Origin of the sequence: Nocardia sp. NPDC024068 (assembly GCF_040638875.1) — a bacterium.
GTDB lineage: Bacteria > Actinomycetota > Actinomycetes > Mycobacteriales > Mycobacteriaceae > Nocardia.
The window spans coordinates 1-54,097 of the sequence record NZ_JBEZYU010000036.1; the positions used below are offsets into that span (position 1 = coordinate 1).

Annotated in this window: 49 protein-coding genes; 12 read left to right on the forward strand and 37 right to left on the reverse strand. The window is 69.1% G+C overall.

Annotated features, from left to right (window positions below):
- Nucleotides 1-655: 655 nt before the first annotated feature.
- Nucleotides 656-1,822 carry a kinase gene (locus tag AB0F41_RS22510; RefSeq protein ID WP_357426813.1) on the reverse strand — a complete coding sequence of 389 codons (1,167 nt, stop codon included), beginning with the start codon at nt 1,820-1,822 and terminating at the stop codon, nt 656-658.
- 191 nt (nt 1,823-2,013) lie between these two features.
- Here AB0F41_RS22510 and AB0F41_RS22515 point away from each other — a divergent pair, with 191 nt between their 5' ends.
- A complete protein-coding gene (locus AB0F41_RS22515) occupies nt 2,014-3,021 on the forward strand; it encodes a hypothetical protein (protein WP_357426815.1) in 1,008 nt (335 codons plus the stop codon).
- Between the two features lie 5 nt (nt 3,022-3,026).
- On the opposite strand, the gene aspS is transcribed toward AB0F41_RS22515, so the two are convergent.
- Entirely contained in the window at nt 3,027-4,853 is a 1,827-nt protein-coding gene (gene aspS / locus AB0F41_RS22520) for an aspartate--tRNA ligase (protein ID WP_357426817.1), read from the reverse strand.
- A gap of 146 nt (nt 4,854-4,999) precedes the next feature.
- On the opposite strand from aspS, the gene AB0F41_RS22525 reads away from it, so the two are divergent.
- Complete coding sequence (locus AB0F41_RS22525; RefSeq protein WP_357426819.1) at nt 5,000-5,926, forward strand: neutral zinc metallopeptidase; 927 nt, start codon at nt 5,000-5,002, stop codon at nt 5,924-5,926.
- A gap of 18 nt (nt 5,927-5,944) precedes the next feature.
- Here the strand turns inward: AB0F41_RS22525 and AB0F41_RS22530 are convergent, their stop codons facing one another.
- Both AB0F41_RS22530 and AB0F41_RS22535 read right to left on the reverse strand, forming a co-directional pair.
- Nucleotides 5,945-7,558, reverse strand: coding sequence for a hypothetical protein (locus AB0F41_RS22530; RefSeq protein WP_357426821.1), 1,614 nt, complete (start codon nt 7,556-7,558; stop codon nt 5,945-5,947).
- Nucleotides 7,555-7,872: a type VII secretion target gene (locus AB0F41_RS22535; protein WP_357426823.1), complete on the reverse strand. Its 318-nt coding sequence runs from the start codon at nt 7,870-7,872 to the stop codon at nt 7,555-7,557. Before AB0F41_RS22535 ends, AB0F41_RS22530 begins: the two co-directional genes overlap by 4 nt.
- Before the next feature lie 210 nt (nt 7,873-8,082).
- Between AB0F41_RS22535 and AB0F41_RS22540 the strand changes: the two genes are divergently transcribed.
- The 4 genes from AB0F41_RS22540 (at nt 8,083) to AB0F41_RS22555 (ending at nt 13,545) form a co-directional block, all read left to right on the forward strand.
- Entirely contained in the window at nt 8,083-9,084 is a 1,002-nt protein-coding gene (locus tag AB0F41_RS22540; protein WP_357426825.1) for an NAD-dependent epimerase/dehydratase family protein, read from the forward strand.
- A gap of 31 nt (nt 9,085-9,115) precedes the next feature.
- A complete protein-coding gene (locus AB0F41_RS22545) occupies nt 9,116-10,132 on the forward strand; it encodes an Rv2578c family radical SAM protein (RefSeq protein ID WP_357426827.1) in 1,017 nt (338 codons plus the stop codon).
- Nucleotides 10,133-10,498: 366 nt separating this feature from the next.
- Entirely contained in the window at nt 10,499-12,460 is a 1,962-nt protein-coding gene (locus AB0F41_RS22550) for a 2-oxoacid:acceptor oxidoreductase subunit alpha (protein WP_357426829.1), read from the forward strand.
- Nucleotides 12,457-13,545, forward strand: coding sequence for a 2-oxoacid:ferredoxin oxidoreductase subunit beta (locus tag AB0F41_RS22555; RefSeq protein WP_357426831.1), 1,089 nt, complete (start codon nt 12,457-12,459; stop codon nt 13,543-13,545). The genes AB0F41_RS22550 and AB0F41_RS22555 overlap by 4 nt, the downstream gene beginning before the upstream one ends.
- Nucleotides 13,546-13,605: 60 nt before the next feature.
- On the opposite strand, the gene AB0F41_RS22560 is transcribed toward AB0F41_RS22555, so the two are convergent.
- Both AB0F41_RS22560 and hisS read right to left on the reverse strand, forming a co-directional pair.
- The gene (locus tag AB0F41_RS22560) at nt 13,606-14,250 is read right to left on the reverse strand and encodes a hypothetical protein (protein ID WP_357426833.1); all 645 of its coding nucleotides are present in this window, start codon (nt 14,248-14,250) and stop codon (nt 13,606-13,608) included.
- Nucleotides 14,251-14,348: 98 nt separating this feature from the next.
- Nucleotides 14,349-15,623 carry a histidine--tRNA ligase gene (gene hisS / locus AB0F41_RS22565; protein WP_357426835.1) on the reverse strand — a complete coding sequence of 425 codons (1,275 nt, stop codon included), beginning with the start codon at nt 15,621-15,623 and terminating at the stop codon, nt 14,349-14,351.
- A gap of 201 nt (nt 15,624-15,824) precedes the next feature.
- Between hisS and AB0F41_RS22570 the strand changes: the two genes are divergently transcribed.
- On the forward strand, nt 15,825-16,712 hold the full coding sequence (locus AB0F41_RS22570; protein WP_357426837.1) for a peptidylprolyl isomerase: 888 nt from the start codon (nt 15,825-15,827) through the stop codon (nt 16,710-16,712).
- Between the two features lie 367 nt (nt 16,713-17,079).
- On the forward strand, nt 17,080-17,670 hold the full coding sequence (locus tag AB0F41_RS22575; protein WP_357426839.1) for a hypothetical protein: 591 nt from the start codon (nt 17,080-17,082) through the stop codon (nt 17,668-17,670).
- Nucleotides 17,671-17,734: 64 nt separating this feature from the next.
- Here AB0F41_RS22575 and AB0F41_RS22580 read toward each other — a convergent pair whose 3' ends face one another.
- The 23 genes from AB0F41_RS22580 to yajC form a co-directional block, all read right to left on the reverse strand.
- On the reverse strand, nt 17,735-18,169 hold the full coding sequence (locus AB0F41_RS22580; RefSeq protein ID WP_357426841.1) for a DUF4913 domain-containing protein: 435 nt from the start codon (nt 18,167-18,169) through the stop codon (nt 17,735-17,737).
- Complete coding sequence (locus AB0F41_RS22585; RefSeq protein WP_357426843.1) at nt 18,166-20,193, reverse strand: TraM recognition domain-containing protein; 2,028 nt, start codon at nt 20,191-20,193, stop codon at nt 18,166-18,168. Before AB0F41_RS22585 ends, AB0F41_RS22580 begins: the two co-directional genes overlap by 4 nt.
- Before the next feature lie 30 nt (nt 20,194-20,223).
- On the reverse strand, nt 20,224-20,745 hold the full coding sequence (locus tag AB0F41_RS22590; protein ID WP_357426845.1) for a hypothetical protein: 522 nt from the start codon (nt 20,743-20,745) through the stop codon (nt 20,224-20,226).
- A 77-nt stretch (nt 20,746-20,822) separates the two neighbouring features.
- Nucleotides 20,823-22,505: a peptidoglycan DD-metalloendopeptidase family protein gene (locus AB0F41_RS22595; RefSeq protein ID WP_357426847.1), complete on the reverse strand. Its 1,683-nt coding sequence runs from the start codon at nt 22,503-22,505 to the stop codon at nt 20,823-20,825.
- Between the two features lie 19 nt (nt 22,506-22,524).
- Nucleotides 22,525-22,833 carry a transposase gene (locus AB0F41_RS22600; RefSeq protein WP_357426849.1) on the reverse strand — a complete coding sequence of 103 codons (309 nt, stop codon included), beginning with the start codon at nt 22,831-22,833 and terminating at the stop codon, nt 22,525-22,527.
- On the reverse strand, nt 22,830-24,875 hold the full coding sequence (locus AB0F41_RS22605) for a hypothetical protein (RefSeq protein WP_357426851.1): 2,046 nt from the start codon (nt 24,873-24,875) through the stop codon (nt 22,830-22,832). Before AB0F41_RS22605 ends, AB0F41_RS22600 begins: the two co-directional genes overlap by 4 nt.
- 7 nt (nt 24,876-24,882) lie before the next feature.
- Complete coding sequence (locus AB0F41_RS22610) at nt 24,883-26,373, reverse strand: SCO6880 family protein (RefSeq protein WP_357426853.1); 1,491 nt, start codon at nt 26,371-26,373, stop codon at nt 24,883-24,885.
- Nucleotides 26,370-27,911 (reverse strand): hypothetical protein, encoded by a 1,542-nt coding sequence (locus tag AB0F41_RS22615; RefSeq protein WP_357426855.1) that lies wholly within the window; start codon nt 27,909-27,911, stop codon nt 26,370-26,372. The genes AB0F41_RS22610 and AB0F41_RS22615 overlap by 4 nt, the downstream gene beginning before the upstream one ends.
- A gap of 20 nt (nt 27,912-27,931) precedes the next feature.
- Nucleotides 27,932-28,738: a hypothetical protein gene (locus AB0F41_RS22620; RefSeq protein ID WP_357426857.1), complete on the reverse strand. Its 807-nt coding sequence runs from the start codon at nt 28,736-28,738 to the stop codon at nt 27,932-27,934.
- Nucleotides 28,735-29,385: a hypothetical protein gene (locus tag AB0F41_RS22625; protein WP_357426859.1), complete on the reverse strand. Its 651-nt coding sequence runs from the start codon at nt 29,383-29,385 to the stop codon at nt 28,735-28,737. Before AB0F41_RS22625 ends, AB0F41_RS22620 begins: the two co-directional genes overlap by 4 nt.
- A 31-nt stretch (nt 29,386-29,416) precedes the next feature.
- A complete protein-coding gene (locus AB0F41_RS22630) occupies nt 29,417-29,686 on the reverse strand; it encodes a hypothetical protein (RefSeq protein ID WP_357426861.1) in 270 nt (89 codons plus the stop codon).
- A gap of 7 nt (nt 29,687-29,693) precedes the next feature.
- Complete coding sequence (locus AB0F41_RS22635) at nt 29,694-29,993, reverse strand: hypothetical protein (RefSeq protein WP_357426863.1); 300 nt, start codon at nt 29,991-29,993, stop codon at nt 29,694-29,696.
- Between the two features lie 93 nt (nt 29,994-30,086).
- Nucleotides 30,087-30,740 (reverse strand): hypothetical protein, encoded by a 654-nt coding sequence (locus AB0F41_RS22640; RefSeq protein WP_357426865.1) that lies wholly within the window; start codon nt 30,738-30,740, stop codon nt 30,087-30,089.
- Between the two features lie 76 nt (nt 30,741-30,816).
- Nucleotides 30,817-31,686 carry a hypothetical protein gene (locus AB0F41_RS22645; protein ID WP_357426867.1) on the reverse strand — a complete coding sequence of 290 codons (870 nt, stop codon included), beginning with the start codon at nt 31,684-31,686 and terminating at the stop codon, nt 30,817-30,819.
- A 13-nt stretch (nt 31,687-31,699) separates the two neighbouring features.
- Nucleotides 31,700-32,614 (reverse strand): hypothetical protein, encoded by a 915-nt coding sequence (locus AB0F41_RS22650; RefSeq protein WP_357426869.1) that lies wholly within the window; start codon nt 32,612-32,614, stop codon nt 31,700-31,702.
- Between the two features lie 57 nt (nt 32,615-32,671).
- Entirely contained in the window at nt 32,672-34,318 is a 1,647-nt protein-coding gene (locus tag AB0F41_RS22655; RefSeq protein ID WP_357426871.1) for a cutinase family protein, read from the reverse strand.
- A gap of 316 nt (nt 34,319-34,634) precedes the next feature.
- Nucleotides 34,635-37,028 (reverse strand): RelA/SpoT family protein, encoded by a 2,394-nt coding sequence (locus AB0F41_RS22660; protein ID WP_357426873.1) that lies wholly within the window; start codon nt 37,026-37,028, stop codon nt 34,635-34,637.
- A gap of 175 nt (nt 37,029-37,203) precedes the next feature.
- On the reverse strand, nt 37,204-38,781 hold the full coding sequence (locus AB0F41_RS22665) for an ATP-binding cassette domain-containing protein (protein ID WP_357426875.1): 1,578 nt from the start codon (nt 38,779-38,781) through the stop codon (nt 37,204-37,206).
- Between the two features lie 184 nt (nt 38,782-38,965).
- Nucleotides 38,966-39,538, reverse strand: coding sequence for an adenine phosphoribosyltransferase (locus AB0F41_RS22670; RefSeq protein WP_357426878.1), 573 nt, complete (start codon nt 39,536-39,538; stop codon nt 38,966-38,968).
- 108 nt (nt 39,539-39,646) lie between these two features.
- A complete protein-coding gene (locus tag AB0F41_RS22675; RefSeq protein WP_357426880.1) occupies nt 39,647-41,332 on the reverse strand; it encodes an ABC transporter substrate-binding protein in 1,686 nt (561 codons plus the stop codon).
- A 20-nt stretch (nt 41,333-41,352) separates the two neighbouring features.
- Nucleotides 41,353-42,576, reverse strand: coding sequence for a protein translocase subunit SecF (gene secF, locus AB0F41_RS22680; protein WP_357426882.1), 1,224 nt, complete (start codon nt 42,574-42,576; stop codon nt 41,353-41,355).
- 2 nt (nt 42,577-42,578) lie between these two features.
- Entirely contained in the window at nt 42,579-44,495 is a 1,917-nt protein-coding gene (gene secD, locus AB0F41_RS22685; protein ID WP_357426884.1) for a protein translocase subunit SecD, read from the reverse strand.
- A gap of 102 nt (nt 44,496-44,597) precedes the next feature.
- The gene (yajC, locus tag AB0F41_RS22690; protein ID WP_357426886.1) at nt 44,598-44,993 is read right to left on the reverse strand and encodes a preprotein translocase subunit YajC; all 396 of its coding nucleotides are present in this window, start codon (nt 44,991-44,993) and stop codon (nt 44,598-44,600) included.
- Between the two features lie 215 nt (nt 44,994-45,208).
- Between yajC and AB0F41_RS22695 the strand changes: the two genes are divergently transcribed.
- Nucleotides 45,209-45,451, forward strand: a complete 243-nt coding sequence (locus AB0F41_RS22695) for a DivIVA domain-containing protein (RefSeq protein WP_357426888.1) — start codon at nt 45,209-45,211, stop codon at nt 45,449-45,451.
- A gap of 31 nt (nt 45,452-45,482) precedes the next feature.
- Here the strand turns inward: AB0F41_RS22695 and ruvB are convergent, their stop codons facing one another.
- From ruvB to AB0F41_RS22715, 4 genes are all read right to left on the reverse strand, one after another.
- Entirely contained in the window at nt 45,483-46,571 is a 1,089-nt protein-coding gene (gene ruvB / locus AB0F41_RS22700; protein ID WP_357426890.1) for a Holliday junction branch migration DNA helicase RuvB, read from the reverse strand.
- Nucleotides 46,572-46,577: 6 nt separating this feature from the next.
- Nucleotides 46,578-47,180 (reverse strand): Holliday junction branch migration protein RuvA, encoded by a 603-nt coding sequence (gene ruvA, locus AB0F41_RS22705; protein ID WP_357426892.1) that lies wholly within the window; start codon nt 47,178-47,180, stop codon nt 46,578-46,580.
- Complete coding sequence (gene ruvC, locus AB0F41_RS22710) at nt 47,177-47,746, reverse strand: crossover junction endodeoxyribonuclease RuvC (protein ID WP_357426894.1); 570 nt, start codon at nt 47,744-47,746, stop codon at nt 47,177-47,179. Before ruvC ends, ruvA begins: the two co-directional genes overlap by 4 nt.
- A gap of 114 nt (nt 47,747-47,860) precedes the next feature.
- On the reverse strand, nt 47,861-48,385 hold the full coding sequence (locus tag AB0F41_RS22715) for an O-acetyl-ADP-ribose deacetylase (RefSeq protein WP_357426896.1): 525 nt from the start codon (nt 48,383-48,385) through the stop codon (nt 47,861-47,863).
- 101 nt (nt 48,386-48,486) lie between these two features.
- Between AB0F41_RS22715 and AB0F41_RS22720 the strand changes: the two genes are divergently transcribed.
- Both AB0F41_RS22720 and AB0F41_RS22725 read left to right on the forward strand, forming a co-directional pair.
- Complete coding sequence (locus AB0F41_RS22720) at nt 48,487-48,870, forward strand: metalloregulator ArsR/SmtB family transcription factor (RefSeq protein WP_357426898.1); 384 nt, start codon at nt 48,487-48,489, stop codon at nt 48,868-48,870.
- The gene (locus tag AB0F41_RS22725) at nt 48,867-49,361 is read left to right on the forward strand and encodes an SRPBCC family protein (RefSeq protein WP_357426900.1); all 495 of its coding nucleotides are present in this window, start codon (nt 48,867-48,869) and stop codon (nt 49,359-49,361) included. The genes AB0F41_RS22720 and AB0F41_RS22725 overlap by 4 nt, the downstream gene beginning before the upstream one ends.
- Before the next feature lie 128 nt (nt 49,362-49,489).
- Here AB0F41_RS22725 and AB0F41_RS22730 read toward each other — a convergent pair whose 3' ends face one another.
- From AB0F41_RS22730 to AB0F41_RS22740, 3 genes are all read right to left on the reverse strand, one after another.
- A complete protein-coding gene (locus tag AB0F41_RS22730; protein ID WP_357426902.1) occupies nt 49,490-50,242 on the reverse strand; it encodes a YebC/PmpR family DNA-binding transcriptional regulator in 753 nt (250 codons plus the stop codon).
- A 12-nt stretch (nt 50,243-50,254) separates the two neighbouring features.
- The gene (pdxT, locus tag AB0F41_RS22735; protein ID WP_357426910.1) at nt 50,255-50,872 is read right to left on the reverse strand and encodes a pyridoxal 5'-phosphate synthase glutaminase subunit PdxT; all 618 of its coding nucleotides are present in this window, start codon (nt 50,870-50,872) and stop codon (nt 50,255-50,257) included.
- A gap of 121 nt (nt 50,873-50,993) precedes the next feature.
- Nucleotides 50,994-51,812 carry an acyl-CoA thioesterase II gene (locus AB0F41_RS22740; RefSeq protein WP_357426904.1) on the reverse strand — a complete coding sequence of 273 codons (819 nt, stop codon included), beginning with the start codon at nt 51,810-51,812 and terminating at the stop codon, nt 50,994-50,996.
- A gap of 95 nt (nt 51,813-51,907) precedes the next feature.
- On the opposite strand from AB0F41_RS22740, the gene AB0F41_RS22745 reads away from it, so the two are divergent.
- Nucleotides 51,908-52,522: a hypothetical protein gene (locus tag AB0F41_RS22745; RefSeq protein WP_357426906.1), complete on the forward strand. Its 615-nt coding sequence runs from the start codon at nt 51,908-51,910 to the stop codon at nt 52,520-52,522.
- A gap of 177 nt (nt 52,523-52,699) precedes the next feature.
- Here the strand turns inward: AB0F41_RS22745 and pdxS are convergent, their stop codons facing one another.
- A complete protein-coding gene (pdxS, locus tag AB0F41_RS22750) occupies nt 52,700-53,617 on the reverse strand; it encodes a pyridoxal 5'-phosphate synthase lyase subunit PdxS (RefSeq protein ID WP_357426908.1) in 918 nt (305 codons plus the stop codon).
- Nucleotides 53,618-54,097 lie beyond the last annotated feature (480 nt).

Consider the following 54,097-nt stretch of genomic DNA (forward strand, 5'->3'; position numbering starts at 1 on the left):
CGATCGTCGGATCCGCCTCGGCAGGGGCATTGACGAAGGACACGAACCGCGACAGCTTCTCCTCGTCGTCGAGCACGGCGGCCCATTCGTCGCGGCTTCGCCACATGCGCTTCGAGGGCTGACAGCAGACGCGGGCCGAACCCTTTATGGGCCTCGCTGAACTCGGCACCGAGAAGGTGACCCATCCAATGGATTGAGCCCGATCCGGATCGGAACCGGGTGGTGACGCCGGTACCGGACCATGCGCTGCGTAGTGCGGGGTGCGTTCGCGGGGATCTCTCGTTTTGTCCGGATGGTCGCATCCGTGTGGGGTGGGGCCCGCCCGGTTCTGGAGCGACCAGAGGGAGGGAGCGCAGCGACCGACCGCCGGGAGTGAAGAACCGGGTTAATAGGGCCCCACCCTCGAGCGGCGGAGCCGCTCCAAAATCACAGCCCGACCCTTCACGGAGGCGTCGATCCGAACCCCCCTTCACGGTGGGGTTGCTTCAACCCACCTCCCGACCCTTCGCGGAGGGTCGATCCAAACCCCCTTCACGGTGGGGCCGCTCCAACCCACCTCCCCCACCCTTGAGGGAGAGGTCGATCCAACCCCCCTTCCCGGAGGGGCCGTTTCAACCCACCTCCCCACCCATCGCCGAGGAGCCGCGCCAATATTTCAGCTCAGGTGTTCGTCGATTACCGCGCAGACGGCTTCGGCGAAGTCGCCGACGGCGTCGTTGCCGAGGCAGCGGGCGTCTTCCGCCACTCCGGCCCAGCGGTTGAGCAGGGCGTCGGAGCGGGGGACCGACAGGCCGTGTTCGCGGGCGGCGGCGATGCGGGCGTGGTCGGCGGGCAGGAACCAGTAGGTGCTCATCCAGGCCCAGATGAGGCGGGCCTCGAGGATTTTGTCCGCCAGCAGGTCGTCGTCGGCGAGCGCAGGCCAAACTCCGACGACCTCGGCCCGCCAGGCTTCCACCATCTGCGCGGCGCGTTCCCGGGACAGCTCGATATCGCACAGGCATCCGGGGAAGGACACCAGCGCGTAGGCGATATCGAGGGTGGCGTCGCGGTAGCCGCCCCATTCGTAGTCGAGGATGCGGGCGCCCTCGTCGTTGATGATCACGTTGTCGGGGCACAGGTCCGAGGGGCTGAAGGCCCGGAACCGGCCGCCGGAGAAGAGTCGCGCGCCGTGGGCGATCTGCTCGGTGACCTCGTCGGGCACTTCGAGCCCGAATTCGCGCCGCAGCAGGCCGGGTACCTCGGCGACGGCGGCTTCGGCCTGCTGGGCGATACCGTCGACGCGGTGGGCGACGTCGACGCGGCGCAACAGGGCCACGAAATCGGGTTCGCGGCCGATGGTCGCGGCGTGCATCCGGCCCAGGGCCTGCGCGAACGCCATCATGGCGTTGCGGGTGGCCGGTTCGGCGCCGGAGCGCAGCACATCGGTGAGCCGGGTGTTGTCCCCGAGATCGCTGAGCACCAGCAACCGGTCGGGCAGGCTGTGCGCGATCAGGTAGGCGCCGGGCCGTTCGCCGCGGCTGAGCGCGGTGGTGAACTGGTAGGACACCGCTTCCCGCAGGAACGCGGAGTCGACACTGGCGACACCGGGGGTGATCGTCACATTCTTGGGGTCCGCGACGGAGCCCCGCACCTGCTTGATGATCAGCGTGCGTGGTAGGGAGAAGGCGTTCTCGGCGACCCGTACACGTAGGACAGTCGTCCGTCCGCTTCCGCTGAGTTCGACGGGATCACTCAGCTTCACCGGAGCACCCATTCGCTTTGTGAGCAACTGTTGCGCTGCGGATACGACTTCGGTGGCTCGTTCGGCCAGTAGTGCAGTCATCGCATCTCAAGTTACTCGCATTCGGTCACTTCTAGCGAGCGGTTACACAACCTTTCCGTGTCGTCCGGCGTGTCAGACGTGTTCTCCGGCGCGCACCCGGCCTGCTTGACACCGCTGTACGGGTCGGGTTTTCTCGATCTGAACTGCTGTGCGCCACACCGGAAACCAGTTGAGTCGAAAGGTATGCCAGCGTGACCGACACACCGCGTTCCACCTCGGACTCCCCCGGAACCCCGGACACGCCAGGCAACCCACCCGCTCCCGGTGGCGAGCCGGTGTCCCCGCGCGTGACCACGCCGTCCGGGTCACCGCCGTCACAGGGTGGCGGCCCGGCGGAGTCCGGCGCGACACCGCAGCAGGCCGCGCCGGCGGTCGGCCTCGGGAAATCCGTTCCGGGCAGCGCCCCCGACGGCCGGAGCACCGCACCCAGCGACCCCACCCAGATAGAGACGGAACCCGGGCAACCGGCCGGCGGCCAACCGGTCTACGGGCCTCCGGGTACCGGGACGGACCCGAACTCCGCCACCGGCGCGGACGCACCGGTCTACGGGTATCAAGCCGTGGGTACCGGCATTCCCGGTCACCTCGATATCGGGCATGCGCTGAGCTACGGCGTGGAGAAGTTCCGGCTCAACCCCGGCCCGTGGGTCGCGGTGACCTCTCTCGGTGTGATCATCTATCTGGCCTTCTACGCGATCGTCCAGCTCTTCGAGCCGACGTCGGCGCTCCCGCTGATACTGCTGTTCGCGGGCGTGATGGCCGGATTGTGGGTGCTGCAGGCGGCGCTGGTCCGCGGCGCGCTGTACGAAACCGACGGCTACCGGCCGGGCTTCGGGTCGTATTTCTATGTCGGCAGTCTCGGCAATGCCTTCCTGACCGCGCTGCTCGCCTTCCTGGCCACCACGCTCGCCTCGGCCCTGTGCCTGGTTCCCGGCATCCTGGTGGGTATCGGCTGTATGTTCTCGCTGCATTTCGCGGTGGAACAGGGGCAGACGCCGGTGGAGGCGATCAAATCCAGCTTCCTGCTGGTGCTGCGTGACCCGGGCCGGGTGCTGCTGCTGGTGCTGACCGTGCTGGTGGTTACTCTGCTCGGGCTGCTGGCCTGCGGTTTCGGCCTGCTGGCCGCCGGGCCGGTGGCGGCGATCGCGGTCACCTACGCGTATCGCACGCTCACCGGCGGGCCTATCTCACCGGTGTAGCGGGGTCAGACGGCGCCGCCCTTGCCCGCCGCCTGCACCGCACCGTTTCCGGCGGCCTTGGCCTCGCTCTCGGACTTCGGAGCCGCGTCCAGACCGGCTTCTTTGCGCTGCTGCGCGGTGATCGGGGCGGGCGCGTCGGTGAGCGGGTCGACGCCGCCGCCGGTTTTCGGGAACGCGATCACCTCGCGGATCGAATCGAGCCCGGCCAGCAGCGCCACGATGCGATCCCAGCCGAACGCGATTCCGCCGTGCGGCGGCGCGCCGAACGCGAACGCGTCGAGCAGGAAGCCGAACTTCTCCTGGGCTTCCTCCTCGCTGATCCCCATCACCTGGAAAACGCGTTCCTGCACGTCTTTGCGGTGGATACGGATACTGCCGCCGCCGATCTCGTTGCCGTTGCAGACGATGTCGTAGGCGTAGGCCAGCGCGCTGCCGGGGTCGGTATCGAAGGTGTCGATCGATTCCGGTTTCGGCGAGGTGAAGGCGTGGTGCACCGCCGTCCACGCCGAATACCCCAGCGCCACATCACCGCTGGCGGTGGCATCGGCAGCCGGCTCGAACAGCGGCGCGTCCACGATCCAGACGAATGACCAGGCGCTCTCGTCGATCAGTCCGACCCGGTGCGCGATTTCCGAGCGCGCGGCGCCGAGCAGCGCGCGCTGCGCCTTGGCCGGACCGGCCGCGAAGAACACGCAGTCCCCCGGTTCGGCGCCGACATGGGCCGCGAGTCCGGCGCGCTCGGCGTCGCTGAGGTTCTTGGCCACCGGACCGGTGAGGGCGCCGTCCTCGCCGACCAGCACATAGGCCAGCCCCTTCGCACCGCGCTGTTTGGCCCAGTCCTGCCAGGCGTCGAGCTGACGCCGGGGCTGGGCCGCGCCGCCGGGCATCACCACCGCGCCGACGTAGGGCGCCTGGAACACCCGGAACGGGGTTTCGGCGAAGTAGTCCGTGCACTCGGTGATCTCCACTCCGAAGCGCAGATCGGGTTTATCGCTGCCGAATCGGCGCATCGCCTCGGCATAGGTCATATGCGGGATCGGGGTGGGGATCCGATAGCCGATGAGGTCCCACAGTGCCACCAGGATGTCCTCGGCCAGCAGGATCACGTCCTCCTGGCGCACGAAGCTCATCTCGAGGTCGAGCTGGGTGAACTCGGGCTGCCGGTCGGCCCGGAAGTCCTCGTCGCGGTAGCAGCGCGCGATCTGGAAGTACCGTTCGATACCGCCCACCATGAGTAGCTGTTTGAACAGCTGCGGGCTCTGCGGCAGCGCGTAGAAGCTACCGGGCTGCAGGCGGGCGGGGACGAGGAAATCGCGCGCGCCCTCGGGGGTGGAGCGGGTGAGCGTCGGGGTTTCGACCTCGATGAATTCGTGGCCGGCCAGCACCGAGCGGGCGGCGGCGTTCACCTTCGACCGCAACCGGATGGCATGGGCCGGTGCCTCGCGGCGCAGGTCCAGGTAGCGGTACCGGAGGCGGGCTTCCTCACCGGGCTGCTCGTCGAGCTGGAACGGCAGGGGGGCGCTCTCGTTGAGCACCTCGAGTTCTTTGACGTTCACCTCCACCGCGCCGGTGGGCAGTTCCGGGTTCTCGTTGCCCTCGGGTCGCTGCTCGATCACGCCGACCACCCGCACGCAGTATTCGGCCCGCAGCCGGTGCGCCTGTTCGGCGGCCGGTCCCTCGCGGAACACCGCCTGGGCCACCCCGGAGGCGTCGCGCAGATCGATGAAGATCACGCCACCGTGGTCACGCCGCCGGGCCACCCAACCGGAAAGGGTAACGGTCTGACCGGCCTGTTCACTTCGCAGTGAACCGGCCAAGTGGGTGCGCAGCACGGGTTTCCTTTCGACGTTCGGAGCACACCGGGACGGCCTCCGGATGCGGTTGCCATCGTAGTGCGCCGCGTCGGGCACCCGGAAACCGATATATTGCGAACAGCCGAGCAAAGCCGTGGCAATCACGTTCACAGACGGGATCGACCATGACCTTCAACGAGCATGTGCAGATCGATCCGGGCCGGGCCTCCTCCGGCGGCGGACCGGGACGCGGCGGGAAACTCGCCCTCGGCGGGGGTGCCGGCGGCCTCGTCGTGCTGGTACTGGCCCTGCTGCTGGGCGGGGATCCGGAGTCGGCACTCGGCCGGTTCACCGGAACCCAGGACCTCCAGCAGGGTGGTTCCGCGACCGCCGGGACACCCGATCACTGCCGCACGGGTGCGGACGCCAACAGATACGTGGACTGCCGCGTGGTCCTCACGGCCCAGAGCCTGGACGCCGTGTGGTCGCAGCAGCTGCCGGAGCAGACCGGGACCACCTACCTTCCGCCCGGTATCCGGCTGTTCACCGGAGCCGTATCCACCGGCTGCGGTTACGCCACCAGCGAGGTGGGCCCGTTCTACTGCCCCTCCGATCGCACCGCCTACTTCGATGTGGGTTTCTTCCAGGAACTCGTCGACCGGTACGGCGCGACCGGCGGCCCGCTCGCCCAGGAGTATGTGGTCGCTCACGAGGTGGGGCACCATATCCAGACCCTGCTCGGCGATATCGGGCGGGCGCAGCAGGACCCGCAGGGCCCGGAATCGGGCGCGGTACGCACCGAACTGCAGGCCGACTGTTACGCGGGGATCTGGGCGCACTACGCCGACCGGACCCCGGCGCCCGGATCGGATACCCCGTTCCTGCGGCCGTTGACCGATACCGATATCCGGGATGCGCTCTCGGCTGCGTCCGCGGTGGGCGACGACCGGATCCAGGCGAGCGCGCAGGGCCGGGTGAACCCGGAGGTGTGGACACACGGAGCGTCGGAGCAGCGGCAGAAGTGGTTCCTCAGCGGCTACCGGACCGGGGAGGTCGCGGCCTGCGACACCTACTCGGCCCCGAATCTGAACAACCCGCCCGGCCTGCGCTGACGGCCGGGCGGGCGGCGCTCAGAACTGGTTGTCGTAGCCGAGGTCCTCGTCGGCGTCCACCGCGCCGATGACCTCCGGCGCCGATTCGCCGAGCGGTCCGGTGAGATCGTCGTTGCCGGTCGGGCTCCGGTAGGCCTCCACGGTGCGCCCGTGTTCCTCGTCGTTGCTGCGTTGCCCCGCCGCAGCGCCGGGTGCGCCGCCCATGAAGGAACTCGCCGGTGAGGTGGCGGTGGCGCCGGGCATCCCGGCGGTGAGGGCGCCCGGTCGCAGCACATTGGTCAGCGGGGTCTGGGTGGCGCCCGGCACTCCGGAGAGAACCGGCGATCCGGGCGAAGCGGGGGTGCCACCGGGCGAACCGGTGGACAACCCCGGACTGCCGGTGGACAGCCCCGGGCTACCCGTGGGGCTGCCCATCGGCGAGTGCACACCCGCGGCCGTCGTCGACGCCGGATCACCCGTGGCCGAACCGAGCATCGATTCCAGGCCCGAGGTATCCGAGGCGACGCTCTGCGCCTGCTGCATGATCGGCTCGCCGATACTCTGCGCCACGTTCTGGGCTGTCTCGGCGGCCTGCTGCCCGTTGACCCCGAGCAACTGCTGCACCATCCCGTTCAGCTCCCCGGTCTTGCCGGCGAGATCACCGCGGGTGATATTGGCGATGCTCACGGCCTGGCCCAGGTGCTGGGTGGCCGAGGCGATGAGCGCGGTCTGCGCGGGCGGGGTCATCACCACCGGCGCCAGGGCGACCGCCTGGCCGAGGAACGACGAGGCGACGGTGGTGAGCTGCGCGTTGCCCTGCTGGACCACGGTGGCCGCGGCCTGGGTCAGCGCCGCGATATCGATACCGCGCTGGCTGGTCTGCATTCCCGAGTTGTTGGCCTCCTGACCGGCGGTCTGCGCGGTCTGCGCGGCCCCGCTCTCCCAGGACTGCCCCATGGCGGACAGGCTGCTCTTGCCCACCCCCATGGCCAGCTCGATGATCTGGGACGACTGGCTCAGGATCGCGGTCGGATCGAGGGCGCCCATGACACCGGTCCCGAAACTGCTCAGCAGATCCTTGATCGGCTGGAAGAGAATGTCGATACCCGGCAGGGCGGGCAGCGCGGCCCCGCTCAGGAGATCCCCCACCGGATCCGACGGCAGCGCCGGGGCGGCCGCGGCGGGAGTGGCGGTCGCGGTGGCGCCTGCGGCAGCCGCGGGCGCACCCGCCCCACCGGCCGCGGCCGCCACCTGACCGAGAACGCCCTCCGCGGCGTCGACCACCGGCGCCGCGGCCTGGTTGACCACCCCGAGCAGGCCCCCGGCCTGCGCCGAGACGTCCTCGGCGGCACCGGACAGGATGTCATGGGCCTGGGCCGGGTCGTTCGGGAAACCGGACAGCCCGGGCGCACCCGCGGGCATAGTGGTGGCCGCGGGGCCGTCGTCGGAGATCCGCTGGGACAGTACGAACTCCGGCGCTTCGACCGGAACCTCGCCGTCCGGGAGCTGGGCCAGCGGCACATCCTGGATCGCCGCACCCGGGTCGGGCACGGTCTGCGCCGCGGCGGCCACCGGGGCCTCGGCGGGCACGGCCTGCTGTAGTTCGGGGGCGATCAGGCCGGCCGAACCGTCGGAGGTGTCGAGCGGCCTCACAGTTCCGCTCCCGCCGCGTCGAGCGCACCGGCGTTTCCACCATCGGTGCCGTCGTAGTTCAACGCGGAGGTGAAGGCCGCCTGGGACAGCTTCTGGTATTTGGCCGACAGATCGTTGATATCGCGCGCCTGCAGAACCTGGGCGGCCGCGAACATGGCCAGATAGTCGGCGCCGATCAATCCGAAAACCGGCGTCATCGCCGCGACCTGCGCCAGGGTGTCGAAATTACCGGCGGCAGCGATCTCGGTACCGATCCCGGCGTTGGTGATGCCGAAGGCTCGTAGCGCTTCGGTCTCCACCGACACATTACTCATCGGGCTCCCCCTGCTTCGTTCCGAACATCTGCGTGACCACCGGGTGGAATTCTTTTCACCGCAAGCGATATGCACCCCTGCGGCTCGCGATGGTCGCTGCCCGAATATAGCCCACCGGGCCTCCCGCGCACGAGGCCGCGCAGAAGGCCGCACCCGGGCGCGGAACTAGAACATGTTGCAAATTAGAACAAGTTCTATATTCTCGTCCCCATGAAGGTCGCGGTGACCGGCGCAGCCGGCTATCTGGGTACGAATCTGCTCCCGCTGCTCGCCGAGCGCGGCGACGAGGTCGTCGCCATCGATCGGGTGGCACCCCGCAACGCCGGCGCGGCCAACGTCACCTGGGTGAGCGCCGATGTGCTCGACCCGGCGTCGATGCGGACCGCGCTCGAGGGGGTGGAGCTGGTGTACCACCTGGTCGCCGTGATCACCCTCGCGGACAAGAACGACCTGGCGTGGCGGGTGAACACCGAAGGTGTGCGGGTGGTTGCCGAAGCCGCGCATGCGGTGGGAGCGCGCCGGTTCGTGCACGCGAGTTCGATCCACGCCTTCGACCAGTACAGCTGCGGCGGGAGCATCGACGAGACCACGCCCCGTTCCACGGACGCGGATCTGCCGGTCTACGACCGCTCCAAATGGGCCGGCGAGATCGAGCTGCGCAAGGTCGTCGAGGCGGGCCTGGACGCGGTGATCTGCAATCCCACCGGCGTCTTCGGCCCCGCCGATCACGGAGCCCCGCTCTCCCGGATCAATCGTTCCCTGCGCGACGCCGCACGCGGCCGGATACCGGCCATGATCGACGGCGGGTTCGATCTGGTCGACGTCCGCGATGTCGCTCGCGGACTCGTCCTGGCCGGTGAACGGGGCCGCACCGGCGAGAATTACCTGCTCGGCGGCGAGATGATCTCCATGCTGGACCTGTGCCGGATGGCCGCCCGGCACGGCGGAAAGCGCGGACCCCGCTTCTCCATCTCACCGAAACTGATATCCGGACTGCTGCCGGTGATGGAACCGATCGGCAAACGCCTCGGCACCGATATCGTCTCCAAGGCGGCCCTGGGCGCGCTGGTTTCGGCACCGCTGGTCGACCGCGCAAAGGCGACCCGGGAACTCGGATACCAACCGCGCCCGACCGACGACACCGTCCGGGATCTGGTGGCCTTCTTCGCCGATCCGCAGGCGCCCCTCTCCGATTTCAGCCCGGCGGCTTGACAGCCCTTAGAACGCGTGTTCGACTGGTCCGGTGCGGTGGCAGAACCAGACCCTGGACGCCGACGACGGCGCACTGCCCGGTCTCGGCCGGGCCGGGTTCGCCCGCACCGTACAGACTCCCGAGTTCGACGGGATCACCTTTCACGAAGTGCTCTGCAAGAGCGCGCTGAACAAGATTCCCGACGAGTCGGACCTCCCCTTCCGCTGGACCGTGAATCCGATGCGGGGCTGTTCGCATGCCTGCCGCTACTGCTTCGCGCGTGGCTCACACGAATATCTGGAACTCGACGCCGGAACCGATTTCGATACCCAGATCGTGGTGAAGACCAATATCGCCGCGGTGCTCCGGCGCGAACTGACCCGGCGATCCTGGCACCGCGAACAGGTCGCGCTGGGCACCAATACCGACCCCTATCAGCGGGCCGAGGGGCGGTACCGGCTGATGCCGGGAATCATCCGCGCCCTCACCGATTCCGGCACCCCGTTCTCCATCCTCACCAAAGGCACGCTGCTGCACCGGGATCTGCCCTTGCTCACGCTCGCCGCGCGCGAAGTACCGGTGCGTATCGGCATTTCGCTGGCGGTACTGGAACCGGACCTGCACCGCGGCCTCGAACCCGGAACCCCCACTCCCCGGGCCCGGCTGGATCTGGTGCGGGCGTGCAGTGACGCCGGGTTCGCGGTGAATGTCATGGTGGCGCCGGTGATTCCCTATCTCACCGACGGTGGGTCCCAGCTCGACGAGCTGTTCACCGAACTCGCCGCGGCCGGCGCGTCGTCGGCGGTGGTCCTGCCACTGCATCTGCGGGGCAGCACCCGCGGCTGGTTCCTCGGCTGGCTGGCCGAGCATCATCCGGCGCTGCTGCGCCGGTACCGCCCGCTGTACCGGCGCGGTGGGCAGGTCGCCCCGGAGTACGCCACATGGCTCCGGGAACGGGTAGATCCGCTGCTGCGTACCCACAACCTCCTCCCGGAGGACCGTGAAGCGCCGCGGACCGAACCGGCCCCCGCACCCGATACCGCGCCCCAGCTCGAGCTGTTCGCCTGACCGCGGCCGCGCCGCCCCCGCACCGCGCGGGTGGTCCCGCCGAGGACCGGGATGCCCGCGGGACACGCCACTTCCTCGGCGAACGCCCCGGAAACCTCCTCGATGGCCACTGCCGCGGCACCGCGTACATCCTGTTCAACGGCTCGGCAGCGGCGTCGACGCGGCCGCGCCGGGGTGTGGTGCACCACGCCGGTGATCGGCCCTGATTTCCGTATCCGACCTGGTAGTCGTCGTGAAAAGCTTCCATCCGGCGCGACGGAACGGCAAGCGAGGCCACCGGGCGCGTGTTTTTCCCGGCGCGGCACCCACCCACCGGGGTAGTTTGGCGATTGGCAGCTCATTTCGACGAGGAAGTGACGCACGCGTATGGTTTCGCACCAGGAAAACATCGGCCACGCCGAGACCACGCTCACCGGAAATGATTCCGGCGCAGCGGTATTGGATCGTGTGGTGATCCGTTTCGCGGGCGATTCCGGTGACGGTATGCAGCTCACCGGCGACCGCTTCACCCATGAGGCCGCGGCCTTCGGCAACGATCTGGCCACCCAGCCCGATTTCCCGGCCGAGATCCGGGCTCCGCAGGGCACGCTGCCGGGGGTTTCGTCGTTCCAGATCCAGATCGCCGACCACGATATCCTCACCGCCGGCGACCAGCCGGACGTCCTGGTCGCGATGAACCCGGCGGCGTTGAAGGCCAACCTGGCCGAGGTGCCACGCGGCGCCACCCTCATCGTGAACACCGACGAGTTCAGCAAGAGAAACCTCACCAAGGTCGGCTACGCCGCCGACCCCCTGGCCGACGACAGCCTCACGGAGTTCGTGGTCCACCGGGTGCCGATGACCTCGCTGACCCTGGCCGCCACCGAATCGGCGGGTGTGGGCAAGAAGGACGGCCAGCGGGCCAAGAACATGTTCGCGCTGGGCCTGCTGTCCTGGATGTACGGCCGTCCGATCGGCGGTACCGAAAAGTTCCTCCGGGAGAAGTTCGTCGCCAAACCGGATATCGCCGAGGCCAATATCCTCGCCTTCCGGGCCGGCTGGAACTACGGCGAGACCACCGAGGCCTTCGCGACCACCTACAGCATCGCCCCGGCCGCGCTGCCCGCCGGGACCTACCGGCAGATCACCGGGAACACGGCCCTGGCCTACGGTCTGATCACCGCCGGATCGCTGGCGGGCCTACCGCTGTTCCTGGGTACCTACCCGATCACCCCGGCCTCCGACATCCTCCACGAACTGAGCAAGTACAAGAATTTCGGCGTCACCACCTTCCAGGCCGAGGACGAGATCGCCGGAATCGGCGCCGCCCTGGGCGCCTCTCTCGGCGGTGCGCTCGGCGTCACCAGCACCTCCGGACCCGGTCTGGCCCTGAAGAGCGAATCCATCGGGCTGGCGGTGATGACCGAGGTGCCGCTGGTGATCGTGGACGTCCAGCGCGGCGGCCCCTCCACCGGCCTGCCCACCAAGACCGAACAGGCCGATCTGCTGCAGGCCCTCTACGGCCGCAACGGTGAATCTCCGGTCGCGGTGCTGGCACCGCGCTCGCCGGCCGATTGTTTCGCGACCGCCGTGGAGGCCGCTCGGATCGCCCTCACCTACCGGACGCCGGTACTGCTGCTCTCCGACGGCGCGATCGCCAACGGCTCGGAGCCGTGGGCGATCCCCTCGGTGGCCGGACTCGCGCCGATCGACCCGGATTTCGATCCGGGCGGCGACGACGATTTCCTGCCCTACGCCCGCGATCCCGACACTCTCGCGCGTCCGCTGGCGGTTCCGGGCACGGCGGGCCGGGCCCACCGGATCGGCGGGCTGGAGAAGGCGGACGGGAGCGGCGATATCTCCTACGAACCCGCCAACCACGAGCTGATGGTGCGCCTGCGGCAGGCCAAGATCGACGGGATCACGGTGCCTCCGGTCGAGGTCGACGATCCCGGCGGCGACGCCGATGTGCTGGTGATCGGCTGGGGCAGCTCCTACGGGCCGATCGGTGAGGCCTGCCGGCGGGTCCGGCGCCGCGGCGCCCGGGTCGCGCAGTTGCATCTGCGCCATCTGAACCCGCTGCCGCCCGATCTCGGCGAGGCGCTGCGCCGCTACCGCACGGTCGTCGCACCCGAGATGAACGGCGGTCAGCTGGCCTGGCTGCTCCGGGCGAAATACCTGGTGGACGTCCAACCGTGGACCAAGGTGGCGGGTACGGCGTTCGCCGCGCAGGAACTCGTCGGCGTCATCGACGCGGCCCTGGACGGAACCCTGGCCGGCCTCGAACAGGACAAGGTTGTCGCCGCCCGGGCGCGGGCGACCTATCGCACGAACGGGGGCGCATCATGACGATCGTCGAAACATCGCTGACCGGTACCGAACTCGGTATCACCCCGGTCTCCGGGCTGTCCGGGGTCCCGGTGGCCGCGGAACCGCAGAAGGCCAAGGACTACACCTCCGACCAGGAGGTCCGCTGGTGCCCGGGGTGCGGCGACTACGTCATCCTCGCCACGGTGCGCGGTTTCCTGGCCGAACTCGGCCTGCGCCGGGAGAACTTGATGTTCGTCTCCGGTATCGGCTGCTCGAGCCGGTTCCCGTACTACCTCGACGCCTACGGCATCCATTCCATCCACGGCCGCGCCCCCGCCATCGCGACCGGGCTGGCCGTCACCCGGCCGGATCTGTCGGTCTGGGTGGTCACCGGTGACGGCGACGCGCTGTCCATCGGCGGCAATCATCTGATCCACGCGCTGCGCCGCAATGTGAACATGACGATCCTGCTGTTCAACAATCGGATCTACGGTCTCACCAAGGGCCAGTACTCCCCCACGTCCGAACCGGGCAAGGTGACGAAATCGACGCCGATGGGGTCGGTCGATCACCCGTTCAACACCCTGTCGGTGGCGCTGGGCGCGGAGGCGACCTTCGCCGGCCGGGCACTGGATTCCGACCGCACCGGGCTCACCGAGGTGCTGCGGGCCGCAGCCGAGCATCGCGGCACCTCGTTCGTGGAGATCCTGCAGGACTGCCCGATCTTCAACGACGGATCGTTCGATGTGCTGCGCCGCGGCGACAGCGAATCACGGCTGATCCGGTTGCGGCACGGCGAACCGCTGCGCTTCGGCGCCGACGGCGAGTACGCGGTGGTGCGGCGGGGGTTCGGGCTGGCGGTGGTGCCGTCGGCGAATATCGGTGCCGACGAGATCGTCGTGCACGACGCCCATACCGACGATCCCGAATACGCCTACGCGCTGTCGCGGCTGTCCGACCAGGACCTCGACCATGTGGTCACCGGCGTTTTCCGCGCGGTGGACCGTCCCACCTACGACGACGGTGTCCGCGCCCAGACCGCCGCGGCCCGGGAGCGGTTCCCGGTGACCGGCGATTCGCTGCAGAACCTGCTGACCGGTACCGAGACCTGGACGGTGGGCTGACACCGCTGCCGGCCGGCGCACGGTCGGCCGCACCGAGGGCCGCACCGGCCGGGGCGTCGCTCAATACAGCGCCGCGATCTCCTGATCGGTGAGCGTGACCGTGCCGACGTAGTCCTTGGATCGCGCCGAGACGACCGCCCGATACAGCGGCCGCTCCGGTAGCCCGGCGTCGCGCGCCTCGGCCCGCAGCTGGTGCACCAGCACATCGGCCACCAGCAGCGCCGAGGGGAGTTCACTGCGGATCAGGGCATCGGCCAGCCGCCGCAGCCCCAGCAGATGCAGTTCGCGACCCGATCCCGAGTCCGTGTACAGAGCCAGCGGGACGAGGCGGCGGTCCGGTCCCGCGGTGAGTCGCAGCGCCACCCGGCTCAGCCGGGCCGGTGTCACGAGCAACTCGATACCCGTCACCGCGGTCACATCCAGCCGCCGGGTCCGGAACAGGCGGCGCGCCTCGACCGTGCTCCCCCGCAGCAGCAGCCGGCGCCGGGGCGCGATGAACATCTGCCCGGCAGCGGGCACCGCCACCACCAGCGCCGCCACCAGGCCGGCCACCGGCCCGAACAGCAGTGCGACGATCACCCCGACCACGACCGCGAGACCGAGCGCTGCCAGCGCCAGCCGCCGCAGCACCGGCGCGTACATCTCGGGGGCCACCAGATCCAGCCCGATCGGCTGGTCGGCGGCGGGCAACGGAGCATCGGTCACGGCGGCGATTTTCGTTCCGGGAGCAGGGTCACGGGGACAGTACTATGCGGGGCCGGGTCGGCGGGCGCGGGCGGCCGCGCCCGCCGGGTCGGCTTTCGTCAGGCCTCGGCCGCCGCGGCGGTCAGCGTGGAAACGATCTCGCTCAGGGGTACCTGCCGCTGATCGCCGGTGCTCATATCCTTCAGCCCGATGGTCTCTTCGGCCAGATCGCGATCGCCGAGGATCAGGGTGAACCGGGCCCCGGATCGGTCGGCGGCCTTCATGGCACCCTTGACGCCCCGGTCGCCGTAGACCAGGTCCACCCGCACACCCGCCGCCCGCAGTTCGCCCGCCAGCACCACGAGCCGCTGTTTCGCGGCCTCGCCCAGCGGCACCCCGAACACCTCACAGCGCGCCGGATCACCCGCGGTGACGCCTTCGGCGGCCAGCGCCAGGACGGTACGGTCCACCCCGAGCCCGAACCCGATACCGGACAGTTCCTGCCCACCGAGTTCCGCCATCAGGCCGTCGTAGCGGCCGCCGCCGCCGATCCCGGACTGCGCGCCCAGACCGTCGTGTACGAATTCGAAGGTGGTCTTCGTGTAGTAGTCCAGTCCACGCACCATCCGGGGGTTGAGGACGTACGGCACGCCGAGCGCGTCGAGGTGGGCCAGCACCTGATCGAAGTGAGTTTTCGCGGACTCCGACAGGTGATCGACCATCAGCGGCGCACCGGCGGTCATCGCCCGCACCTCGGGGCGTTTGTCGTCGAGCACCCGGAGCGGGTTGATCTCGGCCCGGCGGCGCGTGTCGGCGTCCAGGTCGAGGCCGAACAGGAACTCCTGCAGCCGTTCGCGGTACTGCGGGCGGCAGGTGTCGTCGCCCAGCGAAGTGATCTCGAGCCGGAAGCCGGTCAGGCCCAGACTCCGGAAACCGGCGTCGGCGACCGCGATGACCTCGGCGTCCAATGCGGGATCGTCGACCCCGATGGCCTCCACTCCCACCTGCTGCAACTGCCGGTAGCGGCCCTTCTGCGGCCGTTCGTAACGGAAGAAGGGCCCCGCGTAGCTCAGTTTGACCGGTAGCTGCCCGCGATCGAGCCCGTGCTCGATCACCGCGCGCATCACTCCGGCGGTGCCCTCCGGGCGCAACGTGACGCTGCGTTCGCTGCGATCGGAGAAGGTGAACATCTCCTTGCTCACGACGTCGGTGGATTCCCCGACACCCCGGGCGAACAGTTCGGTGTCCTCGAAGACCGGCAGCTCGATATGCCCGTACCCGGCGAGACGGGCGGCGCGGAGGAGGCCGTCGCGCACCGCGACGAACTCGGCCGAACCGGGCGGGACATAATCCGGCACCCCCTTCGGGGCGGAGAAGCTGCTGGTCTTGGTCACGGTGAACCAGTTTCCCCCACCCGGCCCGGTCGAGTCCAACCGGTTCCGCCGGATCGGGGCCCGGCGGCGACCGCACACAGGCCATCCCGTCCGATATCCGGGACCGCACGACCGGAGATGGCAGACTCTAGTCCCGGAAGCAACAGACCAGCAGCGAGCGGCCGGGCTCCGCCCCGGACGCCGCACGGGAGGAATGTGGCAGTGCCGAGCAACGAACAACGCCGAGAGGCGGCGAAACGCAAGCTGGAACGCCAGCTCGCCAGCCGGGCCGAACGCGCGCGTAAGCGTAAGCAACTCACCATCGCCGGATCCGCGCTCGGCGTGGTCGTGGTGATCGCCGCCGTGACCGGTGTGTATTTCCTGACCCGCGGTGGCGACTCCGATTCGTCGGCGCAGAACGCCTCGCAGACGCCGGACGCGTCACTGTCCAGCACTCCGGGCGCCGCGCCGCCCCCGCCGCCGGCCGCCAAACCGGCCACCGTGAACTGCAACTATCGGGACAGTGCCGAACCGGCGGCCAAACCGGTGCAGAAACCGCGCGCCGAAGGGATCCAGACCGGCGACGGCAACGCCTCGCTGAGCATCAGTGTGGACAGTTCGCAGGGTCCGCTGGGGCTGACGCTGAACAACGCGGAATCGCCCTGCACCGTGAACAGCTTCGCCAGCCTGGCGGGTCAGGGCTATTTCGACGGCACCACCTGCCATCGCCTGACCCAGGGTGAGGGCCTGAAGGTGCTGCAGTGCGGCGATCCGACCGCTTCCGGCACCGGCGGGCCGGGCTACGAGTTCGACAACGAGTACCCCACCGATCAGTACGCCCCCGAGGACCCCGCCCTGCAGCAGCCGATCGGCTACCAGCGCGGGGTGCTGGCCATGGCGAATGCCGGCCCCGGGACCAACGGCAGTCAGTTCTTCATCGTCTACGGCGATTCGATGCTGCCGCCGAACTACACCATTTTCGGCACGGTGGACGAGGCCGGACTGGGCACACTCGACAAGATCGCCGGGCTGGGCCAGGACGAGTCCAACGGCCCGGGCGACGGCAAGCCCACCCAGCCGGTGACACTGAACTCGGTCCGCATCGACTGAACCGGACGACCGGTACAGACCGAACACCCGGTACCTCGCGACCCCGGCCCGTGCACGGCACAGGCCGGGGTCGCGGCGCGTTTCCCGCACACCGTATTCACGCGATATATGCTGGTCGGCGATACGTTGCCGAGACTGGGCCCCTGGTTCTCGGGTAACCTCGAAACAGGGCGTGCGCGTAACGAAGTCGCGTTCGCCCGTCGCGTTCCGGGGCCCGGGCGCGGCTTGCGGGATGCTCCGGCGGAAATATCCGGCCGGCGTCCGGCCCGCGGGTCGCGTGGCGGGCCCCGATCGACCCGGGTTCGGTTCGCCGTCCCGGGGTGTGCACAGGCAGCCAATAGGGACCACCGCAGTATCGGGAGCAGCCATGTCCGAGGAACTGGACGACATCGGCCGGGAGACCGCGGCCATGATGAAGACGATGTTGCAGATCGCGACACTCGTCGCGCTCAAGGCCCGGGAACGCGGCCAGCGCGAGGCCGAGATGCGGGTCAAGATGACCGAGGCCCGCCAGAAAGAGGCCCGGGAGCTGCAGATCCGCGAGGCCCGCGACGCCAAATCGAAGGATCCACGCAACCTGGCACTGGCCCAGACCATTTCGCGGTCGGTGGCGGAGGTGAAACCACCTGCTGTCACCCAGCATCGGGAGACCCCGTATCGCGGGGTTCAGCTGGAGAAGGACCGCTTCTCCATGAGTTCGTTCTCCACGGCCTCGGGCGCGACGGGCGGCGTGGCCGAGACAATACGTCACGACTCCGCGCAGCGACGCCAGGCCCTCGCCGCCCATCTGGCGAAGATCGGTATCGCACCCGAACTGGCCGCCGCGCGAATGCTGGTGGATATGGGCCAGGCCACCCCGCCGAGCGAGGCGGTCCGTACCAAACCCGAGCGGGCACCGGCGGTGGAGCGAGCCCGCGAACAGGAGGAGCTGGCCCGGGGCCTGGAGCGCAGCCGCTAGCGCGCCTCCCACCTGTATCGAAAACGCCCGTCCGCGGACGGGCGTTTTCGATGGGTACGGATGGTCAGCGGGAGACCCAGAGATCACTCCCGGCCGTATCCAGGCGCGCCACGGCTCCGGGATCGTCGGGCGGATTGCTGAACAGTCCTTCTGGAGGCTCACCCACCGGTAGCGGAATCAGCATATCTTTGTGCCCGTTGCGCACGCTGCAGTACTTGAAGGGCCCCTTCGGATCGAGCAGTACCTTCATATGTTTGTCGGCGTGATCCAGGAACCAGACGCTCATTCCGGTGGCACCGTCCTGACGGTAGTGCTCCCAGGCACGCCACAGCGCATCCAGCCGGGCGAATGCCTCCGGGTGTTTCCACCATTCGGGGCACCACACGGTATCGCTGAGATCGCTGACCTGCCGGCGATAGACGCTGATGAGGTATTTCTGGACGAACTCCCCGACATTGTCGTAGACCATTTCCTGCTGCTCTTCGGGAGTCTCGGTCACTGCGGTCGTACCTCCTGCCTTTCTTCCGGCCCGTTACCCGGTCCCGGCGGTGTATCACCAGGCCCCATGCCCGGCGGTGGGGGTATGTTTCCCGTCCCCCTGCCCGGCATCGGGGGGTCGATTGCCCGGTCCTTCTCCAGTATGGGGGTCTGCCCGCCCCGGTCGGTCTCCGTGGGCGCGGAGGCAGCGGCCGGCGGCGGAGCCACCGCCGGAACGGGTTCCTTGACCATGTCGGGTGTTTCCGTCCCCAGGACGAAATCGGGAACCCGGACCTTGCGCGACGGATCGTGCTCCGCGATGGATTTCCGCACCGCCGCATCGAACTCGCTCTCCCACCACGGTATGGTCCGCACCAGAACCGGCGGCGCACCCGAGGAGAACACGATGGCGCGACCACGAGGAAGGGTCGCGAGGGCCTGCACGGTGAAGGTTTTCGAGGAACCCAGCGAACGCGAATAGCTCTTTCCGCCCTTGGATTCGGATACCGACGCCGAGATGGCCGAATGCTCGCCGATCGCTTCCGAGCGTTCGCGCAGGAAGTTCGCGTCGTCGACGCCACTGCCGAGGATCTTGATATTGGCCGCCGACCACAGCGCGTTCATACCGTCCTCGCCCCAGCAGCGCGCGCCCTGCGCCCACGACTGCAGCACCGTCATCACCACGATGCCGCGTGAACCGAAATGGCTGTACTGCTTGGGCAGATCCTTCCAGCGCACCACGTTCGCGGCCTCGTCCAGCACCGCGAGCAGCGGAATCGGCAGCCGGCCGAAGGCCGAACGCGACGCCCGCTGCATGGCCACGTCGATCACGGCCTCGGTGAGCGCGCTCACCAGCGGAGCCGCCGAACCCCGGCCTTCCAGCGAGAGGCTGTAGAGCGTGCCGTTCTTCTCGATGAATTCGTCTTCGATGAACTTCACCCGGGGCAGTTCGTCTTTGTTCTCCGGATCGTGCGGTGTCACCCATTTGTGTACATTGCGCAGCTTCAGGCAGCGCACCATCTTCTTGGCGGTGCCGAAGATACCGCTGCGGGTCCGTGGATCGGCGTTGTACTGGGCGGCCAGACCCGAGGCGGAGAAATCGTGCCCCGCCTCGCGCAGGAACTGGATGGGTTCGATATTGCCCGGATCGGTGACCCACTCCCAGATCTGGGTGATGGGCTTCTCGGCGATGGCGGCCGCGAGGAATAGGCCGGCCAGTAGATCCTCGGCCTCCGGATCGAAGAAGGCGTCGTTACGCGAATCCGAACCGCTGTCGCTGTCGGCGAAATGACCGGCCAGCCGCGCCGCCCGCATTTCGCAGCCGTCCTTCCCCGCATCCACCCAAGCCAGCGGGTCCCAATACCACCGGGCCACCTCACCGGCGACGCCCTGCGGGTCGAAGACGAAGGTCCGGCTGCCCTTGGCCTCCCGGACTTCACGGGTCGCGTCGACCACATCGCGTTTGTTGGATGTGGCCAATACCGGACCGATGGCGTTGAGGATGGCCGGGATGACCCGAGAGGACGATTTGCCCTGCCGCGGACCCCAGATGTCCAGGTGCAGATCCTCGTAGGAGCCGTAGAGCATGGTGCCATCGGCGACGGCGACGCCGATCGGCACGCCGGGCGCGTCGTTGTACCCGAGTTTCACGCCGAGTTGCTGTGCCTTGTCCCGCACTCCGGACTCGGTGAGCGCCGAGATGGCGCCGCCGTTACCCATCACATCGGCCTTGTCGTCGACGGCGAGGCGGCCGCGGGTGCGGATCGAGGTCGCGCGCCGCCGGTACAGCACGAACGCGATCAGCGAGAGAACCACGAGTATCAGGATCACCGTGGTGCCGGTGGGCCAGCGCAGCTCACCCTTGGCCATCCGCGCGATGATATCGATGGGATTGACCGGCATATCCTGCTTCTGCAGCGAGAGCATATTGCCGAGATGCAGCGCCACCCAGAGGGTTCCCAGCAGGGTGCCGCCGACGTAGATCGCGATGAGGCTGAGATCCGGCCCGACTACGGCCGGATCCTTCACCGGTTTCTTCTTCGCCATACCTGCCTCCTGAGTGATCCCTGCCGGTACTCACCGGTACCCGTCGAGCCGCCAGCCCTGCGGCGTGCGCACCACGGTCGCGATCACCGTGGTGGGCGCCAGAGGCTCCTCGCGGCCGTCCGGGTAGACGACGGTCTGTTCGATTCCGATCTTGAATTGCTGTACGGCCGGGTCCGGTCCGGCCGGCGGCCGGTCACCGGAGGCAAAGGTGAACGATTCGACCCGCGCCCCGGCGGCCGCCCATTCACCCCAGCGCAGCGACACTCCCGGTGTCGCCGCGGTGTCCGTGGGCGCGTCAAGTACCCGGATCAGGCTGGGACCCAGCCATCTCCGGGCCCGCTCCAGCGACGCGCCCGGTACCTCCGTGGCGGGGCCCCAGCGGTAGATCTCCCGCAACGCCGCCACCGCGACCCCGTCGGCGGTCGCCGGATCCGGCGCCGGAACGGCTTCCAGCCGCCGGACGGTGGAGGTGGCCGGTCCGGTCGCCGTGCCCGGATCGTCACCACCACCGCAGCCGCTCAGCACCGAGATGCCCAGCATCAGCGCCACCACCAGTCCCGCACCCGCACTCGTCTTCTCAGTCCAGGCTAACCGCCCGGACGACCGGTCCGGCGGCGATCCGCGCGTGTTCACAGCACCCTCCTCGCCCGGGCGTCACCGGGGACCGCGGTCTGCGCCACCCCACCGGCGGCCTCGGCGGTCTCCGCGGGCGCCGCGTGGATCATCTGCCCGTTTCCGGCGTAGACACCCACGTGAGCGGGTCCGCGGGGGCCGAAATCGGTGAATACCAGGTCCCCCGGCCGTATCTGGGCCACCGGAACCTCGGCACCGGCCTCCCACTGCTGTTCTGCGGTGCGGGGCAGCGTGACCGTGCCCGACGACGCGGCGAACACCGCCGCCGCGGTCAGGCCCGGGCCGTCGAGCCCGCCGCCGCTGGGTCCCTGTGGACCGCCGCCGCCCCATACATACGGGGTGCCCAGCCATTCGTGTGCGGCCTGCACGACCTGGTCACCGGCGGCGCCCTCCGCGTCCGGGCTGAATCGTCCGGTGGCGCCGGGATCCCGGTACTCGGCCTCCATGGACAGGATGTTCGTGACATAGGGCTGGGTTTCGGAATAGTGCGCGGCCACCTGGTTCGGCATACCGCCCGAGGCGAGTACGGCGCCCTCGCCGGCGTTGTAGGCGGCCAGGGTCAGCGCGACCACATCACCCTGAACCCGGCCCTCGCTGATCCAGCCGCTCACCTTCCCCGCGATAGCGCACATGTACCGGCCCTGCCCGACGATCGCGTCGCCGTCATCCCAGACGCTGGCGATACCGTTGCCGTCGGCATCGATGACGTAGGGCTGCCCGTCGTCCGGGTTGATACTGGCGGCCGTACCGGGCAGGAACTGCGCGAGTCCCTGCGCACCGGCCGGCGATGTGAGACCGCGCCGGAATCCCGATTCCTGGCGCCCCTGTGCGGCCAGCAGCGACGGAGCTACCTCCGGGCACAGCGACCCCGCCCGCCGGTACCAGACCTCCAGTTCCGGTGGCACCTTCCCATCGGCCAATGAGCCACCGGGCGTGCCGAAGCCGCGCACACACTGCGGGTCGACCGAGAAAGCGCGGGCGCCACCCAGATCGGGAGTCGGCGCGCCGTCGAGCCACGGCATCGGATCGATCTGCCGGCCGCCGGTGAACCGGCCACCGGGCACCACCTCGAAATGCAGGTGCGGGCCGCTGGATTCACCGGCCGAGCCGACCGCGCCGATATGCTGGCCCGCGCGGACGTTCTCGCCCACCCGCACCAGCACGCCGTGCTCCCACATATGCCCGTACACCGTGGAGAACGCGCGGCCGTTACCCGGATCCACCGAATCGACCACGATCCAGTTCCCGAATCCGGACGCCGGTCCGGCGGCCACCACCACGCCGTCGGTCACCGCGAAGATGGGGGTGCCGTCGGGCGCGGCCAGGTCGACACCCCGGTGCCCGCCACCGCGGGATCCGAAGACATCGGACACCGAATAGGTTCCGGCGGCCATCGGCCAGGTGCGGTCCAGCCGGCCCACACCTGCGGCCAGCGACGGGGTGGCGGTGGCGGCCGGGTTCGCCGTCGAGGGCGCGGGGACCCCGGTCGCGGCGGGTCCGGCGGCACGCGGATCCCCCGGCGCGTATCCACCCAGCGGCGGCAGCCTCGACTGCCCCGGATCCAGCACCGATCCGCCCTCGCAGGGGTCGTCGACCGCGGGCATGATGATGACCAGCACCACCGTCAGCAGACCGATCACCAGGCCGAGGGTCGTCCACAGCACCGATTTCGCGTTCACCGCCGCGCCCTCGCAGGGTTCACGTGCGGCGCCGGGATTCGTTGAGGGTGTCGGCGAGCGCCCGGTTCACCTCGGCGGCGGCGGCCAGCTGCTGTTGCAGCAGGGTGACCTTGCGCCGCAGCGCCGCCGCGTCCATCCGTTCCACGCTCGGCCCCTCGGCGGCCCGTACCCAGTTGCGTACCGAATTGGTGTGCACGCCGATCTGTTCGGCGACCACCCGGCAGGCCTCCGATTCACTGCGCAATTTCCCGGTCAGCGCCTGGACCTGTTCCACCGCGGCGGCCCGGACCTCGGGGGACACCCGGCGATACGAGCGGTGCGGCATCATGAGGGTCTCCCACCCACCGTGGGAGTAGCGTCCGCCGCGCCCTGGCCGTCGGCGAACCTGCCCGGATAGGAGGTGAACTCCTCGAACCGCTGGTTGGTGTCGTGGATACCGCTGAGCTTCTCGGCCGGAGTGAATTCCATATGGAAAGGGATCCCGGGGCGCCGGTCCTCACCGATCTTCAGCAGGAATTTACCGGTACCGGGCGGCGACGGACGCTGCTGACCCGGCTTGAGCGCCTCACCCGTCAGCGCCTGGGGTGCCGACCAGCTGGTCACCATCTCCTCTTCGGCCGAGGTGAACGGGATCGTACTGTCCAGCCGTTTGATCTCTTCGGCCGGTAGGGCGCCGAAGATCTTGGCCCGCGCACGTTCCAGGAATCCGAGCGCCTTGGCGATCGCGGCCTCCGATCCCAGCGCCTGCAGATCCTTGATCGTATGGCTGATCATGATCAGCGAGGTGGCGATACCGCGCTGCAGCCGGGTGAGTTCGTCGACCCGGTCGACCATGAAATCACCGAGGCCCAGCACCTGCCACAGCTCGTCCATCACCACCTGGAAATAGCGCTGCGGCGCCATCCCGGCATCGGTGAGGGTATGCGCGGCCTCCACCGCCGCGAATCCGTCGGCCCAGCAGGCCAGCATGACCGCGGCCTTGAGTTTCTTGTCGCCGTTGGGAATATGGGAGACGTCGATGCAGACGGCGACCGAATCGGTGTCGATGGGCACCGTGGTCTGCCCGTTGAAGACCGCGCCGAACGGACCCTGGGTGAGCGCGCGCATGGAACGTCGCAAACCGCGGATCGCATCGTGGTATTCGGCCGGATCGTCGGCGCCGGCGTCGAGCATCATCTGCTCGCCGCCCTCGACGATGACCTCCAGCAGGTTCTCCATGATCGGCGGCGAATCGGGGGTGTAGCCGCTGCCCGGCCGGTACAGGATCCGCAGCGCGGTGGAGATCAGGGTCTCCTCGTAGTCGCGAACCCGCGCCCCGCGGACCAGTTCGACGAGGCCGGCGATCAAGGTCACCTGCCGGGCCCGCAGATCCTGCAGTACCTGCCGCTGGAGTTCGGGATGTTCCGCGAGCAGCGGCACGATCTCGCCGAGAACGCCGCCGGCGAGGGGATTGAGTTTGCCGTGGCCGTACCCGAGGTCGATCACCTGACCGCCCACCAGTTCCACCAGTTTCCGGTAGTCCGGTTTGACATCGGCCAGGATCAACGGGGTGATGTTCTGCGCGACCCCACCGAGCACGATCCGCCGTACCAGCGAGGATTTACCGAAACCGTTGAGCCCCAGCACGAAGAGGCTCGGGGCGGTGATGAAGCTGCCGCGCATGAACCAGTTCATCGGGTCGAAGCACACCGGTGCGCCGGTGTGCAGATGCGATCCGAGCGGGGTCCCGATCAACGGGGCGCCGGCACCGACCGACCACGGCCACAGGCCCGCGACCTGCGCGGTGGTGGCCCGGTACTCCACCGGCCGGCCCACCACGTTCATCCGGCCGCCGCCCGCGCCGGCGAACCCACGCTCGGTGAGCTGGGCCGTCTGCCGGTCGAAACCGTCCTGGAATTCGTGTTCGGCGCGCGCCGCGTAATTGCGGCGGCGGATATCGTCGGTCCGCACCCGGAAGGTCGCCCATGCCGCACGCAGCCCGGCACCTTCCCGGCTGAGCTCCTCCAGCCGCGACCGGGTCGCGGAATCCAGCAGCGCCGGCCCCTGCTGCCGCTTCTTCTCCGCCCGCAGCTTCGCCCGGCGCGCGGCCTTGTCGAATTCCGGTGTGCCCATCGCCCGGTCGGCGGTGGTGTCCACCCGCGCCCGGCGGGCACGGTCCCGGTCGGTTCCGGCGCCGTCGCGCGGCGTGCGGGTCCGGCGTTCGGCGCGCGAGCGTTCGGCCTCCCGCCGCTCCGCGGCGGGCGGACCGTGCTGTCCGTCCCGGTCGCCCCGGATGCGGCGCTCCTCGTCGCGGCCGGATCGGGTCCGGTCGCCGGTGGCGGCCCGGACCCGGTTCCGTTCCCGGACGGGCGGCTCGTGCTCGCGTGCCATCAGTCGTTCACCCCGCCAATGCTTTAGGAATGGTCGCGTGCTCGGGCAGGATCACCCCGCAACCGAGCGAGGCCGCGAACGCCGCCGCCTGGTAGCGGTAGCAGCGGCGGATCTTCAACCGGGCCTGCGTGGACAGGTCGCGGGTGATGGCCTCGATACGCGGCAGGTCGCCGCGCAGCGGTTCGGTGATGGTCACCAGGGCGCCGAAGCGGGTGACACCGTGGCCGCGCGCCTGCTCTTCGCGCGCCTGCTGGGTCGCACCGACCCGCAGAGTCGCCGAAGCCGACACCACGCCGCGTTCACTCTGCTGGGCTACCAGGGCGTTCTTGAAGTCGTCGTCGACGATCTCGGCGGCGTCGGCCGCCGAATGCGGCCGGTACACGATGGCGATCCGCTTCCGCGGTACCTCCGGATTGGGCGCCAGCAGCCGCTGCAGGACCCGTTCGTCGACCGCGCCCTCCGGGGCGGTATCCATCTCCCAGGTGACCGACCGGCCGCCGTCGTGCAGGAGATGGTCCCACTTCTCGTCGTGCGAAACCGGCCCGGCGTCGGCCCAATCCAGGCCGTGGCCTTCCGGTTCCCCGGCGGCGACCTCGAGGTCGGCCTGGGAGGCCGGATCGTAGCTGCGCCGGATGAACGAGATCACCTCGTCGGCCGACATCGGCTGCGCCCGGACACCGGCTTCGGCCAGCGCGGCGCAGATCCCGGGTAGCCGGCGGCCGATCTCGACCGCTTCCTCGGCCGGGTTCTTGCGCCGCTCGGCGGTGGTGGCCTTGAAGGTGATCGCCACCCGGGGCAGCAGTTGCACCCGCTCCTGCGGGAGTTCGGTGGCCAGCTCGTACATCACCTGCTGCGCCAGATCGGGGGATTCCGGCCTGGTGATGGTGGAAACCTCGGTGAGCAACCGGTTCCCGGTCTCGGGAACGGTGTCGATCACCGGCACCACCGCGACGATATCGCTGGTCTGCCCGACCGAGGCGAGGAAGGTGCCCCAGGCCGAGACCCAGCGGTCGATCACCGGCTGGTCCACCGCCTCGTGGCCCTGCGGCCAGGCCCGCAGTACCACCGTGTACTGCGCGAACTGCGGTAGGTGGATCATGCCGAAGCTGTAACCGCCGGCGTCGATGCCCTCGTACAGTTTCGAGGGCGCGAGCAGTCCCGGCAGCCGGGTGAAACCACCCGGGACCCGGGAGAACCGGCCGCCGCGGTACACGTGCTCGCCGCGGCTGCGCGAACGCATCCAGTGGAACATCATCAATCCCGTCTCGTAGCCGGAGCGGCCCCCGCGTCGCACGACCAGGGGTGCCATGATCACCACACCGACCCCGCCCACGATGGCACCCCACTGAAAACCGCCGACCATCGCGGTGAACAGCGCGGTGATGACCACGACGAACCCGAGCACGGTCTCTTCCCACCGCAGCCCGAAAAGGCCCGCGCTGCGCGGCTTCTGCCACAACCCGTAGGAGCGGCGTTCGTAGGTTTCGGTGCTGGTCATCGCGGGATGGTGCTCCTACCGAGGTCGGGGGAACGGTTGGTCCAGCGGTCGCCCGCGACATCGCCCATGGCCTGATCCGCGCGGGTCATCCCGGTGGTCGCGGACCGGGCGGCGCCGACGCGCTGGGCCACGCGGGACGCTCCGGACGGTACACCGCCGGATCCCGCGGGTGTACCCGACCTTTGCTGCGGCGCCCCGCCGCCGCCTCCGCCGCGCGGCGGCGGCGCCGGCCTGGGCGTTCCACCGCCGCGACCACCGCCGGGCGGCGGCGGACCCGCCGCGCCCCCGACGTATCCGGCGCGGCCCGGCGCGGCGGCGCCCCGGGCGCCGACCGCCTTGGTACCCATGGCGCCCAGACCCGCCGCGGCGATGAGGGTGCCGCCGGCGGCGGTCAGACCCGAACCGCCGCTACCGACGATCGCGACCGCGGGGGTCACCAGGCGCATGAGCGCGGGCAGGACGAACGCGACACTGCACAGCAGCACGATGGCCACCAGCATCCGCTGCGCCTGCTCGGCCTCGGGAAGACCACCGGCCGGTGTCATCTCGTCGACGTGCCCGGCAGTGGTGAACGCGATCATGTAGACGATCGCCGCCACCGGTTTCCACAGCATGAACGCGATGATCCAGCCGACCAGTTTCTGGTACGACTGTTTGCCGATACTCATCCCGGACGAGGCGGCCGCCAGCGGCAGCACGCCGGCGGCGATCACCAGCAGACCCTGCCGGACGATGGCCAAGATGATCTGGGCCAGCGCGCCGAGCAGGCCGACGATGGCGATGATCAGTACCAGGCCCGGTGAAAATGCTTGTAGTGCACTGGTTTTCACCATCAACTCGGCCATGTTCTTGGCATTGCCGTCGGTGGCGTCCTGGATGATCCATTCGGCGAACCGGTCCGAGGCCTGGGTACCGGCGACGATCACCGCGCCCAGCATCCAGGAGCTGAACACCACCCGGGTGAACATCCTGAACGATTCGGCGGCCTCGTCCATCGCCCCGCCGCGTCTGGCCTCGGCCAATCGCAGGCCCGTGATGATGATCGAGGCCATCAACAGCAGTATCTGCACCTGATAGGTGTAATCGTTGATCTTGGTGAAAAGGCTGCCGGAATCACTGGCGACCTCATTGGGCACCTTCATCCAGAAGGTGAGCGCCAGGATGATGGCCTCGCCGAGGCCGTTCATCAGCGAATCGACCACCTTGCCGAAGGTCGAATCCCAGGCCTTGTCCTTGACCGCGTCGGCCGCCTGCCCGGGATGCGAGCCCGCGTTGCCGGCCTTACAGACCGCCGAGGCGGCGTCACCGAGCGAGATCCCCGGAATGCCGAGGTCGTCGAGGGTGTCGTGGATCTCGTTACAGGTCTCGTCGAACCCGTAGGTCTGACCGTAGGCCACCGTCGGCGTCGCGACCATCACGGTGAAGATCACCGCGAAGATCGTGAGGAACCGTCTGGCCAGCGATACCCGGCGAGAGATCACAGGGGCCTGCCGCGCCTGCGCGGGCGGGCTGTCTTCGCGTACTGGCTGAGCTTCCACATTCCGTCCCAACACTGGAATCACCATCGAGTCCACCCCTCGAGCGATTCGACGTACTCGGTCTGCGTATTCGGCGAGGTGGTCGGCTTGAGCCGCCAGTCGCCCGCGTCCCACACCATGATCAGCCGCAAGGTCACCCACACCGGCTTCCCGTCCAGGGCCGGGGCCCGCAGCGCCAGCCGCACGATCGCCATATCGTCGGCGTAGTCGTCGACCTTGAACGCATCGGAGGCCACCAGATACCTGGTCACCGATTCGGGCTGCTGCTGCGGCAGCCGCTCCGAATCCAGAGCCTGGTCGTAGGCCGCGATCTGCTGCGCCGACACCCGCACCTGCCGCACGTACAGGTCGCGGTGCGCCGGCCGGGCGTTGAGGCGGTAGGTGATCTGCGCGGCGGCCAGCGCCGCGCCCTGCGGGGTATGCGAATATCCGACCGCCAGACCGTCCTCGATCCGGTGCGGACCGTCGGAGGTCGAGAACGGTACCGAGGCACCGTAGACCCGCTGCCAGCCGCGCGGTTGCGTGGTGCCTGCGGGGGCGGCGGTCAGCCAGTCGGGATCGGCCGGATTGCGCTGCGGCGACGGGTCCTGCAAGAGGGCCTGTCCCGCCGGATTGTTGGGGATATCGATACGGCGATTGAAGATGTCCACCTCCGGATCGGCGAAACCCTCGCCCACGGTGGCCGCGGGCGCAGGGCCGGATTCGGGCTCGGAGTCGCGTCCGGTCCACATCACGACACCGACGATCACGATCAGTGCCAGGACCGCTGCGGACGCCACGACACCGAAGGAGACGCGGTCACGCTGATAGGTCTCCTTCCCGCTCACTTCGGTGCCTCCAATTTCACAGTGTCACTGGGTAATTCGCCGACCGGGTCGATCGGCCTGGTGGTCGCGCCGCTATCCGGCAGCCGTAATCTCCAATCCTGCGCGAACCACTCCACGGTCGTATGGTTCACCGCCTTCGAACTGTCCGAATACTCGCTGTAGACGTCCACCTGCGCCCGTTGCTCGGTGTACTCGGTGATCCGGTAGCCGAGCAGACGCGGCGCGTACACCGGGTCGGCCGGGCCGCTGATCGACACCTGCACCCGGTTCACCGCCCATTCGTCCTTCGCCGCACTCGGAACCACTTCCCGGGCAACGATATTCGACCACTGCCCGTCATCGGCGATCGCCAGCCGCACGGCATGCACCATGGCGGCGACACCCGCACCCGTGGGTGTTTGCTCGAAACCCGTTGCCGCGCCGTCTGTTTCCGCGCGCGGACCCTGATCCGTCCGCGGTAACGGTACCCCCTGGAAGGGTTGCCAGCGCACATTCGTCGGCGGCGCCGACAGATCCGGCGGCGCCGTGGCGTCGCCGGAGCCACAACCGACGGCACCCGCCAGCAGAACCGCCGACAGCAGCCCGGCGGCCCGCGGCGCAGCAGGCCGGCCGGTCCGGCCGGCGGCCGGTGACACGGTCGAATTCATCCGCAGGTCGTTCCCCTCGCCTCGCCCCGGTTCATCCGGGCAGGAACGCCAGGGCGATACCGGAGGCGGTGCTGGCGACCGCCGCGCCGAGCAGACTCATGAGCACGCCGTGTGAGGCGTCGTTCATCGCCAGATCACCTTTGAAGGTGAGCCACAGCTTCCCGGCGGAGACGATCATCCACGCCAGACAGCCCATGAGCACGAACCACAGCAGCCAGTTCAGCAACTGCATCAGCGGTTCCAGCACCTCGGCCGGCATCTGCTTGTAGGCCAGAACCCCGGCCGCCCCGACCAGATCCATTACTACCTCACGTTCCGATCACGGCGTTCATGATGGTGCCCGCGCTCGTGGCCACCACACCGCCGATCATGGCTCCCGCCACCATCTTCGGGGATTCCAGACCGCCGCCCGTCCACTTCTCCCACGCGAATTTACCTCCCGCGTAGATGATTCCGCAGATTCCGGACAGCAGCACGAACCAGGTGAGGTAGCGGACCAGCTGCAGGATCTTCTCCGAACCGGGCGGTGCCTCCGGGGTCGGATTGCCGACCTGGGCCACCACCACCGCGTCGTAGACCTGGTGAACCGCGAGGAATACGGTGCTCATCGGGTGCCTTTCTCGATAGTTGAGGTGCAACATTCGGTCCGCGCGAACGCGGGGAGCACGAAATGGGTGGCGTGCTCTACGGCGATCACGGCATCACTCCTCTACGAATCTCGATCGGCCCCTGGTGGGGGCGGCCTCCGATTCTTCCAGCGCGGCACGGGCGGCCGCGACGATCTCCGAGCCGAGTTCCCGGATGTCCAGGGGAACCTCGTCGAGTGGATCGATCCGGCGCCGCCGCTGCGTCGGCGGTGCGACCCCCGGCGTCCAGACCGGGAGTTTCTCCGGTTCGACCAGGGTCCACTCCTCGTACCAGGGCACCTGCCACACCTGCCCGGCCAGGGAGGCCACCACCTCGCGGTAGCGGCGGATCTCCGGAGCCATCCGGCCCGGGCGTGCGGCCACCGTGATCAACCCGAGTACCTGGCTGGGTCCGGCGATTCCGGAATGGTGCTGGCGCAGCAGATCATGGGCGTGGGTGAGACCGGCGATGGTTTCCCGGGCGACCAGCACCACGAACGGCGATTCCCGCTCGTAGACTCCGGGCCATCGGCGGCCCGAATCCGCCGCGGGAGCCAGTACATGGGCGAGGCTGCTGGCACCGGCGCCGCCGTGCACACCCAGCAACCACACCAGCGGTGCCCGGCCCGCGCCGGGTACCGGGCGGTCCCAGATGGCCGCGCGACGTGATTCCGGCGGGGGCACCACTCCGGCGGTGGCGGAACGGTCCGGCCGGCGCGGAAAACTCATGGCAACAGACATGATGCCTCGCTCGGAATCACCGCGTGCGGGCCACGCGGGCCGCAGCGTGGGCGCAGAGAGCGCATCATGATGCCATCCCCGCCAGTAGCGTTTCGTACGCCTTCCGGGTGTCCTCGGCCAGGTCGAGATGACGGACCAGCTCGCCGCGCGCGAGATGCGGATCGTAGGGTACCTCGACGATCTCACGGACCCATCCGGACAGATGTTCCCGCAGATGCTCGGCCACCCGGGAATCGACCCCCGGCTGCTGATGGGAGATGACGATCGTGGTGTCCCCGACGATCCCCCCTCCCATGGGCTCGGCGGCGTCGTCGTATTCGTCGTCCAGCCATTCCAGGGTCACCCGCAACCGGTTCGCCGCGTCGGTACGTGCCGGGATGGCCAGTACCAGCGCCACATCGGCATCGTCGAGCAGGGGCCGCAACTGCCGGCTCGCGATGGGGTTGCCGCCGTCGTAGACCCCGGTGTACCCGGCCTGGTCCACCGCGCGCGCCACGGTCAGGTAGCTGGCCCGGCGGCGCAGCGGCGCGGCGTCGCGCCACAGCAGTCCGATTCCGGATGTCGCCCGGGACATACATTCCTTCAGCGGGGCGGGTTCGTCCTCACCGCGGCCGTAGAGCCACTGCTGCAGGCTGATCGGGTGCAGATGCTCATCGGCGCCCCGCAGGGCCAGATCGCCGCCGGCCGGCGTCGCGTCAACGGCGACGGTCGCGGTACCGGCGGACCCGAGTTCACCGGCCAGCCCCAGCGCGGTGGTGGTGGTTCCGGCGCCGCCGCAGCCGCCCACCACCAGGATCGGCCGGGCCGCACCCGCGGCGCGTACGCGGCCTTCACCGCGCAACCGCACCACCGACGCTCTGCCGGTTCCGTCCGCCTCGTCCGCCGCACCGGAATCCGGTGCGGTATCGAGCCAGCGGCTCCAATCCTCTCCCATCCTGCACTCTCCTCTATCCGGCCGAAATACCCGTGATGAGGGTGCGACCGTCGATCACCGCGGTGGTGACCGTTTGCCTGCTGTAGGTGACCGGCTCGCCGCCGGGCCGGTATTCGGTCACCTCGACCGTATGCTCACCGGCCGCTCCCGTCACAATCCGGACGCAGTGCCCGGTTCCGGCGGCGACGCTGTCGATTCCGGCCTGGATCACCTCCACCGGCGGTACCGGCGCGCCAGGCGCCACCACGGCGTATGCCTCGGCACCGGAACGCTGCACGTAGTAGGCGTATTGGAAACTCAGGATCGCCTCCGGGCCGGAATCGGTGCTCCCCGGGCCCGCGCCGCGCACCACCGCCCCGGATCGTTCGTCGGGACACCGCGCTGCCACCGGAACGGCCCCGGCATCTCCGGCGGTGAAACGCAGGCCGGCGCCGGCGTCCGGAGCGGCCGCCCGTGGCGCGCCGGGGGCCAGCAGATAGAGCACCACCGCGGCCGCGATCGCGAGCAGCACGACCGCGGCGACCAGGACGCCGAAGGTCCGCAGCCGGCGGGCCCGCCGGCCCGGTGCCGCGTCCCGCAGCCGCGCCGGGGTGCGGCCGATACGGGCCGGTTCGGTGAGATCGTCGTCGTCGGGCCACGGGAATCGCACCACGTCACCGTCGCGATCGGGTTCCGGCGCATCCACCCAGTCGGACCAGCCGCCGGTGAAATCGCTGCGCCGGCCGGAGAGCTCGGCGGGTGCGGGATCGGGCGCGGCCGATGCGCTACCGGCCGCGGGGATATAGTCGGGATAGCGGGCAGGACCATCGTCATCGGGCCCGGGGACGTTATCGCGGTGCGCCGCCCGGGCGGCGGTGTCCGCGTTCCCCTCCCCCTCGGGTTCGAGCGGACCGTACCATCTGTCGAGCTTTTTGTAGGACTTCAACATTCCCCCATTCCCGTGGCGCCGGGCACGTGATGTCGCATCATCGATCCCTCTCGGCGATCAGTTCACGGAGAACGAGTCGGTTTCGGTTGTCGGGGGTGCCAGGGGCGGGGCAACCAACGGCTCATCCGAGGAGGCACCGTCGGCTCCTGTCCCAAATGGGAATTGTCCCGTACCGGACGGAGCAGGCGCGGGAGACGCGCCGGGCTCGGCCCCGAAGAATCCGCCGGACGGCGGTACCCCGACGTCCGGAGCGCTACCCACGGGGGGCGTGACCTCGCCGGATACCGGTTCGTGCCCACTTCCGTGCACAGCCGCGAGATCTCGCGCGGCGGCGGCGAACCAGTCCGCGATGAACCGCGTGGGTGCGTCGCCGGTTGCCGAAATGGACGCATTGCCATAGGCCTGATGCCGCTGGATGGTATCCCAGTACCGCACCCAGGTGGTGGTGTTGAGCAGTTCGCTGTTGTCGGTGATGTTCTCGATCACCGAGTCGAAAGCCTGGCTCACCAGCCGGATACCGGTGGTCGGTGGGATCAGCTGCGGAATCGCGCCGAGCAGTTTGGTTCCCAGCAGCAACAACGCCGCCGGCGGGTTCGCCAGCCCGGCGGTGGCGAGTTCGGCGATCGCGGCCGGGTTGAGTACCGTGCGCACCACCGTCACCACGGCGTTGAGCCCGATCATGCCCACCTTCAGCATCGCCCGCATGGCGGCCGGAATATCCAGCGGGGTACGCGGATCGGCGGCGTCGGCGAGCCGCTCCGAAATCGACTTCTTCGGCGAGATGTTCAGAGTCGCCAGCGAGGTACCCGAGATGTCCTCGTTGACCACCTTGGTGGCGGTTTTGATCGACGTGAAGGCGAGCGCCTGGGCGATCGAAGTGAGCGAGGCGATGGGATCGCCGCCGCTGAGCTTCATCTGCCCGGCCACCCCGGCGACCGCCTTGAGGATCGGCGCGCCCTCCGGGGCGTCGCAGGCGAGATCGCCCGCCGCGCAGAAACTCGCGACCCGGCCGGTGAGGGCGCCGAAATTCTCCGCGGAGTCCCGGTTCGGGGCGATACCGCCGCCGGCGGCGGGAGACTGCGGCAGCGCGGCGATCTCCGCGATCAGCGTCCCCTCGGTACCGGGCGCCGGGTCCGGGTTCGCCTTCCCCGGCGCACCGGGAAACAACGGGGCGCCCGGATTGCGGGTCGGATCACCGATCAGCGCCACCGCCGCGATCTTCTCCGGCGGAAGGGCACCCTGGCCCTGCCCGACCTCCTGAGCGAACACCGAGGCCACGTGTGCGCCCTGGGAGTACCCCACGACGGCGAAGCGGGTCTCGGGGCAGCGTTCCGCCACCGAGCCGGCCATACTGCGCAACCGCATCAGACCGCCGGTCACCGAATCCGAATACGGTGTCGCGCTGCCCCCGTCGACGCCCCCGAAACTGGACTCGTAGGGCACATAGGCGCGATCCACCAAGCCCTGCTCCGGTGCGGCGGCCAGCAGCGGCCGGAACACCGTCGACAGCATGCCGGTATCGGTGGTGGGGGCGGCATCCGGCGACGACTCGCCGGTGCCCTGGATTCCGAGCGCGTACAGCGCCGGACACGAGGAAACCGAGAGTTCCGTCGCGGGCCCCGCCGGATTCGGCGGTTGAGCGTGGGCGGAGGTGAGATCGCCTGCCGTCACGGTCGCCACAGCGACGGTGAGTGCGATCAGCATCCCCGAGAATTTTGTGTATCCAGCCATAGCGACCCGCAATCAGTCCTACCGCAGTTACCGAGCGCGACGAAACGCAATAGACGGTAACAGATTCCGGCTATGACCGCTGACGCGGCGAAGAGTTTACGCAACCCGCCAGGCGCAACTGCACGTGACGCGGCGCGTCGACGCCCGAACGTTATAATTTTCCGGCATTCTGGGCAGCCCTGCCAAGACCCCGAAACGACCGCCGAGACCCGGGAACGCCGGCCGGGCCCGGTTGCCGCGTAACCCGATCCGCGGGCCGCGCGGGGCCCGAGCGAACCCGGAGCTACGGTCAGGCGGCGGAGGTGACCCGGTACACGTCGTAGACGCCCTCGACGTTGCGGACCACATTCAGCAAGTGCCCCAGATGTTTCGGATCACCCATCTCGAAAGTGAACTTGCTGATCGCGACCCGGTCGCCGTGGGTGGTCACCGCGGCCGACAGAATGTTGACCTTCTCGTCGGCCAGCACCTTCGTGACATCGGACAGCAGGCGGGTGCGGTCCAGTGCCTCGATCTGGATGGCCACCAGGAACACCGAATGCGGTGACGGCGCCCACTCGACGTCGATGATGCGTTCGGACTGGTCCCGCAGTGAATCGGCGTTGGTGCAGTCCACCCGATGCACACTGACCGAACCCCCGCGGGTGACGAAGCCCAAGATCTCGTCGCCCGGAACCGGCGTACAGCATTTGGCCAGCTTCGCGACGGTGCCTTCGGCGCCGGGAATCAACACCCCGGCATCGCCGCTGAGCCGCTGCCGCGGCGGTGTGGTCGACGGTGTGGACCGTTCGGCGAGTTCGTTCTCCACATCGCCGATCCCGCCCAGCTGCGCCATCAGGCGCTGGACCACGTGCCGCGCCGAGACCTGATGCTCCCCGACCGCGGTGTACAGCATGGAGATATCGCCGTAGTGCAACTCGTGCGCGACAGCGGTCATGGCGTCGACATTCATCAGCCGCTGCAGCGGCAGCCCGACGCGTTTGACCTCCTTGTTGATCTGCTCCTTGCCGTTCTCCAGAGCTTCCTCGCGGCGCTCCTTGGCGAACCACTGCCGGATCTTGGCCTTGGCGCGCGGCGAGACGACGAAACTCTGCCAGTCGCGGCTCGGCCCGGCGTTGGGCGCCTTGGAGGTGAAGACCTCGACGACCTCACCGTTCTCGAGCTGGCGTTCCAGCGCGACCAGCCGCCCGTTCACCCGCGCGCCGATACATTTGTGCCCGACCTCGGTATGCACGGCGTAGGCGAAATCCACCGGAGTGGACTTCTGCGGCAGGGTGATCACATCCCCCTTGGGGGTGAAGACGAAGATCTCCGGAGCCTTGAGATCGAACCGCAGCGATTCCAGGAACTCGGCCGGATCGGCGGCCTCTCGCTGCCAATCGAGCAGCTGCCGCATCCAGGCCATATCGTCGACCTCGCCGGAATCGCCGGAATGGCGGCCCTTGGTCTCCTTGTAGCGCCAGTGCGCGGCGATACCGAACTCGGCGGTCCGGTGCATATCGTGGGTGCGGATCTGCACCTCGAGCGGTTTACCGTCCGGACCGACCACCGTGGTGTGCAGCGACTGGTACACCCCGTACCGGGGCTGGGCGATGTAATCCTTGAACCGGCCGGCCATCGGCTGCCACAACGAGTGCACGACACCGACGGCGGCATAGCAGTCGCGGACCTCGTCGCAGAGGATCCGGATACCCACGAGATCGTGGATATCGTCGAAATCCTTTCCCTTGACGATCATCTTCTGATAGATCGACCAGTAGTGCTTCGGCCGGCCTTCGACGGTCGCGGGGATACGCGACGCCGCCAGGGTGTTGACGATCTCCGCGCGCACTTTCGCCAGGTAGGTGTCACGTGACGGGGCGCGGTCGGCGACGAGCCGGACGATCTCGTCGTACTTCTTCGGATGCAGGATCGCGAACGCGAGATCCTCCAGTTCCCATTTGACCGTCGCCATCCCGAGTCGATGCGCCAGCGGGGCGATCACCTCGAGCGTTTCCCGGGCCTTCTTGGCCTGCTTCTCCGGCGGCAGGAAGCGCATGGTCCGCATATTGTGCAGCCGGTCGGCCACCTTGATCACCAGGACCCGCGGGTCGCGGGCCATCGCGATGATCATCTTGCGGATGGTCTCGGCCTCGGCGGCCGCGCCCAGATTGACCTTGTCCAGCTTGGTGACGCCGTCGACGAGGTGGGCGACCTCGGGCCCGAAATCGGCGGTCAGCTGTTCGAGGGTGTACCCGGTGTCCTCGACCGTGTCGTGCAGGAGCGCCGCGACCAGGGTGGTGGTGTCCATCCCCAGTTCGGCGAGGATATTCGCGACGGCCAGCGGATGGGTGATGTACGGATCGCCGGATTTCCGGAACTGGGTGGCGTGCCGTTCGTCGGCGACGTCGAACGCCCGCTGCAACTGGGTGAGATTGGCCTTCGGGTACAGGTCCCGGTGCACCGTGGCCAGTGGTTCGAGTACCGGCTTCACCGCCGGGATACCGCGCTGACCGGTCATCCGCCGGGCGAGCCGGGCCCGCACCCGGCGGGAGGCCGAACTCGGCACCGCGCCCGACTGCCGACCGGCCTCCGGCTCGGTGTCACGGCGCGCACCGGCGGCGGGAGCGGCGGGGGTGGAAGCACCGTTGGCCGATGAGCCGGACGTCTGCTCGACATTCGTCTCGCCCAGATGCTGAGTCATGCCACCACCTCTCCCTGCCACGGCCGGTCACCGCAACGTTCCAGACCACCAACTCTAGCCCCCGCAGCACCACGGGAAACCCCGCAGCAACAGCATCGACACCTATCGATATGACCACCCACCCGTGTGAACACCGTATTCGAGTCCGGCCATTGCGGCGCGACCGGGTTTCGGCTCATTCGCGCAGTCCTTCCGAGGTCAGTTCGGCGTGCCGGGTGATGCCGATCTCGTCCAGGAACCGCAGGTCGTGGCTCACCACGATCAGCGCCCCCTGGAAGGCCGCCAGGGCCTGGGTGAGATGCCCGAGGCTCACCAGGTCGAGGTTGTTGGTGGGTTCGTCGAGGATCAGCAGTCTGGGCGCGGGTTCGGCCAGCAGCAGCATGGCCAGGGCAGCGCGTAACCGTTCACCTCCCGACAGTGCGGCGGCGGGCATATCGGCGGCGGCGCCGCGGAACAGGAAACGCGCGAGCCGGCCACGGATCAGCTCCGGATCGGCATGCGGGGCGCCCGCCGCGACGTTCTCGTATACCGTTGCGCTCTCGTCGAACACATCCAGCCGCTGCGGCAACATCCGCCAGGACACCCGCGGGCCCTCGTCGGCGATCCGGCGTAACAGGGTCGTCTTACCCGCGCCGTTGCGGCCGGTGATCGCCAGCCGCTGCGGGCCGTTCACCGCCAGCGAGACGACCGGGCCGTTGGCCAGCGTCACCTCCTCCAGCGCGATCACCTGCTGCCCCGGGTACAGCCGGGTGCCGGGAAGGTCGACGCGGATCTCCCGGTCGTCGCGGAGTAGCTCCTCGGCCTGTTCCAACCGCTGCTCGGCCTCCTCCACCTTCTCGAGGTGGTTGTTGCGCAGCTTGCCGGCCGATACCTCGGCCTGCCTCTTGCGCGCCCCCATGATGATCTTGGGTTCGCGCTTGTTCTCGTACATCTTCTGCCCGTAGCGGCGGCGGCGATCGAGTTTGATCCGGGTCTCCACCAGCTCGCGGGACTGTTTGCGTACCTCACCGCGCGCGTCCCGAATCGCCGTCCGGGCGGTCTCCTGTTCCTGTTCGATGATCTGCTCGTAGTAGCTGAATCGTCCGCCGAACAGGCGCAGCCGGCCGGCGCGCAGTTCGGCGATGGCGTCCATCCGTTCCAGCAGTTCCCGGTCGTGGCCGGCAACCAGTACCGTCCCGCCGAACTGGGCCAGCACCTCGTACAGCCGATTTCGCGCCGCGGCGTCCAGATTGTTGGTGGGCTCGTCCAGCAGGAGCACATCCGGATCGGCGAGCAGTTCGGCCACCAGGCCGAGCAGTACCGTCTCGCCGCCCGACAGGGTGTCGAGCCGTCGATCCAGGTGGTGCGGGGAACCCGCGAGATAGTCCAGGCCCAGGCGGCCCAGCAGTGCCACCGCGCGTTCCTCGACATCCCAACGGGCGCCGACGGTCTCGAAATCGGAGTCGGCGGCGGTCCCGGATTCGATCCGGTGCAGCGCCGCTCGCACGCCGGCGATACCGAGCACCTCGTCCACCCGCTGCCCCACCGACAGTCCGAGGTCCTGCCGGAGATAACCGAGTGCACCGGTGACACCGATCGAACCGCGCGCGGGCCCGAACTCCCCGGCGATCAACCGCAGCAGCGTGGACTTGCCGGCGCCGTTGGATCCGACCAGCCCGATACGGCCCGGGCCCAGCACCGCGTCCAGCCCGTCGAACACCGGAGTGCCGTCCGGCCAGGAGAAAGTGAGATCGGAAAAAGAAATAGTGGCCATTGCTGCCCCTCGAGGTATCGGTGCGAACGCGACGCGCAGAATGCGGGCCGCACGAGCGACTACCTCATGAGAGCAACGGCAGCTCCGATCATCGGGAACAAGACGACAGACAAACTACTCCGGCACACGGGTCGGCGCCAGCGATTATTGCCCGTGTCACTCCTGTCCCCGACCTGACCGGGTACTAGACGGTGACGATCGCCGTCACCGGATACTCCCCCTGCCGGGCTCGCCCGCCCAGCGCCTCGATCTCCAGGACGACCGCCGCCGCGACCACCTGGGCACCGACCGTCCGGAAGAGATCCGCCGCGGCGGCGAGCGTGCCGCCGGTCGCCAGGACATCGTCCAGCAGCAGGACCCGCCGACCTTCCAACGCCACACCGGTCGCCGGGACCTCGAGGGCCGCCGTGCCGTATTCGAGCTCGTATTCGCGGGTGATGACCGGGGGCGGGAGCTTACCGCGCTTACGCACCGCGAGGACACCGGTGCCCAGCGTCGCCGCGACGCCCGCACCGAGCAGGAATCCCCGGGCATCGACACCGGCTACCAGGTCGACATCCGGCACCAGCGTCGCCAGGCAGTCGACGACCGTCCGGAAACCCTCGGGGTCGGCGAAAACCGGGGTGAGATCGGCGAACCGCACCCCGGGCTCCGGGAAGTCGTCGGCCCAGCGGGTGTGCCGCCGGACCAGCTCGGCCGCCCGACCGGTCCGCTCGGCGACCACAGCGCCGGGATCCGCCGCCGAATGCTCACTCATCCACACACCTCCGTCATCGGCGCCGAGCGCCGGACCACCACCACGCGCCGAGCGCCCGCTCACCACCACGCGCCGAACACCGGATCACCGCTGCGCTCGGGCACCGGATCACCGCTGCAGGACCCACTGATCCATATTCCAGCCGGAACCGGCCCGGGAGGGGCCGGGGATGGCGTGCTCCAGGCCCCCGCCGAACGCGATGGTGCGCGGCGTCGCGAACAGCGGCACGCTCGGCAGCTGCGCCCACAGCAGATTCTCCGCCTCGGTGAGCAGATTCAGCTGGTCGGTCGAATCATCGTCGCCGGCGAGCTGATCGGTGATCGCGTCGTAGCGGCCGTTGCGGAACTGCCCGATATTGAGCCCGCTGCCGCTACGCAGACCGCCGATATCCTCCCGGCCGTCGAGCGAACCCGCGGGCCCCGGAGCACCGCCCGGGCCACCGAGCACCGCATCCACCGCGCCACCGGCGAGCTGCGCCGGGGTGAAATCGGGAGTACTCGCGTCCTGCACCGTGATTCCCGCGCCGCGGCACGCGTCGGCGATCATCGAAACGGTACGCGCCCGCCGGGCATCCGGTGCGAGATAACCCACCCGGACGGTGAGTGTTTTCTGCCCGGTCTCGGCCAGGGCCGCCTTCGCACCCGGGACATCGCTGCCCGCATATTGTCCGGCCGCACCCGTCACCGCCGGGTAGAACAGCGAATCCTGCTGCACTGTGCGCGAATTCGACATTCCGGAGCCCAGCCCCGCTTCCGGGGCCTCGGTCACCCGGCCCAGTTCGTCGAACAACGCCTGGCGCGGAACGCACAGAGCCAGCGCACGTCGCGCCGCGGCCTGTTCGAACACCCCGCGCGTCCCCAGTACCAACTGCTCGACGCCACGGCTGGGCAGCTGCTGGACGGCATAGGCGCTCAGGTCGAGATCGGGCAGCGAACCGGCCCCGATATCGGCCACGGCAACCGACCCGCTCTCGATCTTGTCGGCGAGATCCGCCGGTTTCGGATAGACGACGATACGGCCGGTGGCCGGCGCTTCACCCCACCAGCGTTCGTTGGCAACCAGAACCAGGCCGTCGTCGGCGTCGAAGGATTCGATCCGGTAGGGCCCGGAGGCCGGGAACCGGGTGGCGTCGAGATCACCGGGCGCCAGATCCCAGCCCTTGTTCCAGAACTCCGCCAGCCGGCCGAGCGCATCGCGGTCGTCCTGCTGTACCGCGGTGACGACATCGGGCACGTTCGCGGCCTGCGCGGCGATATGGGCGGGCATCAGCTCACCCGCGCCGAAGAGGGTGCGCCAGGGCATATAGCGGCGACCGGGCCGGAAGACCACGGTGCCGTCCTTGGAGCCGGGCTGGCATTCCACCCGCTCGATATCCTCGTATCCGGCGGTGCTCGCCGAATCGAAGCCGGGAACGCGGCCGCTGCGCGCGGCCCAGGTGAACACCAGATCGTCACAGGAGGTGGGCACCCCGTCGGAGTAGACGCCCTTCGGGTTCAGCCGGTACTGGATGGTCTGCGCCTCCCCCGGCACCTCCTTGGCGGTGCCGGTATCGGAATCGGCCACCGGCTGACCGTCCGGCCCGGTATAGAAGAACCCGGTCAGCACCCGGCCGAAAACGGCCTGAGCCGACGCCGAACCCGCAGTGGTACCACCGTTGTAGCTGGTGACGGTGGTGTCGACGGCGTAGCCGATCGACGGGACCTGGTCCGCACCCGAACATCCCGACGCCAGTCCGGCGGCCGCGGCGGTGGCCGCGAGCAGCGCGATCGTACGGCGCGGATATGACTGTCGCATCGATCCCTACCCCTCGTCTGTCAGTGCCGCCTCTGTCGTTTTCCGGTCGGGCGCGTACCGGGCCGGGGCCCGGCCGCACCGGCCCTGCGCGGTGCCTGCTGCGTCGCGTCGCCGGGCTCCGCCGGCACGGGCCGGCGGCCCGGAGCGCCGTTCCGTTCCGGTCCGGGTCCCGGGCGTCCCGGCGCCGGGCGGCCGGCGGCCGCGGCGGCCCGGCGGGCGTGGACCTTCTTCGTATGCGCCGCCACCGGGCCCCAGCGCTCCTTGATGGACACCAGCAGCGGTGTGGCGAAGAAGATCGACGAATAGGCGCCGACCACCGTGCCGACCAGCTGGACCAGTGCGAGATCCTGCAGGGTTCCGACTCCGAGCATCCACACCGCGATCACCATCAGGCCGATGATCGGCAGTGCGCCGATGATCGTGGTGTTGATGGATCGCATCAGTGTCTGGTTGATCGCCAGGTTGGCCTGCTCCGCGTAGGTCCGCCTGTTGGTGTGTAGTACACCACGGGTGTTCTCCTCGACCTTGTCGAACACCACCACCGAGTCGTAGAGCGAGAAACCGAGGATGGTCAGCATGCCGATCACCATCGCCGGCGTCACCTCGAACCCGACCAGTGAATAGACACCGGCGGTGACCAGCAGGTCGAAGACGAGGGCGGCCAGCGCCGCCAGCGCCATATCGCGCTCGTACCGGATACCGATGTAGACGCTGACCAGTACCAGGAACACCGCCAGCGCGATCAGCGCCTGCCGGGTGATCTGACCGCCCCAGGTCTCACTGACATCGGAGGCGCTGATCGCGTTGCGGCTCGGGTTACCGCTCGCGTCGCGCGGCTGGAACTCGTCGTACAACGCGGTCTGCAGCGAATTCAGCTGACCGGCGTCGAGGGTCTCGGAGCGGATCAGGATCGTCGCGCCGCCGCCGGTGCCCACGGTCTGCACCGATTCGGGGTCGGCACCGATCGTCTCGGTGTACACCTGCTCGACCTGTTCGGTGGTCGCGTCGCCGGCCGGGAGCTGGATCCGCGACCCGCCGACGAAATCGATACCGAAGGTGAAACCACGCAGCGCCATGCTGGCCAGGCAGATCAGCACGATCACGGCGGTGATCAGGTACCAGCGGCGGCGGTTGCCCACCACGTCGAGCACACCGGTACCGGTGTAGAGGCGGCTCATCCAACTGTGCCGGGGGCCGGAGGAAGGCCGCGGAGCGGATTTGTCCATCGTCACGGGGCTGTTCATCGTCACGCCTTCCCGACCGCGGCCTCGGCCGCCTTGCGTTCACGGGCGAGCTGTTGCATCGCGCCGAGCCCGTTCACCGAGGGTTTGGCCCAGAAGGCTGAGCGCGAGGCCAGATGCACCAGCGGTGCCGTCACCAGGAACACCACCACCACGTCGAGGATGGTGGTCAGGCCGAGCGTGAAGGCGAACCCGCGCACCTGCCCGACGGCCAGTACGTAGAGCACCGCGGCGGCGATGAAGCTCACCGCGTTACCGGACAGGATCGTCTTGCGGGCACGCTGCCAGCCCCGGGGTACGGCGGACCGGAAACTTCGGCCCTCGCGTATCTCGTCCTTGATGCGTTCGAAGAACACCACGAACGAGTCGGCCGTCATACCGATACCGATGATCAGACCGGCGATACCGGCGAGGTCGAGGGTGAAGCCGATCCAGCGGCCCAGCAGGACCATGATCCCGTACACCGCGATACCGGACCCGACCAGCGACAACGCCGTGAGGAAGCCGAGCATGCGGTAGTAGGCCAGGCAGTACACCAGCACCACGGCCAGGCCGACCGCGCCGGCGATCAGACCCGCGCGCAGCGAGGACAGGCCCAGGGTCGCGGAGACGGTCTCGGCCTCGGAGGTCTGGAACGACAGCGGCAGCGAACCGTATTTGAGCGTATTCGCCAGGTCCTGCGCGCTGGAGGCGTTGAAGTTGCCGGAGATCTGGGTCCGGCCGCCGAGCTGAGGTCCCTGCTGCACGACCGGCGCGCTGACCACCTGGGAGTCCAGGACGAACGCGACACGCTGCTGGATGTATTCGCCGGTGAGCGCCGCCCACGCGTCGCTGCCGCCGCCCTTGAACTCCAGGTTGATCTCGTGCCGCGACTGCTCGGTGTTGAAACCGGAGGTGGCGTCGGCGATCTCCTGACCGTCGATCCGGCTCTTGTCGAGCAGGAAGATCTCGGTCCCATCGGTGGAGCAGGTCACCAGCGGCAGGTTCGGATCGTCGTTACCGGCCAGCGGATCGGGAGCCGAACAGTCCAGGGCGGACATGGCCAGTTTCTGCATGGTCGGATCGGTGCTCTGCCGGATGGCCTTCGCGGCCTCGATCTCCTGCTGCACCTGTTCCTGGGGGCTCAGCGATTCGTCGGCGGGAGCCGGTTCACCGGGGGCCGGGGCGGGCGTCTGCTCACCGGGCGCGGGCGCCGGAGCGGGCTCCCCGGGGGCGGGCGTATCGGGGAGGGGGGTACCGGGGGCCTGCGCCGGATGGACGTCGAGTTCCTCGGCGGAAATCGGAGCGGCCGCCGCGGGGGTCTCTTCGGCCGGGGCGGACTGGTCTCCGGTGTCGCCGGCACCGTCGGCGGGCGCCTCACCCGCCGGAGCCGATCCCTCGGGCACGGTCCCCTCCGGCACGGTAGCCCCGGGCACGGTCCCGTCGGGCGCGGCACCCTGCGGCGCGGATCCGTCGGCCGGAGCGGGCGCGGTGGGGTCGCCGGGGGCGGTCGGCGCGGTGGGCTGCTGCCCCGGCGCCTGCTGCCCCTGCTGGGTGTTCGGTGCCGGTGCGGCCTGCAGCACCGGGCGGATGTAGAGCTTGGCGGTCGTGGCGAGGGTGCGGGCCTGCTGGCTGTCGTCGCCCGGCACGGTGATCACGAGATTGTCCCCGTCGATCACCACCTCCGAGCCGGAGACGCCGAGCCCGTTCACCCGGTTCTCGATGATCTCCTGCGCCTTGGTGAGGCTGTCCTGGCTGGGCCGGTTCCCGTCGGGGGTCCGGGCGGTCAGCGTGACCCGGGTACCACCCTGCAGGTCGATGCCGAGCTTGGGTGTCGGTGATTTGTCACCGGTAAAGAACACCAGCGCGTAGATCGCGGCCACCAGCACGCCGAACAAGGCGAGCCAGCGGAATTGGTGCGCCGATCCCTGGGACGGTGGCACAGGTCGTCATCTCCTAGGCGGAAGTTCTGGGTGGAACGGCCACGGCACATGCCGAAGCCACCGGTCGCCCGGGTAATCCGGTCCGGTGGCCGGGCCGTGGATTCAGTCCTTGGTCAGCCGGGTCTGGGTCTGCTCCGTCGTCTCCTCGGCGGCGGGGGCCGACGGCGAGTCGGTGGACTCGGCGGCATCGTCACCGGGAGTGGCGTCGGTGGCGGTGGCGTCGGTGGCGTCACCGGCGGTGTCGTCGTCGACGCGCACCTCGCGGATCGCCTGCCGCAGCCAGGTCGTGACGACGTCCTCGGCGATCTCCAGATCGACACTGGTGTCGTCGGCCTCGATCACGGTGCCGTACAGGCCGGAGGTGGTGACGACCCGGTCGCCGACCTTCAGTCCATCCTGCATCTGGGCGACCTTGTCGGCCTCTTTCTTCTGGCGGCGCATACCGAGGAACATCGGCACGAGCAGCGCGACCAGTATGAGGGGAAACAGCAGATCCATGGTCGAAGTCAGTCCTGATCTGGGTGAGGAGAGGGACGGGTACGCACACAGTCTGCCAGTTCGCCCGTCCGGCGCCACACCCGCACGCCCGAACACGCCGATCGCCGGAGCCCGGGACACCGCACCGGGAGGTCCGGCGCATCCGCTTCACCCGGTACCGGATGGTCCGGCTCCTCGATCGGCCCCGAGGTCCGGTGCGCCGCCATACTCGGGGTATGACACCGGAAGATATTCACCAGATCACTTTCGGCCGTGCGCCGTTCGGCAGTCGCGGCTACCGTGAACGCGAGGTGGACGAACTCCTGGACGTCATCGCCGCGGCGCTCGCCGGACGCACTGTGCTGACCTCGGCGCACCTGGACCGGGAGTTGCCGCAGGCGCCACTGCTGACCCGTGGGTACCACCCGGATCAGGTGGACGCATTCCTGCAGCGGGTTCGCGCCGAGTTCCGCATCTGAACGTTGCGTCCGGGTCCCGCGCCGGCCGGGCTCAATCGAACAGATCGAGGGTCGGGTGCGGTTCCCGGCCACGGACCTCGAGTGCCCCGAATACCAGGTCGGGCGGCGGAGTGAGTCCCAGATGGGTCCAGGCGGCGGCGGTCGCCACCCGGCCGCGTGGGGTGCGGGCGACCATTCCGGCGCGGACCAGGAACGGTTCGCAGACCTCTTCCACGGTCGTCGCCTCCTCGCCCACCGCGACCGCGAGGGTCGACACCCCCACCGGCCCGCCGCCGAATCCGCGGACGAGCGCTCCCAGCACCGCCCGGTCCAGGCGGTCGAGCCCGAGCGTGTCGACGTCGTAGACCTCGAGCGCCGCCCGCGCGACCGGTACCGTGATCCGGCCATCGGCACGAACCTCGGCGTAGTCACGGACCCGGCGCAGCAGCCGGTTGGCGATACGGGGGGTGCCGCGAGACCGGCCGGCGATCTCGGCGGCGGCGTCGGTATCGATCTGCACGCCGAGAATCTGCGCCGAGCGCTGCAGGATGAGCAGTAGTTCGGCGGGTTCGTAGAAATCCATATGCCCGGTGAATCCGAACCGGTCCCGTAGCGGCCCGGTGAGCGCACCGGAGCGGGTGGTCGCCCCCACCAGGGTGAACGGGGCGATATCGAGCGGGATGGAGGTGGCGCCGGGACCTTTGCCGACCACGACGTCGACCCGGAAGTCCTCCATCGCCAGGTACAGCATCTCCTCGGCCGGACGGGCCATCCGGTGGATCTCGTCGATGAAGAGCACATCGCCGTGCACCAGGTTGCTGAGCATGGCCGCCAAATCTCCGGCGCGCTCCAGGGCGGGGCCGGAGGTGATCCGCAGCGCGGAACCCAGTTCGCCGGCGACGATCATCGCCAGACTGGTCTTACCCAGCCCGGGTGGACCGGACAGCAGTATGTGGTCGGGGGTGCCGCCGCGCGCCGTGGCCCCGCGCAGGACCAGCGCCAGCTGTTCCCGGACCCGGGGCTGGCCGATGAATCCGTCCAGCGAGGTGGGACGCAGCCCGGACTCGGCATCGCCGTCGGAGGCCAGGTATCCGGCACTGACCGGGGAATCCGCCGGCTCCGGGAAATCGTCGTAGTCCATCACGGCCTAGCGGTTCTTGCCGAGCATCCCGAGAGCGGCCCGCAATGCGGTCGAGTTCCCGGCGTCGGGCTGTTCGGCGAGGACCGCGTCCACGGCCGGTTCGGCCTGTTTGAGCGGGAACCCGAGCCCGGTGAGGGCCTCCAGCACCTGCTCCCGCACCGGGGTGTGCACCGGCGCCGGTGCCGCGCCGGGGGTGTCCGGCACGGGAACCAGGTTCACCTTGTCCCGCAGTTCCACGACCATCCGCTCGGCGCCGCGCTTACCGATTCCCGGCACCCGGGTGAGCGCCGCGAGATCGCCGGCGGCGAGCGCTTTACGCAATGTTTCGGGTTCGAGCACCGCGAGCACCGCCATCGCCAGCCGGGGGCCGACTCCGGAGACGGTCTGCAGCAGCCCGAACAGATCCCGGGTCTCGGTATCGGCGAACCCGTACAGGGTCATCGAATCCTCGCGCACGATGAGCGCGGTGTGCAGCCGGGCCTCTTCGCCGCGGGTGAGGCGGGCGAGCGTCGCGGGAGTGGCGTTCAACTGGTATCCGACCCCGGCGGTTTCGATCACCGCATGGTCGAGGGCGAGTTCGATCACCTCGCCCCGGATGGACGCGATCACCCGCGCACCGCCTTCCGCTGTTCTTCGAGTCTTTGTGTGTACTGCCGCCGGGCCTGTTCGGCCAGCGCCTCGGCCCGGGCCATCCGGTCCAGGAGTGGAGCCCGCCAGCAGTGACAGATGGCCAGCGCCAGAGCGTCGGCCGCGTCGGCGGGTTTCGGCGGCGCCGCGAGCCCGAGGATACGGGTGACCATAGCGGTCACCTGCTTCTTGTCCGCACTGCCGTTACCGGTGACCGCGGCCTTCACCTCGCTCGGCGTATGGAACATCACCGGGATATCGCGGCGGGCGGCGGCCAGCGCGATGACCCCGCCGGCCTGGGCGGTGCCCATGGCGGTGCGCACATTGTGCTGGGCGAACACCCGCTCGATCGCCACCACGTCCGGCCGGTGGGTCCGTATCCACTCCTCGGCGGCATCGGAGATCCGCAGCAGGCGCCGGGCCAGGTCCATCTCCGCCGGGGTCCGTACGACATCCACCGCGATCGCCCGCACGCTGCGTCCCGCGCCCCCTTCGACCATGCTCACCCCGCACCGGGTGAGCCCGGGGTCGACGCCCATCACCCGCACCGCGCACCTTTCCCAGAACGAACAGTTGTTCGAACTATAGTGCAGGCGCGGAGATCCCGGCGCGAGTGACACGGGCCGTGCCGGGCGCGGGTGAGACCGGCCGAGCGGTTCCGGTCAGCGGGCCAGCCGCTCGGCGAAGACGTCGTAGGCGGCGGAGTCGAACAGTACGAATCGCGCTTCGTCGATATCGGCGGAGTACTCGCGCACCGTCTCGATCGCGATCCGCGCGGCATCGTCCATGGGCCAGCGGTAGACGCCGGTGGAGACGGCGGGGAAGGCCACCGTCCGCGCCCCCAGTCCGGCCGCGACCCGCAGCGATTCGCTGTAGCAGGAGGCCAGCAGCGGCGCCAGTTGCGCGGCGCGGTCGCCACGCGCCGACCAGACCGGCCCGACGGTGTGGATCACCCAGCGGGCGGGGAGCTCGCCCGCGGTCGTCGCCACCGCCGCGCCGGTCGGCAGGCCACGGGGGTACTCGGTGTCCCGGAGTCGCCGGCATTCCGCGAGGATCGCGGGTCCGCCGCGCCGGTGGATGGCACCGTCCACACCCCCGCCACCGAGCAGTTCGGAGTTCGCGGCATTGACCACCGCGTCGACCTGCTGCTCGGTGATATCCCCGAGAACGAGCGTCACAGCGACCATGCCGCCATTGTGCCGCCGCCCGCCGCCGCGGCCACAGCGGCACACCGGGCGTCACGAACCCGTGCTGGACAATTACGTAACCGATTGGTTACGCTTTAACGGTGGACGAGGTGGCCGCGGCGATAGCCGATCCGATCCGGCGCGAGATTCTGGAGCTGCTGCGCGGCGGCCGGCTCACCGCGGGCGCCATCGCCGCCCGGTTCCCGGTCAGCCGGCCCTCGATCAGCAGGCATCTGCGGGTCCTGCGGGACAGCGGGCTGGTCCACGACGAGCTACGCGGACGGCAGCGGTACTACACACTCGACACCGCACCGCTGCGGTCCATCGGCGCCTGGATCGCCGCCCTCGACCGGCCCACCGGCTGGGAACACCGGCTCGACGCCCTGGGCACCGAAGTCCACCGCACCCGCCGGGACCGCCGCGGCGGCACCGCATCGGCCACCCCGGCACCACCCCCGTCCCTCAGCGAGGAGAACTCGGCATGACCAATCCACCCGCCGGCCGCCTGGAGCGCACCGAACACGGCCGGGATCTGATCCTCACCCGGACCTACCGCGCCCCCATCGAAGACGTCTGGGCCAGTATCACCGAATCCGACCGCACCGCCCGGTGGTTCGGCCCCTGGGAGGGCGAAGCCGGACCGGGCCGCACCATTCGCGTCCAGATGACCTACGAGGACGAACAACCCTGGGCCGACTACACCATCGACACCTGCGTTCCACCCCGGCACCTCGGGCTGCGTACCGTCGACGAATACGGGAGCTGGCATCTGGAGGCGACGCTCACCGAACAGGACGGGCAGACCGAACTGGTGTTCACCCACCATCTCGAATCGGACGAGAAGGTCACCGAGGTCGGTCCGGGCTGGGAGTACTACCTGGACGCGCTCGGCGCGGCCCGCGCCGGAGCGCCATATCCCGATTTCGACGACTACTACCCCGCGATGCGGGACTACTACGCGAATCTGGAGGCCTAGCATCGCTTCCGGTGCGGGCGGCGAACGCCGCGAAAGCGGTCGCGGGACGATCGAGTCCCCGTGATCACGGAGATACACGTACGGGGCGGCACCGCGCGGCGGCACCACCCCGTACGTGGGGGACGGCTCTAGTCGTCCAGTTGCGCGAGGACCTCGTCGGAGAGATCGACATTGGTGTAGACGTTCTGCACGTCGTCGCTGTCCTCCAGCGCGTCGACCAGCTTGAACACCTTGCGGGCGCCGTCGACGTCCACCGCCACGCTCACCGAGGGCTGGAACCCGGATTCGGCCGAGTCGTAGTCGATACCGGCGGACTGCAGCGCCGAACGCACCGCGATCAGATCACCGGGCTCGCTGATGACCTCGAACGATTCACCGAGGTCACTGACCTCTTCGGCGCCGGCGTCGAGGACCGCCATCAGCACATCGTCCTCGGACAGGCCGTTCTTCTCCAGGGTGACGATGCCCTTGCGGTGAAACAGGTAGGCCACCGAACCGGGATCGGCCATATTGCCGCCGTTGCGGGTCATGGCGACACGCACCTCGCCGGCCGCACGGTTGCGGTTGTCGGTGAGGCATTCGATCAGCACGGCGACACCGTTGGGACCGTAACCCTCGTACATGATGGTCTGCCAGTCGGCGCCGCCGGCTTCTTCGCCGCCGCCGCGCTTACGCGCCCGCTCGATATTGTCGTTGGGGACCGAGGATTTCTTCGCCTTCTGGATGGCGTCGAAGAGGGTCGGATTACCTTCCGGATCGCCACCACCGGTCCGGGCCGCCACCTCGATGTTCTTGATCAGCTTGGCGAACAGCTTGCCGCGCTTGGCATCGATCGCCGCCTTCTTGTGCTTGGTGGTGGCCCATTTGGAGTGGCCGCTCATTCCCTACTTCCTTCAGGTCGATGGCACGCTATCGGACGACAACGCTACGCCACGCACGAGATCGACGAACAATCGGTGTACACGGTGGTCGCCGGTCACTTCCGGATGGAAGGCGGTCGCCACGACCCGCCCCTGCCGCACCGCGACGATCCGGCCCGCCGCGGGGCCACCGGGCACCCGGGCCAGCACCTCGACCTCCGCCCCGGCCCGCTCCACCCACGGCGCCCGGATGAACACCGCCCGCATCGGCCCGCCGTCGACGCCGGCGAACTCCAGATCGGTTTCGAACGAATCGACCTGACGGCCGAACGCGTTGCGCCGCACGGTCATATCGATACCGTCGAGATGGTGGGCGTCGGGCCGGGTATCGAGGATCTCGCTCGCCAGCAGGATCATCCCCGCGCAGGACCCGAACGCCGGCATCCCGGCCCGCAGCCGGGCGCGCAGCGGTTCCAGCAGGTCGAAGATCTCCAGCAGTTTGCTGATGGCCGTGGACTCCCCGCCGGGCAGCACCAGCCCGTCCACGGCGGCCAGTTCGGCCGGTCTGCGCACCAGTACCGGGCGGGCGCCGCAGGCGGCGAGGACCGCGAGATGTTCCCGGACATCGCCCTGCAGGGCCAGTACGCCGATGGTGGGCCCGGCGGGCGCACCGGAACCGGGTCCGGCCGCCGGCCGTGGGGAATCCGCAGACTCGTTCACCCTGGCGAGCTTACGATCCCGTTCGGTGTGCGCGGGCTCACGCTCCCTCACGTCAAGAACGCAGGGTGCGGATCAGCCCCTCCTGGACCACCGCCGCCACCAGGCGCCCGCCGCGATCGAAGATCTTGCCGCCGGTCAGGGCGCGACCGAACCCGGCCGAGGGTGAGGACTGGTCGTAGAGCAGCCAGTCGTCGGTGCGGAACGGCCGCAGGAACCACATCGCGTGATCCAGCGACGCGTTCTGCGTGGGTTCGTCGGGATGGGTGACCTTGGACGAGCCGAGCAGCGTCATATCGCTCATATAGGCGAGCGTGCACACGTGGAACAGCGGATCGTCGGGCAGCGGATGCCGGTACCGGAACCACACCTGCTGCGGGGAGACCACCCCGGGCCGCCGGGTCACCTGTTCCTGCGGAACCGGGCGGATATCCCAGTGCTCCCATTCCCGCATGGCCCACAGCCGCTCCGGGTCCATGGAGGTCTTCGCGTCGGGCAGACCGTCCGGCGGCGCTACGTCGGCCATCTCGTCCTGATGGGAGGGACCTTCGTCGCCGATGTGGAAGGACGCCGACATGGTGAATATGGCGTCACCGTCCTGCACACCGGTCACCCGGCGGGTGCAGAAGGAGCGGCCGTCGCGGATCCGATCCACCATGTAGACGGTCGGCGCCTCGGGGTTGCCCGGGCGCAGGAAGTACCCGTGCAGCGAATGCACCTGGAAACGCGGCTCCACCGTGCGCACCGCCGAGACCAGCGCCTGACCCGCCACCTGCCCGCCGAAAGTGCGGGGCAGCTGGGTCTTGGGGTACGCGCCGCGGAAGATATCGCGCTCGAGGCGTTCGAGTTCCAGTGCCTCTTCGATAGTCGCCATCCGCTGAGATTATCCCGGACGGTCCGATTTCCCATGGTCCGGTGCAGGGTAATCCCCGTCACCGGAGGTAGGTCCGGACCTGCTGTGATGGTCGGATGCCGCGCTTCACCCCGATAACCCCCGACGCCCTCGTCGAACTGCTGACCGAACGCCTTCGCGTACTGGACGGCCACCGGGTGGTCGCCGTGGACGGCGCGGATGCGGCCCATCCATTGGAATTCGCGCACCACGCGGCCGGCCGGGTACGCGACGACGGCCGCCCGGCCGAAGTGATCTCGGTACACGATTTCGTCCGGCCGGCCTCGCTGCGCATGGAATTCGGCCGCGACGAGATCTCTTATCGCACGGGCTGGTTCGACTACGAGGCGCTCCGGCGTGAAGTACTCGATCCGATCCACCGCACCGGCACCTGGCTGCCCGCGCTGTGGGACGAGGCCGCCGACCGTTCCGCCCGCGCGCGCCCGCACACGGCGCTGCCCGCGACGGTTCTGTTCGTCGCGGGCCCGATGCTGCTGGGCCGGGGACTGTCCTTCGACCTCACCGTCCGGCTCGATCTCGGCGCCGCCGCGCTTGCCCGCGGGACTCCTGGCGAGGATGCCTGGACCGTCCCCGCCCTACTCGCTCACGACCGGCACCACAACGAGACACCGACGTACTTCATCCGCTGGGACCACCCCGACCGCCCCGCCCTGCATACCGGCGAGGACTGATCGCTCACGCCGCCAACGCGGATCGTCGACACCGCCCGCCCCGGCAGGCCGACCGGACCACCTCCTCGGCTGCCGGCAGCGCCTCCCGGCCCGATACCAGCAAGCGCCGCTCCCGCCGGAGTCAGTTCGATCCGGCGGGAGCACAGCACCAACGGCGTGCCGAGCTCTCCGGGAGAATTACCACCCGCGTTCGGCGAGCCGGTGCGGCTGCGGGATGTCGTCGACGTTGATCCCGACCATCGCCTCGCCCAGGCCGCGCGACACCTTGGCCAGCACATCGGGGTCGTCGTAGAAGGTGGTGGCCTTCACGATCGCGGCGGCACGCTGCTCCGGGTTACCGGATTTGAAGATGCCCGAGCCCACGAACACACCCTCCGCGCCGAGCTGCATCATCATGGCCGCGTCCGCCGGGGTGGCGATACCACCGGCGGTGAACAGCACGACGGGCAGTTTTCCGGTCTCGGCGATCTCCTTGACCAGTTCGTAGGGCGCCTGCAGTTCCTTGGCGGCGACGAAGAGTTCGTCGGAGGGCAGCGTGGTCAGGCGGCGGATCTCCTGCCGGATCTTGCGCATATGCGTGGTGGCGTTGGAGACGTCACCGGTGCCGGCCTCACCCTTGGAGCGGATCATCGCCGCACCCTCGGTGATGCGGCGCAGCGCCTCGCCGAGATTGGTGGCACCGCAGACGAACGGCACCGTGAAATTCCATTTGTCGATGTGGTTGGCGTAATCGGCGGGGGTCAGCACCTCGGATTCGTCGATGTAGTCGACACCGAGGCTCTGCAGCACCTGGGCCTCCACGAAATGCCCGATCCGGGCCTTGGCCATCACCGGGATGGAGACCGCCTCGATGATCCCGTCGATCATGTCCGGATCGCTCATCCGGGAGACACCGCCCTGGGCGCGGATATCGGCGGGCACCCGCTCCAGCGCCATCACCGCGACGGCCCCGGCGTCCTCGGCGATCTTCGCCTGATCCGGGGTGACGACATCCATGATCACCCCGCCCTTGAGCATCTCGGCCATCCCGCGCTTCACGCGGGCGGTACCCGCCTCGCGGGTGGCGTCGGTCCGGTTGGTCTGGGGCGTGGTCACGGCAGCTCCTGTGTCTGTTGCCTTGGTCGATCCTCGATGAACACCACGATTCTAGGTGGGCCCGAAAACGACCTTCATAGCCAGTGAGACCACACTGGACTGCCAACCACCTGGGACTATCCGATCACCGGGCACGACTGGACCGGAAAACACGACCGCCGGACCGGTGAACACCGGCCCGGCGGGCATACAGCGAAACCGGCTCAGATCGGATTGACCACGAGCAGCTTCGCCCAGTACTCCGCGGCTCCGGGGCCCAGAATCGGGAGCAGGTAATCGAACAGGATGTAGGACAACGTCTTCACCTCCACACACCGAATCGACACAACTACGGTGTGTCAAACCGCCTGCGACCCTAACATGCCAGTGAGCTGTGTCACAGGCGCGGCTTCGCCGCGCGGGGTTCGGCCCTCTTGGCGTCTGCTGTCAGCCCTCGAGACTTGTGGCTTCGCCGTTCGGCGAGCAGCACCCGCTGACGTT

What these genes read in the sequence shown, in the direction of transcription:
- AB0F41_RS22655 (WP_357426871.1), bottom strand. Translation starts at nt 34,318, where the DNA reads ATGCTGATCGCACTCACCGTCGCTGTGGCGACCGTGACGGCAGGCGAT.
- AB0F41_RS22555 (WP_357426831.1), top strand. Translation starts at nt 12,457, where the DNA reads ATGACGATCGTCGAAACATCGCTGACCGGTACCGAACTCGGTATCACC.
- AB0F41_RS22625 (WP_357426859.1), bottom strand. Translation starts at nt 29,385, where the DNA reads ATGAATTCGACCGTGTCACCGGCCGCCGGCCGGACCGGCCGGCCTGCT.
- AB0F41_RS22525 (WP_357426819.1), top strand. Translation starts at nt 5,000, where the DNA reads ATGACCTTCAACGAGCATGTGCAGATCGATCCGGGCCGGGCCTCCTCC.
- AB0F41_RS22540 (WP_357426825.1), top strand. Translation starts at nt 8,083, where the DNA reads ATGAAGGTCGCGGTGACCGGCGCAGCCGGCTATCTGGGTACGAATCTG.
- AB0F41_RS22610 (WP_357426853.1), bottom strand. Translation starts at nt 26,373, where the DNA reads ATGACCAGCACCGAAACCTACGAACGCCGCTCCTACGGGTTGTGGCAG.
- yajC (WP_357426886.1), bottom strand. Translation starts at nt 44,993, where the DNA reads ATGGATCTGCTGTTTCCCCTCATACTGGTCGCGCTGCTCGTGCCGATG.
- AB0F41_RS22665 (WP_357426875.1), bottom strand. Translation starts at nt 38,781, where the DNA reads ATGGCCACTATTTCTTTTTCCGATCTCACTTTCTCCTGGCCGGACGGC.
- AB0F41_RS22715 (WP_357426896.1), bottom strand. Translation starts at nt 48,385, where the DNA reads ATGGTCGCTGTGACGCTCGTTCTCGGGGATATCACCGAGCAGCAGGTC.
- AB0F41_RS22660 (WP_357426873.1), bottom strand. Translation starts at nt 37,028, where the DNA reads ATGACTCAGCATCTGGGCGAGACGAATGTCGAGCAGACGTCCGGCTCA.
- AB0F41_RS22510 (WP_357426813.1), bottom strand. Translation starts at nt 1,822, where the DNA reads ATGACTGCACTACTGGCCGAACGAGCCACCGAAGTCGTATCCGCAGCG.
- AB0F41_RS22740 (WP_357426904.1), bottom strand. Translation starts at nt 51,812, where the DNA reads ATGGCGACTATCGAAGAGGCACTGGAACTCGAACGCCTCGAGCGCGAT.
- AB0F41_RS22745 (WP_357426906.1), top strand. Translation starts at nt 51,908, where the DNA reads ATGCCGCGCTTCACCCCGATAACCCCCGACGCCCTCGTCGAACTGCTG.
- AB0F41_RS22670 (WP_357426878.1), bottom strand. Translation starts at nt 39,538, where the DNA reads ATGAGTGAGCATTCGGCGGCGGATCCCGGCGCTGTGGTCGCCGAGCGG.
- AB0F41_RS22535 (WP_357426823.1), bottom strand. Translation starts at nt 7,872, where the DNA reads ATGAGTAATGTGTCGGTGGAGACCGAAGCGCTACGAGCCTTCGGCATC.
- AB0F41_RS22640 (WP_357426865.1), bottom strand. Translation starts at nt 30,740, where the DNA reads ATGAGTTTTCCGCGCCGGCCGGACCGTTCCGCCACCGCCGGAGTGGTG.
- AB0F41_RS22585 (WP_357426843.1), bottom strand. Translation starts at nt 20,193, where the DNA reads ATGGCGAAGAAGAAACCGGTGAAGGATCCGGCCGTAGTCGGGCCGGAT.
- AB0F41_RS22635 (WP_357426863.1), bottom strand. Translation starts at nt 29,993, where the DNA reads ATGAGCACCGTATTCCTCGCGGTTCACCAGGTCTACGACGCGGTGGTG.
- AB0F41_RS22645 (WP_357426867.1), bottom strand. Translation starts at nt 31,686, where the DNA reads ATGGGAGAGGATTGGAGCCGCTGGCTCGATACCGCACCGGATTCCGGT.
- AB0F41_RS22695 (WP_357426888.1), top strand. Translation starts at nt 45,209, where the DNA reads ATGACACCGGAAGATATTCACCAGATCACTTTCGGCCGTGCGCCGTTC.
- AB0F41_RS22725 (WP_357426900.1), top strand. Translation starts at nt 48,867, where the DNA reads ATGACCAATCCACCCGCCGGCCGCCTGGAGCGCACCGAACACGGCCGG.
- AB0F41_RS22675 (WP_357426880.1), bottom strand. Translation starts at nt 41,332, where the DNA reads ATGCGACAGTCATATCCGCGCCGTACGATCGCGCTGCTCGCGGCCACC.
- AB0F41_RS22730 (WP_357426902.1), bottom strand. Translation starts at nt 50,242, where the DNA reads ATGAGCGGCCACTCCAAATGGGCCACCACCAAGCACAAGAAGGCGGCG.
- AB0F41_RS22600 (WP_357426849.1), bottom strand. Translation starts at nt 22,833, where the DNA reads ATGATGCCGCACCGCTCGTATCGCCGGGTGTCCCCCGAGGTCCGGGCC.
- AB0F41_RS22605 (WP_357426851.1), bottom strand. Translation starts at nt 24,875, where the DNA reads ATGGCACGCGAGCACGAGCCGCCCGTCCGGGAACGGAACCGGGTCCGG.
- AB0F41_RS22550 (WP_357426829.1), top strand. Translation starts at nt 10,499, where the DNA reads ATGGTTTCGCACCAGGAAAACATCGGCCACGCCGAGACCACGCTCACC.
- AB0F41_RS22575 (WP_357426839.1), top strand. Translation starts at nt 17,080, where the DNA reads ATGTCCGAGGAACTGGACGACATCGGCCGGGAGACCGCGGCCATGATG.
- AB0F41_RS22630 (WP_357426861.1), bottom strand. Translation starts at nt 29,686, where the DNA reads ATGGATCTGGTCGGGGCGGCCGGGGTTCTGGCCTACAAGCAGATGCCG.
- AB0F41_RS22650 (WP_357426869.1), bottom strand. Translation starts at nt 32,614, where the DNA reads ATGTTGAAGTCCTACAAAAAGCTCGACAGATGGTACGGTCCGCTCGAA.
- ruvB (WP_357426890.1), bottom strand. Translation starts at nt 46,571, where the DNA reads ATGGACTACGACGATTTCCCGGAGCCGGCGGATTCCCCGGTCAGTGCC.
- secF (WP_357426882.1), bottom strand. Translation starts at nt 42,576, where the DNA reads ATGAACAGCCCCGTGACGATGGACAAATCCGCTCCGCGGCCTTCCTCC.